The following is a 54,667-nucleotide window of genomic DNA, read 5'->3' as shown; positions in this document are numbered from 1 at the left end:
CCTGGCGGTCGCGGAAGCGCAGCTGGCGCAGGACGTACGTCTTCTCCAGGGCCGACTTGCCGTTGCCGGACTCGCCGAGGACCAGCCAGTGCGGGGCGGGGAGCTGCTGGCCGTAGAGCTGGAAGGGGTCGTAGATGTAGCCCTTGCCGGAGTAGACCTCGCGGCCGATGATGACGCCGGAGTCGCCGAGGCCGGGCGCGGCGGTCGGCAGGTAGACCGCCTGGGCCTGGCCCGTGGACGTACGTACCGGCAGCCGTGTCGTCTCGACCTTTCCGAACAGGAAGGACGTGAAGGCGTCGGTGACGACGGACAGCGGATCCCGCATAGCGGCTCAGCCCCTACCTTCGAATGCCGGTGGCGAACGGGAGTGTGTTCACGAACGCGCGGTGGTGCTCGCGGTCGCACCACTCCACCTTCAGGTACGACTTTCCGGCCGACGCCCGTATGGTCCGCTTGTCGCGGGCCAGGGCCTCGGGATTGCGGGAGGAGACGGTGATGTAGCCGACCAGGTTGACGCCGGCCGCGCCGCTGGCGAGGTCCTCGCCGCGCTGGTCGAGGCGGCCGTGGGCGGCGATGTCGCGCGGGTCGACGGTGCGGTTCATCTTGGCGGCGCGGGACGCCTCCGCCTCGTCGTTGGTCTTCTCGGTCAGCATCCGCTCGATGGCGACCTCGGTGGGTTCGAGGTCCATGGTCACGGCGACCGTACGGATCACGTCCGGGGTGTGGACGAGCAGCGGGGCCAGGAAGTTGACGCCCACCGGCGTCATCGGCCACTCCTTGATCCACGCCGTGGCGTGGCACCAGGGGGCGCGGGTCGAGGACTCGCGGGTCTTCGCCTGGAGGTAGGTGGGCTCCATGGCGTCCAGCTCGGCCGGCCAGGCGTTGCGCCGCGACATCGCCTGGATGTGGTCGATCGGATGGTCCGGGTCGTACATGGAGTGGATCAGCGAGGACAGTCTGCTCTGGCCGAGCGGCTGCCGTACGCGGATGTCGGCCTCCTGGAGCCGGGAGCAGATGTCGGTCAGCTCACGGGCCATGACGACGGCGAGCCCCGCGTCCCGGTTCACCTTGCCGCCGCCCTGGCTGCGCATCGCGCGGGCCATGGTCTGGGCCTCGGCGGCGAGTTCGCGGTTGTAGTGCATGCAGGCGACGAGGTAGGCGCGGTGCTGCTCGCTGCTGGTCGACACCATCGACTGGAGCTGCTCGTACGACTGCTGCAGCCACCCCGGTGACCTGTCGTCGCCGCGGACGGCGACGTCCTTGGCGTGGGCGTCGGGGTCGGCGGGCAGGGTGCGGGCGAGCATCTGGATGCGGGTGACGAAGCCGTCGCCGTTGGCGACGTGCTTGAGCAGGGTGCCGAAGCGGTCGACGAGGGCTTCCTGGTCCTCGGAGTCGCGCAGGCCGACGCCCGGCCCCTCGATCTCGATGGCGGCGGTGACGGTCTTGCGGTCCGCGTGCAGCAGTACGGCGATCTCGTCGGGGCCGAACGGGGCGGCGAGCCAGGTGATCCGTCCGATGCCGGGGGGCGACCCGATCTCCACCTCGCGTCCGTCCAGGCGGGTGCCCGCCTCGGCGGCGCCGGAGCGGTAGGTGGTGTTGCGGCGCACGGTGCGCTTGAAGCTGCGGTTGATTTCGAACCACTTATAGAAGGTGCGGCCCTTGTAGGGCACGTACACGGCGGACAGGGCCAGCATGGGCAGGCCGGCGAGGAGCACGATCCGCACGGACAGGACGGGGACGAGGAGCCCGCACATCATGCCGAGGAACGCGCCCACGACGATCAGCGCGATCTCTCCGGTCTCGCGATTACGGCCGACGATCGCGTTCGGCCGGGCGCGGCCGATCAGATACGTACGGCGGGGCGCGATCACGTGGGACACGTGGGTCTCGGTCGTCAACGCCCGTCACCTCCCGTGCTGTTGGTGCTGCTGTTGCGGGTGTTGCCGGCATGGGGGGAGTTCACCGGGCTGCTGGAGCGCGGTGCGGGGGCGGCGCCGCCGCCACCCGTCGGGCGTGAGCTGTGGGCGGCGACTCCGCCGGAGGCGGGGTTGGAGGGGCGGGCCCCGCCTCCTCCGCCGCTGTTGTTGTCGGCGCGGGTGCTGTGCGTCTTGATGCCCTGAGAGACCAGCGTCGCCGGTGAGCTGATCACGGCGGCGGCCTTGCTCTCGGCGCCCTGCATGATGCGGTTGTTGCGGGAGCCCGCGATCTCGTCGCCGAAGCCGGGCACGAAGCGGTAGATCATCGCGCTGGCGAAGATGGCCAGCAGGATGATCGACAGTCCGGAGACCACGGCGGAGAACGCGTTGGGCCCGTCCTCGGAGGACAGCGCCCCGGCGAGGCCGAGCACGATCACGATCACGGGCTTCACCAGGATCACGGCGATCATGATGCCCGCCCAGCGGCGGACGTGGCCCCACAGGTTCTTGTCGACGAGGCCCGCGTAGACGACCGTGCCGAGGAGGGCGCCGACGTAGAGCAGGGCGGCGCGGATGACGAGCTCCAGCCAGAGGACACCCGCGGCGAGGATCGACACCAGCGACACGACGATCAGCATGATCGGGCCGCCGCCGATGTCGTCGCCCTTTTCGAGTGCCTCGGCGAACGAGCCGAAGAAGATGTCCGTCTGACCGCCGGTCGCCTTCGCCAGTACCTCGCTGACGCCGTCCGTCGCCGAGACGACCGTGTAGAGGATCAGCGGGGTGAAGGCGGAGGCGATCACGGTCAGCCAGAGGAAGCCGAGCGCCTCGGAGAGGGCGGTGGTGAAGGGGACGCCTCGTACGGCTCGCTTGGTGACCGCGAGCAGCCAGAGGACGAGCGTGAGGATCGCGGACGCCGCGAAGACGATGGCGTACTGCTGCCGGAACTGGGCGTTCGTGAAGTCGACGTTCGCGGTGTCCTCTACGGCCTTGCTGAGCTGCTTGATGGTGTAGGAAGCGGCGTCGGCGCAGCCTTTGGCGAGGGAGGCGAGGGGGTCGAGGGTGGTGGTGGGGTCGTTGAGGGTGCTGGATGCTCCGGAGCCCTCACCGTCTTTGCCTCGTTCGCAGTACTTCTTGGCCGGACCGGCGATCAGCGAGCAGGGGTCGGAGCTCTCCGTCGGTGTCGGCGAGGGCGAGGGGTCTGCGAAGGCACGCGTGGCCAGCAGGACGGCGGTCGCCTGAACGATCGCGACGAGGCCCGTGAGCTTGAGCGCACGGTGTCGGCTACCGGGCATAGGTGAAGCCTCCGAACTCCTGGACCGCCTTGCTGATCTCGTCAGCGCCGGTAACCGGGTTGTCCCCGGCCACGGGGGTGGGGCCGGTCTTCTGGGAGGTCTCGAGGACCTTCCAGTCGTCCCCGCTCCAGTTCAGCTTCATGGTCACGGTGAACCAGCTGTTGGTTACGGGGGTGGTCGACTTGTCACCGGCGAGCCCGAAGAGGCCGTTGCACCAGACCTCGACGGTTGCGCCGCTGTCGCTGAACGCCGTCACCTTGGTGCCTGCCGGAAGTGTGCGGCTGACGAACGTGCTCCCGGAGGGAGCCGCGCCGTCCTTGTCGAGCCCGACCGCTTTCAGGAAGTCCGCGGAGTAGTCGGCGTCGAAGCCGGACTGGAGCTTGCCCACTGAGCCGGGATCCGCCAGCGTCTGCACGATCTCGTGCCGCCGGGTGGAATTGAACATGCCGTCAGACCCCAACACGACCGCGTAGTTCGCCGCCGCGCTCTCCGCCCCCTGTTTGTCGTGGGCGAAGCCCGAGGGGATGCCGGCTGCCTTGCCGTCCACCGGCTTCTTTCCCGACGCCGCCGTCGACGACGCCTTCGGGGCGTCGCCACCGCCGCCACCGCCGTCGTCCGCGGCGGAATCCCCGCCTCCACGGTTCGCGAAGGCGATCGCCGCGATCAGGATGACCACCACACCGACCACCGTCACCAGGCTGCGCGACGACGAACGGCCGCCTCTGCGCGAGCCGCCGTACGGATCGCCGTCCCGTTCCGGCATGCGGGTGCGGGTCTGGCCTGTGTCGTCTCCGAGACTCATACCGCGTACGCCCCCTCAGCGTCGTGCGGAAACAGCTCGTGCTCCGTGTGTTCCATGTACGACGGTAGCCGTGCCGGGCCCTGTGCGGGCGGGGTGTGGTGACTGGACATCAGGGAAACGCAACCTCAGCCGGTGGGCACGACGGGCGGGTGGGATGGAGGGGGTGCCGGGCGTGCCCGGCCGGAAGAGGGGGAGCGGCGCTACACGGCCATGCCGTACACGATGGTGAACAGCGTGCCGAGCGAGCCGATGATGAAGACGCCCGTCAGGCCCGCGATGATCAGACCCTTGCCCTGTTCGGCGCTGAACGTGTCCCTCAACGCGGTCGCGCCGATGCGCTGTTTGGCCGCACCCCAGATGGCGATGCCCAGGCAGAGAAGGATCGCGACCGCCATGACCACCTCGATCATGATCTTGGCCTCGTTGCCCAGGCTGCCGAAGGGCCCCCAGTCCGGGGCGATCCCGCCGATAATGGTGTTGATGTCTCCCTCGTCGGCCGCGAAGAACATGTAAGTCACCGCCCCTGTATGGGTAGTTCCGCACCCTCTGCGGTCGTGCAGAGGTCAGGCCTCATTGTCGCCGAAAATGACGCCTTCGCATGTCGACTTGGCGTCATCCGTTGGCGGGTTTCGTACGAATAGCTTGCCACCGGCGCGCGCCGGTCTCCGCGAAGGGCGCGCTCCGATGGGGGAAGAGTCGTATCGTCACTCTGTTTATCACGCTGAGTGAAACTCTTGGTGACGCTACGCCACGAAGTGGTCGAACTCGCCGGCTTGGACGCCGAGCACGAAGGCGTCCCAGCGGCGACGGTCGGTGGTGACGGTGGGAGCGCCGGGGGCGTGGACGCGGACGCTGCGGTCGTCGGCGGTCGTCACGGTGAGGGCGGGGGCCCGGTGGTCCCGGTGCGGTTCTGCCTTGAGGGAGCGGAGAAGGGCGCTGAACGCGTCGGGGGTGGTGGTGAGGACGGCTCCGCCGGGATCGGCGGACTCGGTTATGTGAATCGCGGCGGGGGTGGCGGCAACGTGGACGCAGGAGTCGCCCTCCCCGCAGTGCGAAGACTTCTGCCAAGGGGAGCTGTGCATGACCGCCTCTCAGGTCGGCCGACCGACGCCTACGGTCTTGACGGCGTGGAGGAAGGAGCGGAATGCGGTGCGGCTGGTGGTGAGCATCGCGTCGCCGGGGTCGGCGGATTCGGCTATGTGTATCGCGGTGGGGGTCGCGGCGATGTGCACGCAGGAGTCACCTGATCCGCACCGGGATGACTTCTGCCAGTTGAGTCCGGGCATGGGGTTTCCTCTCACAGGTCTCGGACGAGGTGGTTGATGACATCGCGTGACTTCTCCGGGGTAAGTGCCCGGGAGTCCAGGCGATCGAGCAGGATCCGGTACATGGCCAGCTGCGCCTCGGCGTCGAGGAACACGGGTCCGTGGGACTGGTCGAGATGGACGGTGTCGAGCTGGGGGATGGGACCGTGCGAGTAGAAGATCGACTGCCCCGACCCCGGAAAGCCTCCGGCGGCGAACGGCAGCACCCTGATCGTGATGTGCTCCCGCTCGCTCATGTCCAGCAGGCGTTGTAGTTGCGCGCGGGCGGTCTTCGGGCCGCCGAACTGCATGCGTAGCGCGGCCTCGTGAATAACCGCGAGATACGGGTTGGCGGATGCGCGGTACAGCACGGCCTGCCGCTTTATGCGGAAGGACACCCGGTGCTCGATGTCCGGGGGTGGGAACTCGGGTACGACCTGCCGGAACAGTTCGCGAGCGTGTTCGGTGGTCTGTAGCAGGCCGGGGATGTGGACGGTCACGGCGCCGCGTAGGCGTGTTGCGTGGTGTTCGACTTCGGCCAGGTTCAGAAGCGCGGCGGGGAGAATCTCGCGGTACTCCTCCCACCAGCCGCGCTTGCGGTCCGCGGCCATGCCGCTGAGGGCCTGGACGAGGGCCGGATCGCCGCACTTGTAGTGGTGGGCCAACGTGCGTACGCGTTCTGGGCTCACGCCGATGCGCCCGGCTTCCGTGTTGCTGATCTGGTTCTGCTTCACGCCGAGAAGTTGACCGGCTTCTGTGGCGGTGAGTCCCGCGCGCTCGCGCAGTTTTCGCAGCTCGGCGCCAAGTCGAAGCTGACGACCGGTCGGGCTGGTTCTCACGGTTTCTGACGCTCCCTTGGCGTGATGGTCACCCAGACGAGTGGAAGCTAATGCAGATTTGGAGAACTGGCTAATGCATTAGCTGAGCCCGGCTAGCTTGGTTGCAGGCGCCCCGCCCAGAAGTGCACCGATCGACGGTTCGGTACCGCCACTGGGCCCCTGTTCGCACGCACCCAACTGACCTCACTGATCGGAGACTTCCATGTCCACCGTATCCCCGACCTGGTCCTACACCCTTCACCTCGCGCGTGATGCACGCTCACCGGGGATCGCCCGTTCGACCTTGCGATCCGTACTGTCCGCCTACAACCTCGGCGAACTCACCCCCACGGCCGAACTGCTCGCCTCGGAGCTGCTGACCAACGCCCATCTGCACACCGGCGGCCCGTACGCCCTCCACATCCGGCCGACGGAGTCCGGCCGGCTCCGGGTGGGCGTATGGGACAAGGACCCGGCCATCCCCTCCGGCCTGGGCGCCGGCCTCGTCCACGGCGCCATGCCGCACGGAGCCTCGGAGGGCGGACGCGGCCTGGGCCTCGTACGGGCGTACGCCGACTCCTGGGGCGCCTCCCTGCTGGGCGAACCGGGCGGCGGGAAGGTGCTGTGGGCGGAGTGCGGATGGCGCGGCCCGGCGCGGTCGGACACGCGCACGTAGCAACCGCGCCAATGTCACGCGTGATCATGCCGAAGAGGGGTCGCCGCCCCTACACTGACGTGCGGCGGGGGACTGCCGTACGGCGAGGGGCGGTTGACGGTGCGTAAGGCGTGGGTCGCGGCGGGGATCGCCGTCAGTTCCGGGCTCGCCTTCGTGATGCTGCTCGTCGTCGGGGTCTACGTCATCGCCGGGAACCTCGCCAACGGGGTCGCCGGCGGGACGTCCAAGTCGCTGGCCAAGGGGAGCGTGCCCGCCGCGTACCAGGCGCTCGTACAGAAGTGGGGCAACTCCTGCCCTGCCATCAACCCGGCGCTGCTCGCCGCGCAGCTCTACCAGGAGAGCGGGTTCAACCCGAAGGCGCAGAGTCACGCGGCGGCGCAGGGCATCGCCCAGTTCATCCCCGGTACGTGGGCCACCCACGGGATCGACGGGGACGGGGACGGGGACCGCGACGTATGGGACCCGGCGGACGCGATCCCGTCGGCGGCGATGTACGACTGCTCGCTGGCGTCCTATGTGAAGGACGTCGGCGGGAATCTGACCGAAAACATGCTGGCCTCGTACAACGCCGGGGCGTACGCGGTGATCAAGTACGGAGGCGTCCCGCCGTACGAGGAGACCCAGAACTACGTCAAGCGGATCCGGGCGCTGGAGGAGAGCTTCGCCGCGCCCGTGGGGCGGGTGGATCCTTCGAAGCAGGCTGCGGGGGCGATCTCGTACGCGCAGTCGAAGCTGGGGACGTTGTATCTGTGGGGCGGTAACGGTACGCCTGAGCAGGGCGGACGGTTCGACTGCTCGGGGTTGACCAAGGCCGCGTACGAGAGTGTCGGGATCACGCTGCCGCGTGTGGCGAACGATCAGTACAACGCGGGGCCGCATCCCAGCCGGGACGAACTGCTTCCGGGCGATCTGGTGTTCTTCTCGGACGACCTCACCAATTCCCGCGCGATCCGGCATGTGGGCATTTATGTCGGAGGCGGGTACATGATCGACGCGCCCCGGACCAATGCGGTGATCCGATTCGACCCGATCGACACTCCTGACTACTTTGGTGCCACACGCGTCACCGAAGATGGCGCGAAAGCGCTCCCCACCACTGTGTGAGCGGAGCGTCAACCGCCCCCCTGAGCTGCGGAGATGCGTCTCTCTTCGATAACGTCTGCGTGATCATTCGGTGGAGTGTGGAACGTATCAATGGGGACCGTGCGTTCCTGTTGTCGTAGCCGAGCGAAAGAGCGGATCTACAAACCACGGGGGTGGCAGGAGAGGCGTGCGAACGGTGCGCCGGAACATATATGACGAAGGGGCCGCAGCGACATGGCTGGACTCGCCGATTCCGGGTCGAACCCCGACGTCGACCTGCTGTACGACATCAATGGCCTGGCGAAGGCCGCGCCGCCGTGGCTGGACCACCTCATGGAGTTCGTGGGGGAGTTCGGGCTGCTGTTCGCCCTGATCGGGCTGCTGGTGTGGTGCTGGTGGGGTGTCAGGCGGCGGGGCGGCGAGGAGGCCGCGCCGGCGGTGGCGGCCCTGGTGTGGGCCCCGCTCGCCGCGGGCGTCGCCGTGCTGGTGAATGTGCCGATCCGGGGGTTCGTGGAGAGGCGGCGGCCGTTCCTCGACCATGAGGGGCTCGAGGTTCTGGTCGACGGAAAGAACGATTACTCGTTCGTGAGTGATCACGCGACGCTGTGCATGGCGTTGGCGGTGGGGCTGTTCCTGGTCAACCGGCGGTTGGGGCTGGTCGGGCTGGTGCTGGGGCTGTTGGGCGGGTTCATCCGGGTGTACATGGGTGTGCACTATCCGACTGACGTCGTGGGTGGGCTGGCGCTCGGGACCGCGGTGGCGTTGCTGCTGTCGCCGCTGGCCATGGCCTTGCTGACGCCGTTGATGCGGGCGGTGGAGCGGTCGCCTCGGGGTGGGTGGCTGGTGTCCGCCCGGCCTCGGGTCTCGCGGGGGCGGGTCGCGTCGGGGGATGCGCGGCAGGGGTCGGCGGGGGCGGAGAAGCGGGACCTCGCGGCGTAGCCGTCGCTCTCCGCGGGCCTCCCGCTGACGCCGGGCTGTGTCACGCCCCCCCCGTTCAGCCCACACCTCGGTGACTGGTGGACGGGGGTGGGTGTGCGCTCGCCCCGCTGGAGGGGGTGCCGCTGCGCCCACCCGTGCCGCCCCAGCGGCACGATTGCCCGCAGCTGTGCCCGCAGCTAGGCGGGGGTGGTGTGGGATTGGGCGTCTTTTCTGGCCTGGCTTCTGGCTCGGCGGGCCGGGCCTCGCCAGCCGCAGGTGCAGTGGGCCGTGCAGAAGGGGCCCTGTTCGGTGGTGGTCGTCGTGTGGGGTGGAGGGTCGTCCTCTTGGGGCACGTCGACCACGGTAACGCGGGCCATTACCGGTCGTTAACCCTGACATGGCTCGGATGCGCGGCGTGATGGCTGGATTCGGGGTGCTGTGCTGCCTCGGGGGCTGTGGGAGCAGTGGTGCCGCGACCGCGGGGGCGCCTGCCGGGGATCCGGTGCGGGTGTTGCGGGAGGCCGCCGACGCGCTCGTCGCCGCCGGGAGTTCCAAGGCGACCACCTCCCTGGAGATGGCGACCGGCGGGACCCGGGTCACCATCCGGGGCGAAGGTGTCTACGACTACCGGAGGCGGCTCGGACGGCTGAAGGTGATGCTGCCGCAGGACCCGGCGGGCGGGACCGTACGGCGGCCCATCACCGAACTGCTCGCTCCCGGTGCGCTGTTCATGAAGAACCGGGGGGCCGGCGTGCCCGCCGACAAGTGGGTACGGGTGGACACGGGGACGCTGTCCGACGGGAACCTCGTCACCGGCGGGGCCACCGATCCGTACGCCGCCGCCGAGGTGCTGCGCGGGACCCGGTCGGCGACGTTCGTCGGGCGGACCGAGGTCGCCGGGGCGAAGGTGCGCCACTACCGGGGGACCGCCGATCTGCGGGAGGCCTCGCGGGAGGCGTCCGGCGCCAACCAGGAGTCGCTCGGCGCGGCGGCGACCGGCTTCGCCACCGCGCGGGTGCCGTTCGACGTCTACCTCGACGACGACGGGCGGATCCGCAAGCTCCGGCACCGGTTCAGCTTCGTCAACGGCCGACAGGAGGAGCCCGTCGCGGTCGCCTCGACCACGCTGCTGTACGACTTCGGGGTCGCCGCCGACGTACGGCTGCCGCACGGCGACGACATCTACGCGGGGCGGATCGCCGAGGAGTGACCGGCCTGAACTAGCCCTTCCGTGCCATGCGCGGTGTGTAGGGCGCTCCCTACTCTAGGAAGTCGGTGACGACAGAGTGAGGTGAGGCGCGTGGCACCGCTCGGCGGTGGGACGGTTCCGGTTCAGGACCACGTGGCGCTCGCCGAGATCGAACTCTGCGGCGAGCTGATCATCGCCGCCTCCAATGCCGAGGACCGGCTCAGCCTGGAGAGCATCGACGAGGTGCTCAGGGTGGCCGAGACGCGGGACGGGCCCGCCGGCGGCTGAGGCGGGCAGGGCGGTCAGGTGCGGAGCATGCGGGCGATGGCCTGCGTCGCTTCCTTGACCTTCGCGTCGATCTCGTCGCCGCCCTTGACGGCCGCGTCCGCGACGCAGTGGCGCAGGTGCTCCTCCAGCAGTTGCAGCGCGAACGACTGCAGCGCCTTCGTGGAGGCGGACACCTGGGTGAGTATGTCGATGCAGTACACGTCCTCGTCGACCATCCGCTGCAGGCCGCGGATCTGGCCCTCGATACGGCGCAGCCGTTTGAGGTGCTCCTGCTTCTGGTGGTGGTACCCGTGGATGCCGCGGTCGTGGTCGGTCACGATGGCCGCGGCATCTGTGGTGTCCGTCATCGCGTCCTCCTGGTGCACTGGCGGGCGACATATACCCCTGGTGGGTATATGGTACCGAACTTTGCTGGGTATAGGCCTCTTGGCCGACGGCAGGTGCTACGGCCGGAAACAGGCCTCGGACCGCCCCCGTACTCATCACTCTGTCCTATGGGCGACACTGGTGAGCGGCCCGTTAGCTGTGACCGGGTGATGCGCCTAGCATCAGCCTGACCGAAACCGATGCATACCGAGGACCCCACGTGCGCTTTCGTCTGACCCCCAGGGAGACGAGCTTCTACGACATGTTCGCCGCGTCCGCGGACAACATCGTCACGGGCTCGAAGCTCCTGATGGAACTGCTCGGGGCGGACCCCTCCGCCCGGGCCGAGATCGCAGAGCGTATGCGGGCCGCGGAACACGCAGGTGACGACGCCACGCATGCGATCTTCCACCAGTTGAACTCCTCGTTCATCACGCCGTTCGACCGTGAGGACATCTACTCCCTCGCGTCGTCCCTCGACGACATCATGGACTTCATGGAGGAGGCCGTCGACCTCGTCGTCCTCTACAACATCGAGGAACTGCCCAAAGGCGTCGAGCAGCAGATCGAGGTCCTGGCGCGCGCGGCCGAGCTCACCGCGGAGGCCATGCCGCACCTGCGCACGATGGAGAACCTCACCGAGTACTGGATCGAGGTCAACCGGCTGGAGAACCAGGCCGACCAGATCCACCGCAAGCTGCTCGCCCACCTCTTCAACGGCAAGTACGACGCGATCGAGGTACTGAAGCTCAAGCAGGTCGTGGACGTGCTCGAGGAAGCGGCCGACGCCTTCGAGCACGTGGCGAACACGGTGGAGACCATCGCCGTCAAGGAGTCCTGAGCCTTTCATGGACACCCTTGCTCTGGTCGTGACCATTGGCGTCGCGCTCTTCTTCACGTACACGAACGGTTTCCACGACTCCGCCAACGCGATCGCCACGTCCGTGTCGACGCGGGCGCTCACGCCACGGGCGGCGCTGGCGATGGCGGCCGTGATGAACCTCGCCGGCGCGTTCATGGGGTCCGGGGTCGCCAAGACCGTCAGCGAGGGGGTGATCCAGACGCCCGAGGGGTCGAAGGGGATGGGGATCCTCTTCGCCGCGCTGGTCGGGGCGATCGTCTGGAACCTCATCACCTGGTACTTCGGGTTGCCGTCCTCGTCGTCGCACGCGCTGTTCGGGGGCATGGTCGGGGCGGCGCTCGCCGGCGGGACGACCGTTTACTGGCACGGAGTGGTCGACAAGATCGTCATTCCGATGTTCGTGTCGCCGATCGTGGGTTTGCTGGCCGGTTATCTGGTGATGACGGCCATCCTGTGGATGTTCCGGCGGGCCAATCCGCACAAGGCGAAGCGCGGGTTCCGGATCGCGCAGACCGTTTCCGCGGCGGGGATGGCGCTGGGGCATGGTCTGCAGGACGCGCAGAAGACCATGGGCATCGTGGTGATGGCGCTGGTCATCGCGGATGTCGAGGAATACGGCGATCCGATTCCGGTGTGGGTGAAGATCGCTTGTGCGTTGATGCTGTCCGCGGGGACGTATGCGGGGGGCTGGCGGATCATGCGGACGTTGGGGCGGAAGATCATTGAGCTTGATCCGCCTCAGGGGTTCGCGGCGGAGACGACGGGGGCGTCGATCATGTTCGGGTCGGCGTTCCTGTTCCACGCGCCGATTTCCACGACGCATGTGATCACGTCGGCGATCATGGGTGTGGGGGCGACGAAGCGGGTCAACGCCGTGCGGTGGGGGGTTGCCAAGAACATCGTTCTCGGCTGGTTCATCACGATGCCGGCTGCGGCGGTGGTGGCGGCGCTGTCGTTCGGGCTGGTCAATCTGATCGTGCTGTAGCTGGTGGGCGGGGCCGGCTCTCTGCCCTCCGCCCAGCCGCGGGCAGTCGTGCCGCAGGGCGGCACGGGTGGGCGCGACGGCACCCCGTTGGCGCCGGGCCGCGCTCCGCCCCCCGCTCAGCCGACACCCCGGGTGCCTGCCCGCACCGGGGGTGGGTGTGCGCTCGCCCCGCTGGAGGGGGTGCCGCTGCGCCCACCCGTGCCGCCCCAGCGGCACGACTGCCCGCAGCTACGCGGGCGATGGTGGTGCGGGTGGCCGCAGCTGTGGGGGCGATGGTGGCGCGGGTGTGCGTCGGTGGGTGGGAAGTAGAAGGGCCCGCCCCCCTGGGGGGCGGGCCCTTGCGGCCTCGCGGTGGCACCGCCATGCAGCACCGCGAGGGGTATGAGGGTCAGCCGAAGCGGCCGGAGATGTAGTCCTCCGTGGCCTGGACCGACGGGTTGGAGAAGATCCGCTCCGTGTCGTCGAGCTCGATCAGCTTGCCGGGCTGGCCGACGGCCGCCAGGTTGAAGAAGGCCGTACGGTCGGAGACCCGCGCCGCCTGCTGCATGTTGTGCGTCACGATGACGATCGTGAAGCGCTCCTTCAGCTCACCGATCAGGTCCTCGATCGCGAGCGTGGAGATCGGGTCCAGGGCCGAGCAGGGCTCGTCCATGAGCAGGACCTTCGGCTCCACCGCGATCGCCCTCGCGATGCACAGACGCTGCTGCTGACCACCGGACAGGCCCGAGCCGGGCTTGTTGAGGCGGTCCTTCACCTCGTTCCAGAGGTTCGCGCCCCTGAGGGACTTCTCGACGACGTCGTCCAGCTGGGACTTCTTGTACTTGCCGTTCAGCCGCAGCCCCGCCGCCACGTTGTCGTACACCGACATCGTGGGGAACGGGTTCGGGCGCTGGAAGACCATGCCGATCTCACGCCGTACCGCCACCGGGTCGATGCCGGCGCCGTACAGGTTCTCGTCGTCCAGCATGACCTTGCCGTCGACACGGCCGCCGGGCGTGACCTCGTGCATGCGGTTGAGCGTGCGCAGGAAGGTGGACTTGCCGCAGCCGGACGGGCCGATGAAGGCCGTCACGGAGCGGGGCTCGACGGTCATCGAGATGTCCTCGATGGCCAGGAAGGAGCCGTAGTAGGCGTTGAGGCCGCTGACGTCGATGCGCTTGGCCATGGTGATCACTTCTTTCGAGTAGGGGAGGCCTTAGCGACCGGCCGCGCGGCGGAGCCGCAGATTGTCACCGCGGGGCCTTCCAGCGGGCGATGCCGCGGGCCACGAGGTTGAGGATCATGATGAACGCGATGAGCGTCAGGGCAGCCGCCCAGGCTCGGTCGAACGCCGCGCCGGAGCCACCGCTGTTGGCCCACTGCAGGTAGATGTACATCGGCAGTGATTCCTGCGGGTCCTGGAACGGGTTGGCGTTGATGAAGTCCGTACCCCAGACCAGGAGCAGCACGGGCGCCGTCTCACCGGTGATGCGGGCGATCGCGAGCATCACGCCCGTGATGATGCCGCCGACCGACGTCGGCAGGACCACCTTCAGGATCGTGCGCCACTTCGGCACGCCGAGCGCCAGGGACGCCTCGCGCAGCTCGTTCGGGACGAGCTTGAGCATCTCCTCCGTGGAGCGGACCACGACGGGGATCATCAGGATCGACAGGGCCAGCGAACCGGCGAAGCCGGACGGGCCCATCTTCAGGATGAGGACCCACAGGCTCAGGATGAACAGACCCGCGACGATCGACGGGATGCCCGTCATCACGTCGACGAAGAACGTGACGGCCTTGGCGAGCTTGCCGCGCCCGTACTCGACCAGGTAGATCGCGGTCAGCACACCGATCGGCACGGAGACCAGGGTGGCGAGGCCGACCTGCTCCAGGGTGCCGAGGATGGCGTGGTAGATGCCGCCGCCGGGCTCGGCGTCGGCGACCACGCCCATCGAGTGGGTGAGGAAGTAGCCGTCGAGGACCTTCACACCGCGCTCGGCCGTCTCCCACAGCAGGGAGGCGAGCGGTATCACGGCCAGCAGGAAGGCGACCCAGACCAGGCTGGTCGCGGTGCGGTCCTTGGCCTGGCGGCTGCCCTCGATCTTCGAGGAGAGTGCGTAGGAGCCGACGACGAAGAGGACCGCGGCGATCAGCGCCCACTGGATGTCGCTGTCCAGGCCGGCCGCGGCGCTGATGCCGTAGCCGAGGACGAGGGAGGCGGCGGCGACCGCCCAGGCGAACCACTTGGGCAGGGTCGCGCCGCGCAGCGAGTCGCGCTTGGGGGAAAGGGTTGCGTGGCTCATGCGTTGGCCCCCGAGTACTCCTTGCGGCGGGCGATGATCAGACGGGCGCCGCCGTTGACCAGCAGCGTGATCACGAAGAGCACCATGCCGGAGGCGATCAGCGCGTCCTGGCCCATCACGGTGGCCTCGTTGAACTTGCTGGCGATGTTCTGGGCGAACGTGCCGCCGCCCGGGTCGAGCAGGCTGGCGGTGATGTCGAAGGACGGCGAGAGCACCATGGCCACGGCCATCGTCTCGCCGAGCGCGCGGCCGAGGCCCAGCATCGACGCGGAGATGACCCCGGAGCGGCCGAACGGCAGCACCGACATGCGGATGACCTCCCAGCGCGTGGCGCCGAGGGCCAGGGCCGCCTCCTCGTGCATCCGCGGGACCTGGCGGAACACCTCGCGGCTGACGTTGGTGATGATCGGGAGGATCATCAGGGCGAGCAGGATGCCGACGGTGAGCAGCGAGCGGGCCGGCCCGCCGTCCCAGGCGAACAGGCCGGTCCAGCCGAGGTAGTCGTCGAGCCAGCCGTAGAGGCCGTCCATGTGCGGCACCAGGACGAGGGCGCCCCACAGGCCGTACACGATGGACGGGACGGCGGCGAGCAGGTCGATCACGTACGCGATGAGGCCGCCGAGACGGCGCGGCGCGTAGTGCGTGATGAACAGGGCGATGCCGACCGAGATCGGTACGGCGATGGCCATGGCGATGACCGACGACACGATGGTGCCGAAGGCCAGGACCGCGATGCCGAACTCCGGCGGGAGACCCGTCGGGTTCCACTCGAACGACGTGAAGAAGTTGGCCTCGTCCTTGCTGATGGCCAGCGACGCGCGGTACGTCAGGAAGGACGCGATCGCGGCCATGAGGACGAGGACGAAGATGCCGGATCCGCGGGAGAGCCCGAGGAAGATCCGGTCACCGGGGCGGGTGGCACCACGCCCGGTGCCCTTGTCGGCGGGCGCGGCGGGTCCGGGTGCGGGGGGAGCGGTTGTCTGCTGTGTGGTGGTGTCCATCGGGTTCTCCGGTCTGCGGAGCCGCCGGGTCGGGCGGCTCGGTCGGAGCCGTCCGGACGGCCGGGGGCTCCTGTTGGCGGTGCACCGGACGGTGCGGCCCACCCCCGTCCGGGGATGGGCCGCACACTCGGGTCAGGCGAGGCTCGAGATGGTCTCGCGGACCTTGGTGATGATCTCGGCGGGCATCGGGGCGTAGCCGGCGTCCGCCAGCAGGCCCTGGCCGTCCTCCGAGGCGATGTAGTTCAGGAAGGACTTGGTGGCCGGCAGGGTGTCGGCCTTGTTGCCCTTGTCGCAGACGATCTCGTACGTGACGAGGACCAGCGGGTAGGCGCCGTCGGCCTGCGGGGTGTAGTCCAGCTCCAGCGCGAGGTCCTTGCCCGTGCCGACGACCTTCGCGGCGCCGATGGCGGCGGTGGCGTTGTCGACGGTGGCCTTGACCGGCTCGGCGGCCTCGGTCTTGATGTCGACCGTCTTCACGCCGTCCTTGGCGTAGGACAGCTCGAAGTACGAGATGGAGCCGGCGGTCTGCTTGACCTGCTGGGCGAGGCCGGAGGAGCCCTGCGCGGACTGGCCGCCCTTGGCCTCCCAGGACTTGCCGCCCTCGTACTTCCAGTCGTCGGGCGCGGCGGCCTTGAGGTACTTGGTGAAGTTGTCCGTGGTGCCGGACTCGTCCGAGCGGTGGAACGCCTGGATCTTCAGGTCGGGAAGCTTCGCGTCGGGGTTGAGCTTCGCGATCGCCTCGTCGTTCCAGTTGGTGATCTTGTTGTCGAAGATCTGGGCGAGGGTCGGGGCGTCCAGGACCAGGGTGTCGACGCCGGTGACGTTGAAGCCGATCGCGATCGGGCCGCCGACCATCGGCAGGTCGATGCCCTGACCGCCGGAGCAGATCTTCTTCGAGGCCTCGATCTCCTCGGGCTTCAGCGCGGAGTCCGAACCGGCGAACGCGGTCTGGCCCTGGGTGAAGGCCGTGATGCCGGCGCCCGAACCGGTCGGGTTGTAGTTGATCTGTACGCCCTTGCAGGCGGCGACATACTGCGCGACCCAAGCGTCGATCGCGTTCTTCTGAGCGGAGGAGCCGGAGGCCTGGAGCTGACCCTTGGCGTCGTCGCACTTGACGTTGCCGGCCTGCGCGCTGGCGGACGCGTCGCCGCCGTTGCCGTTGCCGGTGTCGTCGGAGCCGCACGCCGTGAGGGCCAGGGCGCCGGAGACGGCGAGAGCACCGAGAGCGAGGGCCCGCCGGTTCTTGCGCTGAAGCTTCACTTGAGTTCCTTCCAGTGGCCGCCGTCCTGAATTCGGCGGCGTGCGAAGTGTGGGTGACACGGTCACCCGGTTCTTCGGGCGATCCGCATCGCGTAAGGCCGAAATTAGGCAGAACAGGTGAAGCAGCCGATTGGCGTACATGAACGGCGGGTGAACCCCTGTGGACGGTGCGGTGAGGTCACGGAACGCTCACGTCGAGGACACGGGGAGATACCGGGTGGGAACGGGACTCACGGGGCCGGGCGGAAGGATTCGAGCAGGGCGTCCACGAGGTCGGCGTCCCGGGGTTCGGTGAGGCGGCGGCGGGCGGCGTCCGGCGGCAGCCAGAGGATCCGGTCGACCTCGTCGTTCGGGGCGAACGTGCCGGAGACGGCCTCGGCCGCCCAGTAGCGGACCCGCTTGGGGCGGCCGTTCGCCAGATAGCGCGTGCTGGGCAGCTCGGCGGCGGGGGCGGCCGAGTGGCCGGTCTCCTCGGCGACCTCGCGCAGGGCGCCGGCCAGCGGGTCCTCGCCGCGCTTCAGCTTGCCCTTGGGCCAGGACCAGTCGTCGTACTTGGGGCGATGGACCAGGCAGAGCTCCAGGGCGCCGGTCACGGGGGAGCGGCGCCACAGAACACAGCCGGCGGCCTGGATGGTGAGGGTGGTCACCGGGGGCCTCCTATAACGCGCCGAGGGCTTCCTTCTGCCAGGAGCGCTGGAACGCGTACCGTGCGGCCTCCACCTCATGCCGCTGATCGGCGTGGAGCACGCCCAGCGCGTACGCCGTGGCCGGGGCGATCCGCGGGGTGCGGGCCGCCTGCGCGGCGGCGGCCGCGGCCTCGGAGGCGTCGCGGTGCCGGTCCAGTGCCTCGCCGGCGGCGAGGAGGCTCTTCGCCGGGGCGGCGGTGTGGCAGACCTCGAGGGCGTAGCGGTGCAGGCGCAGCAGCAGGCGGACCTGGTGCCAGGGGGCGTCCTGGGGGTGGGGGGCGGGGTCCGGGGAGAGGCCGTGGATCAGGGCCTCGGCGTTGTACGGGCTGCCTGCGGTGAGGAGGGGGAGCGCGGCTACGGCGTCGGCGAGGCGGGTGCGGGCCGCGTTCGCGAGGGGGCGGAGGTCGGTGGTGGTGGCCGAGGGGGAGAGGGGGACCTCGCTGGCCAGTACGGCGACCTTGTCCGCGACTGCGTGGAAGCGGGAGGAACCCAGTGCCTGGAGGGCGGTGGAGTGGGCTCGGGTTCTTGCCAGGGTGAGCTGGCGGTCCAGGAGGGCGCCGGCCTTGGCCGCGCCCACGGTGAGGTTGCCTCGGTCGGGGGCGGGGATGACGGTGCGGTTGCCGTTGGCGGAGGTGCCGGGATCGGTGGGGGGTGGGATGACGCTCGCCCCGCTGGAGGGGGTGCTGCCTGCGCCCACCCGTGCCGCCCCAGCGGCACGACTGCCCGCAGGCTGCGGGGGTGGGATGGCCCCAGCGGCACGACTGCCCGCAGGCTGCGGGGGTGGGATGGCCCCAGCGGCACGGGTGGGCGCAGGCTGCGGGGGCTGCGGGGGGCCTGAGAGGCGGTGGAGGGTGAGGAGGAGTTGGTCGAGGCGGGTCGCGTAGGCGTGTTCCTGGGCCAGGGTGCCGGAGACCCAGGCCAGTTCCGGGCGCATCGACTCCGACCAGTCACGGTCCAGCACCGGCTGGAACGTGTGCAGGCTGGCGCTGATGCGGCGGGCCGCGCGGCGCAGCGCGCGGGCCGCCTCGACGGAGTCCTCCGACGCGGCCGCGCCCGCACCCGTCTCCCGGTGCAGGCGCAGCGCGCGGAGGAACTCGGTCGCCCGGGCCCGCAGATAGCCGGCCAGGGCGTCCGCCGGTACGGGACCGGCCGTCGGATCAAGGTGTCGCTGTGCCACGCCGGCGCCTCCGGGCGTCTATGAGCATCTCCTGGACGTTGCGCAGGGGCTGGCCGTCCGTGTCCGTCGCGTGCCGGGTCCACTCGCCGTCCGCGGCGAGGTGCCAGGACTGGGTGGTGTCCGACATACCGGTCTCCAGCAGCCGGTTCAGAGCCGCCCGGTGGGCCGGGTCGGTGACCCGTACCAGCGCCTCTATCCGGCGGTCGAGGTTGCGGTGCATCATGTCCGCGCTGCCGAACCACACCTCGGGCTCGCCGCCGTTGCCGAAGGCGAACACACGCGAGTGTTCGAGGAAGCGGCCGAGGACGGACCGTACCCGTACGTTCTCCGACAGGCCCGCCACGCCCGGCCGTATCGCGCAGATGCCGCGCACCCAGATGTCCACCGGGACGCCGGCCTGCGACGCGCGGTAGCAGGCGTCGATGACGGCCTCGTCGACCATCGAGTTGACCTTGATGCGGACGTACGCGGGACGTCCGGCGCGGTGGTGCTGGGCCTCCTTGTCGATGCGGGAGACCAGGCCGTCCCGCAGGGACTTGGGGGCGACGAGCAGGCGCCGGTAGGTCTCGCGGCGGGAGTAGCCGGAGAGCCGGTTGAACAGGTCGGAGAGGTCCGCGCCGACCTGCGGGTCGGCGGTGAGCAGTCCGAGGTCCTCGTAGAGGCGGGCCGTCTTCGGGTGGTAGTTGCCGGTGCCGACATGGCTGTAACGCCGTAGTGTCTCGCCCTCCTGACGGACCACCAGCGACAGCTTGCAGTGGGTCTTCAGACCGACCAGGCCGTATACGACGTGGCAGCCGGCCTCCTCCAGCTTGCGCGCCCACTTGATGTTCGCGTGCTCGTCGAAGCGCGCCTTGATCTCGACCAGGACCAGCACCTGCTTGCCGGCCTCGGCGGCGTCGATCAGCGCGTCGACTATGGGGGAGTCGCCCGATGTGCGGTACAGCGTCTGCTTGATGGCCAGCACGTCGGGGTCCTCGGCCGCCTGCTGCAGGAACGCCTGCACCGACGTGGAGAACGAGTCGTACGGGTGGTGCAGCAGCACGTCCCGGCTGCGCAGGGCGGCGAAGACGTCGGGCTGGGACGCCGTCTCGACCTCCGCCAGGTCGCGGTGGGTGCCGGCGATGAACTTCGGGTACTTCAGCTCGGGCCGGTCCAGGCCGTGGATGCGGAACAGACCGGTGAGGTCGAGCGGACCCGGCAGCGGGTACACCTCGGCCTCGCCGACCTTCAGCTCGCGCACCAGCAGGTCCAGTACCTCGCGGTCGATGGACTCCTCGACCTCCAGGCGTACCGGCGGCCCGAAGCGGCGCCGCATGAGCTCCTTCTCCAGCGCCTGGAGCAGGTTCTCCGCGTCGTCCTCCTCGACCTCGAGGTCCTCGTTGCGGGTGAGCCGGAAGGCGTGGTGCTGCAGCACCTCCATGCCCGGGAACAGCTCCTCCAGGTGCGCGGCGATGACGTCCTCGATGGGGACGTACCGGCCGGGGGAGCTCTCCAGGAAGCGGGACAGCAGCGGCGGCACCTTCACCCGGGCGAAGTGCTTGTGCCCGGTGACGGGGTTGCGTACGACCACGGCCAGGTTCAGGGAGAGGCCGGAGATGTACGGGAAGGGGTGCGCGGGGTCGACCGCGAGGGGGGTGAGGACCGGGAAGATCTGGTGCCGGAAGAGGGTGAACAGGCGGGCCTGTTCCTTCTCCGTCAGCTCGCTCCAGCGGACCAGGTGGATGCCCTCCTCCGCGAGTGCGGGGGCGACGTCCTCGTGGTAGCAGGCGGCGTGCCGGGCCATCAGCTCGCGCGAGCGGGCCCAGATCATCTCCAGCACCTCGCGCGGCTGGAGACCGGAGGCGGAGCGGGTGGCGACACCGGTGGCGATACGGCGCTTCAGGCCGGCCACCCGGACCATGAAGAACTCGTCCAGGTTGCTGGCGAAGATCGCGAGGAAGTTGGCGCGCTCCAGCAGCGGGGTGGCGGGGTCCTCGGCGAGTTCGAGGACGCGTTCGTTGAACGCGAGCCAGCTGCGTTCCCGGTCGAGGAAGCGGCCCTGCGGGAGCGGGGTGGCGCCGTCGGCGGCCGACTCCTCGTAGCCGTCGAGGTCCGCGTCGATGTCGGGTTCCAGGTCGGAGACCACTCCGGCCACGGTGTGCGGCCGGTGGGCGGCGATGGAGCCCACGGAGGGCTGCGGGTGCTGTACCTGTGCCTGGGCGTTGGGCTGGCTCATGCCCCCATTGTTCCGCGCCATGGGCGTCACGGGCGCGTCGGAATTTCCGGGTGGGAGCGGTGGTGGCCCTGAGGCGGCCCCGTTCCTCCCGTTCACCCTTCGGGGCGGCGAAGGCTCTGGCGCGGCGGGATGCATTGGCCGAGCGTCGCAAGCCTGTCTGAATCAACGGTTACGACGACATGACTCCTGGGCTATCGCCCGACGACCCCCGGGTATGTCACGGCTGTGGGGGCGTGCCCGGGAGTCGTCGGGGGTCGGGGTGGGTTGTGCTGCTCGGCGCCGACGAGGTGCCTCCCCCAGAGGGGGGTACCCCCAGCGGCCATCCCGGCCCCGCGCCCCCTACGCCGGGGGGCCGGGGTGCGGGGTGGCTGCGCTTGCCCCGCTGGAGGGGGTGCCGCCTGCGCCCACCCGTGCCGCCCCAGCGGCACGACTGCCCGCAGGCTGTGGTGGCGGGTGTGCCGTCTGGTGGCGCGACTGCCCGCGGGCTGTGGTGGTGGGTGTGCCGTCCTGGCGGCGGTCGTGCCCGCGGGCTGCGGTGGTCGTGCCCGCCGGCTTGCCGTGCTCCTCAGGCGGAGACCCTGCTCGTGCGGCGGCGTAGCAGTGCGAACGCGGTGGCGATCGCCGCCGCCGCGACCGCTACCAGCAGGCCCGAGGCGACCAGTTGGAGGGGCCAGTAGTGGCTTGCGGGGTGGAAGTCCCGGTAGTAGTTCACCGCGCCGATGTCGTCCAGGGACGCCCGGCAGCCGGACATCCCGCCGTTGACGCAGGGCGCCGCAAGCCGGTCGCCGTCGGCGGTCAGGACGCCCTCCTCCACCGCGATGCCCGCGCCCAACGGCCCGTCTCCCAGGGCGCTGACGCTGGTCACCGGAGACCACAGGTACGGCAGGGCGGTGTGCACGAGGGCCCACAGCACCCCCACCGCCGCCGCGGCCGTGGCGAGCGCGGCCATGGCGCGGCGCAGCACGAGCCCCGCGAGGACGCCGACGGCCAGTCCGGTCAGGGCGAGGGCCACCGGGACGGTGCCGTTGGCGTAGAAGGTGGGGGTGTCGTCCCAGAGCTTGGTGGTGTCGATACGGTGCTCCCCCGCCGTCCACGCCCTGCGGTGCAGCCAGGCCGTCAGACCGGTCGCCGTGACGGTCAGCGCGGCCGGGAAGGCGAGCCGGGAGACCAGCCAGCGGGCCGGGGAGACGCCCTGGGTCCAGGCGAGGCGGACCGTGCCGGACTCCAGCTCGCGGCCGGTCAGTGAGCCGCCGGCCCAGGCGGCGACCAGGAACGGCACGACGAGCACGGCGAACGTCGTGTAGTTGTACAGGTCCTTGTAGAGCAGGATCGAGTCCTGGTCGTAGGAGCAGCGCGGGGTGAACCCGCAGGCGTTGTACTCCTTCCAGGCGGCGGCCGCGGCGTCGGTGAGCGGGCCGCCGAGCCACAGCAGTGCCGCGCCGAGCAGCAGGGTGAGCGCCGTGCCGGTGATCAGGGCCGGGCGGTGCAGCCGCAGCAGCCAGCGCAGCTGGCGGGGCGCGGGGGCGGGGCGGCCGGTGGCGGACGGGGCCGGGGCGGTCAGGGTGGCGGTCATGCGGCGGCCTCCGTGGTGGGGTGCGCGGCGAGGGCCTCGGGGTTGCGGAGATAGGACAGGACGAGGTCCTCGAGGGACGGCGGGCCGGTGCGCCAGTCGGCGGGCAGTGGGCCCGCCGGGCGGACGAGCGCGCTGAGCTGGCGTCCGGCGGTGCGGGACTCGACGACGTCGTGCGGTGCCAGGTCCGTGTCCGCGGGGACGGAGACCCGGGTGTGCGCGGCCAGCAGATCGTCGATCTCGCCGGCCAGGCGGACCCGGCCGCCGCCGATCAGCAGCAGATGGTCGCAGGAGTCCTCCAGTTCGGCGACGACGTGCGAGGACATCACGATCGTCGTGCCGTGTTCGGCGGCCTGCCCCATCAGTACGCCCATCAGCTCGTGCCGGGCCAGCGGGTCGAGGTCGGCCATCGGCTCGTCCAGGAGCAGCAGCTCGGGCCGCTTGGCGAGGGCGAGCGCGAGGGCCACGCGGGTGCGCTGGCCGCCGGAGAGGGCGCGGATCCGTTTGCGCGGGTCCAGGTCGCCGCCGGCCACGATCCGCTCGGCGGTGTCCGCGTCCCAGCGGCCGGGGTTGAGGTCGGCGCCCATGCGCAGCGTCTCGGCGATGCTGAGCTGCGGATACAGCGGCTTGTCCTGGTCGACGAAACCGATCCGGGAACGGGCCGACGCCGGGTCGGTGCCGAGGACGGCGATCGTGCCCTCGGTGTGGGCGTGCAGCCCGGCGGTGATCGCGAGAAGGGTGGACTTGCCCGCGCCGTTGGGGCCGACGACGGCGCAGACACGGCCGGCGGGCAGCCGGAAGGAGCAGTCGCGCAGCGCCCAGGCGGCGCGCCGCCCGAAGCGCTTGCCGAGCGCGTCTGCCTCGATGGCCGGGACGGTCATGAAGGGTCTCCCTCGGGGATCTTCGGATGGACGGGGTAGTGCGTTTCGAGTACGGCGGTGAAGAGCGCGGCGACGTCCTCCCGCTCCAGACCGCTCTCCCGGGCCCGCGCCGCCCACTGCTCCAGCTCCGCGCGCAGCGGGGAGTCGGCGGGGGCGGCGCCCAGGGAACGCCGTACGAAGGTGCCGAGACCGCGTCGGGCCTCCACCAGGCCCTCGCGCTCCAGCTCGCGGTAGGCCTTCAGCACGGTGTTGGGGTTCACGGCGGTGGCCTCGACGACCTCACGGGCCGTGGGCAGCTTGTCGCCGGGCTCCAGCAGGCCCAGACGCAGGGCCTGTTTGGTCTGCTGCACGATCTGGACGTAGGTGGCCACGCCGCTGTGCCGGTCGATGCGGTAGTCGACCACTCGAGCACCACCCTTTCACTAATTGAGTAGTGAAAGGGTGGTGCAAGGGTGCCAGGAAAGTCAAACGCGGAGGCGGGCGGCACCCCGGCACACGCCGGAGGCCGCCCGCCCCGCGGATTCGGTCACCGGGACCGGTTCACGTCTCCGTCCGGTACATCAGGTCCGTCTCGTGGGTGACGAAGCCCAGACGTTCGTAGACCGCCACCGCCGCCTTGTTGTCGGCGTCGACGTAGAGCATCGCCGTCGGCAGGCCCTGTGCCGCCAGGTGCCGCAGCCCGATCGTGGTGAGGGACTTGCCGAGGCCGCCGCCCTGCGCACCCGGGCTCACCCCGAGGACGTACACCTCGCCCAGCCGTTCCGCCGCGTGCACCTTGGTCCAGTGGAAGCCGACGAGGCGGCCGTCCCGCTCGGCGAGGAAGAAGCCCTCGGGGTCGAACCAGGCCTCGGCCTCGCGGTCGTCGAGGTCGCGCTGGGTGAGCGAGCCCTGCTCGGGATGGTGGGCGAAGGCGGCGGCGTTCAGCGCGAGCCACGCGGTGTCGTCCTCGCCGGGCACGAACGTGCGCACGGTCACGCCCTCCGGCAGCACCGGGTCGGGCAGCTCAAGGCCCTCCAACGGCCGCCGCATCTGCCGCAGTTCCCGGAACAGGGTCAGCCCGAGGACCTGCGCGAGATGCCGGGCGGCGGAGTGGCCGCCGTGCGCCCACACCCGCAGCCGCTTCCCGGAGGCGGCGAGCAGCGCCGAACCGAGCGCCCGGCCGTGTCCGTTGCCCCGGTGCGAGGGGTGCACGACCAGCTCTGCGGCGGGCGGCTCCACCGGGTCCGTGTCCTCCAGCTGGGCGTATCCGACGAGTTCGTCGCCGACGGAGAGCAGCAGATGCGAGACCCCGTCCCGTTTCCCGCCGCGCAGCTGCAGCCGGCCCTGCTCGGACACCGCCTGCTGTCCGTCGGTCCGGGCGGCGTCGGCGAGCAGGGCGAGCACCGCCCCGGTCTGCTCGGGCTCGAGTACGGCATACGTCTCGAGCGAACGGGGGCGGCCGGGCCGTGCGAAGTCGTCGCTGGTCATGCGTATGAGCGTAAAGGGGACGGGCGCAAAACGGACGGCAACGGTGTCAGCGAAAGATAAACCAGGCCGTAACCTCGAAGCCCCTGTCGCGCTACGCGCGTTGACCCTAGGCTGCGCCGGTACCCACTCGGACCCTCAGGGGGGCGCATGCCAGCCACATCCCCGGCGCACCACCAGCGCCGCAGACGCCGTACGAACCGTCTTCTCGCGACCGCCGCCGGTGTGCTCACCGTGGGCGCGCTGGCCGCCGCCACCCTGCCCGGGTCGGCGAGCGCCGGCGAGAACCACGGCGGCAAGGGCACCTCGCACGGCCACCACGGCCGCTACCAGGACGTGCAGTTGCTGTCCTTCAACGACCTGCACGGCAACCTGGAGCCGCCGTCCGGCTCCTCCGGCCGGGTCACCGAACTCCAGCCCGACGGCACGACGAAGACCATCGACGCGGGCGGTGTGGAGTACCTCGCCACCCATCTGCGCGAGGCGCGCGAGGGCAACCGCTACTCCGTCACCGCCGCCGGCGGCGACATGGTGGGCGCGTCCCCGCTCATCTCGGGGCTCTTCCACGACGAGCCCACGATCGAGGCGCTGAACAAGCTCGACCTCGACGTGACGAGCGTCGGCAACCACGAGTTCGACGAGGGTGCGAAGGAACTCGGCCGCCTGCAGAACGGCGGCTGCCACCCGACCGGGGGCTGCTACACCGACAAGCGGTTCAAGGGCGCCGACTTCCCGTACCTGGCGGCGAACGTCCTGGACGAGAAGACGAAGAAGCCCATCCTCAAGCCGTACTGGGTGTGGAAGAAGCAGGGCGTCAAGGTCGGCTTCATCGGCGTGACCCTGGAGGGCACCCCGGACATCGTCTCCGCCGAGGGCGTGAAGGGCCTCGCCTTCAAGGACGAGGTCGAGACGATCAACAAGTACGCCAAGGAGCTCCAGCGCCAGGGCGTGAAGTCGATCGTCGCGCTGATCCACGAGGGCGGCTTCCCGGCCTCGTCGTCGTACAACTACGACTGCGACGCCCCGGGCGCCGGCGACGGCATCTCCGGCCCGATCGCGGACATCGCGAAGAACGTCTCGCCGCAGGTGGACGCGCTGGTCACCGGCCACACCCACAACGCGTACGTGTGCACCATCCCCGACCCGGCGGGCAAGCCCCGTATGGTCACCTCGGCCGCGTCCTTCGGCCGCCTCTACACCGACACCACGCTGACCTACGACCGCGCGACGGGCGACATCGCCCGTACGGCCGTGAAGTCCGCGAACCACGTGGTGAGCCGGGACGTCCCCAAGGCGCCCGACATGACCCGCCTGATCGAGAAGTGGAACACCCTCGCCGCGCCCATCGGCAACCGCCCGATCGGCTACATCTCCGGCGACATCGTGAAGGACGGCACCGAGTCCCCGCTCGGTGACCTCATCGCCGACGCGCAGCTGGAGTACGGCCGCACGCTGGACGCGGAGACCGACCTGGCGCTGATGAACCCCGGCGGCATCCGCGCCTCCCTCACCCACGCGGCGAGCGGGGCGGAGGGCGACGGCGTGGTGACCTTCGCCGAGGGCTTCACCGTCCAGCCGTTCGCCAACACGGTCAACCTCCAGGACTTCACCGGCGCACAGCTCATCCAGGTACTGAAGGAGCAGGTCAGCGGCCCGAACGAGGCCGCACCGAAGATCCTCCAGATCTCCTCGGGCCTGACGTACACCCTGGACCTGACGAAGACGGGCGCGGACCGTGTCGTCACGGACTCCATCGAGCTGAACGGCTCGCCCGTCGACCCGTCCGCCACCTACCGCGTCGCGACGAACAGCTTCCTCGCGGGCGGCGGCGACGGCTTCCCGACCCTGGGACAGGGCACGAACGACCTGGTCGGCGACGACGACCTGGCGGCCCTGGAGCAGTACCTGACGGCCAACTCGACCCCCACGGCCCCGATCGCCCCGCCGAAGGCGGACCGCGTCACGATCGTGCGGTAGGCCGACGGCGGGGCCGGTACGAGGTGTGTTCAGCGCCCCGTACCGGCCCCGCCGCGGTGGACGGCCCCACGCCGAGGACGGCGTGGGGCCTGTTGCGAGAGGCGGGTTCAGGACGCCGAAGGCGTCCAGCCCGCCAGCCAGTCGCCGACCTCCTGGTCGGCGGCCTGGGCGTCCGTCAGGTGCGGGCGGTTGCTGCTCGCCGAGCCCGAGCCCGCGCCCGTGTTCCGGTACTCGGCGAAGCGGTCGTCCTTCCAGGAGAAGCCGCTCATGTCGGTCCAGGGCGTGGTGCGGACCGCGGCGCTGAGGCTGGTGTTGCGGACCGTGGTCTGCGGGTCGAGGGAGGCGTCGCCGCCGGCGTGCCAGGGGCGGCCGAGGTAGAAGGTGCGGTCGGAGACGTCGCCGTTGACCGTGGAGTTGGCGATGAGGATGCCCTTGCGGTTCGCCGCCGTGCTCGGGGCCGTGATGTAGCCGGCGGAGGAGCCGTCCCAGCGCTTCTTCAGGGTGATGACGGAGCGGTCGATCACCGCGGTGGCCCGGCCGAAGATGAAGTCGACGTTCCCGACGACGTAGGAGTTGGTGACGTAGACCCGGCCCAGCTTGTCCTTGCCGGCCGTGTCCAGCAGGAGCGTGTCCTGGTCGCCCTCGACGATCACGCCGTCCAGGAAGACCTTGTCGGCCGCCGTGCGCAGGGCGACCGCCTGATGGCCGGAGAGGGACTGGTTGGCGCCCTCGTTGAAGTCGTTGGCGATGGTGAGGTTGCGGGCCTGGAAGTCGTCGGCCTCCACGGCGACCGTGGCGCTGCCCGAGGTGCCGTACGTGCCCGAGCCGTCGGGCTTCTGCGTGCCGGCCGCGTTGTTGTAGACGATCACCGTGTCCTTACGGCTGCCACCGGAGCCCTGGAAGGTGATGTGCGGCTTGTTGGACGGGACCTTGACCGTCTCGCGGTACGTGCCCGGCTTGATGGAGATCACCACGCGGGAGGAGTTGTTCGCGGGGACCGCGTTCACCGCCGCCGTGACGGTGCTGTACTGGCCCGAGCCGTCCTTGGCGACCGTGAGGGTGGTCGCCGCCGCGGCCTTCGCCGAGGCCGCCGCCGTCGTCGTACCGATCGAACCGCGCGGGCCCGTGCCCGACTTGAGGAGCGAGGGGACGTCCGCCGCGCTGTCCGGGGTGTACGCGTAGTACGCCTTCGGGTCGAACGCCGTACCGCCGCTCTCGTTGCGGCCCGACGTGCCCGAGAAGACGTTGCCGCGCTGGACGATCGTCGCCGTCGCGTCCTTGATGACCGGGTTCTTCATGCCCTGGAAGTAGCTGTTCTCCAGGACCATCCTCGTGGAGCCGCGCGAGTAGTTGCCGTACGACGAGTTGATGCCGGTGTTCGGGACGTCCTCGAGGAAGTTGTTGTACAGGTGCGCGTGGGCGCAGTTGTCCGTGGAGGGGTTGCGCTGCTCGGTCTCACGGAACCAGTTGTGGTGGATCGTGATGTCCGTGACGAGGTTCTCGGTCCAGCCGATGCCGAAGGTCTTGTTGTTGTTGCTCAGTTCGTTCCAGGACACGGTCACGTTGGTGCTGTCCTTGCGGACGTCGATCAGGCCGTCCGCCATGTTCCGCAGGTCGTTGTGGTCGATCCAGACATGGTGGGCGCCGTCCATCTGGATGGCGTCGTAGTCGTGGTCCTTGTCGTTCCAGACACCCTGGTAGGCGTCCCGGATCGTCAGATTGCGGATGATCACGTTGTGCACGCCCTGGCCGAGGAAGAAGCCTCCGCCGACGATGTGCCCGGACGTGCCGGAGCCCACGATCGTCTTGTCGGAGGCGACCTTGATCTCCTTGCCGACCGGGTTCATCGTGATCGCCCCGGCCACGACGATGACGTACGGTTCGGCGGCCGTCGCGTACTTCTCCAGGTCCGCCTGCGTCCGTACGGTGACGGTCCGGCCGTCCCGGCCGCCGTACGTGCCGTTCTGGCCGAGCGTGTCGACGGAGGCGAAGCCGTCGGCCGTCGCGGTGGCCCAGGCGGGGGCGGCGGCGGTCGCGGCGGACGCCTGCTGGGGGGCCGGGCCGGCGCCGAGGACCAGGAGTCCTGCGGTGGTGACGGCGAGGGAGAGGCCGGCCGACAGGATTCCGTGGCCCCGGCGGGCCCTGTTGCGGTGCTCGCTCATGCGGCGATCCGTTCCGTGTGGGGGAGAGGACGCCGATCGGTCGCCACCCGGCACGGAAAGGTTGCCGCCCCTTTCGGCCGGCCCTACGGCACCTCGGGGGGCGGGGTCGGAGCGCCCGGCAGCCGGATCGTGGCCGTCGTGCCGCCGCCGTCCGCCCGGGCCAGGGACACCTCGCCGCCCGCCTGCTGCACCGTACGGGCCACGATGGACAGGCCGAGCCCCGAGCCGGGCAGCGCGCGGGCGTCCGGGGAGCGCCAGAACCGGTCGAAGACGTACGGGAGTTCGTCGGCGGGGATACCGGGACCGTGATCGCGGACGGTGAGGACGCCGTCGGTGAGGCGTACGTCGACGGTGGCGCCGGCCGGGCTGAACTTCACCGCGTTGTCCAGGATGTTGACCACCGCCCGCTCCAGCGCGGACGGCTCCGCCCGCACGTACCAGGGGTGGACGTCCGCCGTGATGGTCAGTTCCGGGCCGCGCAGCCGGGCGCGGCGCAGCGCCGACCCGACCACGTCCTGCCAGGCGACGATCTGCGCCCGGCCCGCGTGCTGGCCGGTGTCCGGGCGGGACAGTTCCTGCAGATCGCCGATGAGGGCGGCGAGTTCCGTCATCTGCGCCTTCACGGAGGCGAGCAGCGCCTTGCGGTCGGCCTCCGGGATCGGGCGGCCCGTCTCCTCGCTGCGGGTGAGGAGCTCGATGTTGGTCCGCAGAGAGGTGAGCGGGGTGCGCAGTTCGTGGCCGGCGTCCGCGATGAGCTGCTGCTGGAGGTCGCGGGAGCTGGCGAGGGCGGACGTCATCGAGTTGAAGGAGCGGGAGAGGCGGGCGATCTCGTCCTCGGACTCGTCCTCCACGGGGATGCGTATCCCCAGGTCCTCGGTGCGGGCGACGTGCTCGACGGCCTCGGTGAGTCTGTCCACGGGACGCAGGGCGGTCCGGGCCACCCAGAGTCCGGCGGCGGCCGCGCCCACGACTCCCGCGCCCGCGACGAAGACCAGCACCAGCGCGAGGTTGCTGAGGGAGCTGTTCACCTCGCTCAGCGGCCGCGCCGCGGAGACGGCGACGTCCCGCAGGCCGGGCACGGTGTAGGTGAAGACGCGGTACTGCCCGCCGTCGGCCCCCTTCGCCTGGTGCAGCGCGTCGGTGGAGGTGCCCTCGGCGACGGCACGGTCGGCGTCGGTGAGCGGCACCTCCTCCGTGCCGATGATGAGACAGCTGCCGCCCTTGCTGTCCACGAGCTGCACGGACGAGCCGAAGGGGTTCTCCTCGTGGGTGACGGGGTCGTGAGCGCACAGACCGGTGCGCAGGTTGAGGTACTTGCTCACCTGCTGCCCGTCCATCCGGTTCGCCTTCAGGGCCTCGTCCAGCGAGTTCACCAGCACGCTCTTCACCACGAACCAGCAGGCCACCGCGACCGCCGCCACCGCGAACGCCACCGCCGCCGCCACCAGCAGCGACAGCCGCGCCCGGATGGGCAGCGCGCGGACGCGGCGGGCCGGCCCGTTCACTCCGCGCCGCCCTGCCGCAGCACGTACCCCACCCCCCGCACCGTGTGCACCAGGCGCGGCTCGCCGCCCGCCTCGGTCTTGCGGCGCAGGTACATGACGTACACGTCGAGCGAGTTGGACGACGGCTCGAAGTCGAAGCCCCAGACCGCCTTCAGGATCTGCTCACGCGTGAGCACTTGGCGCGGGTGCGCCATGAACATCTCCAGGAGCGTGAACTCCGTACGGGTCAGCTCCACCCGCCGTGTACCGCGTGTGACCTCGCGGGTCGACAGGTCCATGCGCAGGTCGGCGAAGGAGAGGACGTCGTCCGACTCGGCGGAGGCGGCCAGCGCCGCCGCGTACGAGCTGCGGCGCAGCAGCGCGCGGATCCGGGCGAACAGCTCGTCCAGCTCGAACGGCTTGACCAGGTAGTCGTCCGCCCCCGCGTCCAGGCCGGTCACCCGGTCGCCGACCGTGTCCCGGGCGGTCAGCATCAGGATGGGCGTGGTGTCGCCGGCGGCGCGGACCCGGCGGGCGGCGGTCAGACCGTCCATCCGGGGCATCTGGATGTCCAGGACGAACAGGTCCGGCCGGTACGCCGCCGCCTTCTCCAGGGCGTCCGCGCCGTCGACGGCGACCTCGGTGGCGTACCCCTCGAAGGCCAGGCTGCGCTGGAGCGCTTCGCGTACCGCCGGCTCGTCGTCGACGATCAGGATGCGCTGGGTGTCACGGTCGCCTTCTGCGGGGCTCATCGGCTCGGGGTTCCTCACGGGCTCTGGCGGTTCTCTGCGGTGTTCAGGCCTTCAGCGTCGCACGGCTGCCGGGCGGTTCGTCAGTTCATCGCCCCGGAGCGCAGCGCCGCCAGGTCCGACTTCACCGTGTTGACCGGGATGGCGAACCCCAGGCCCACGCTGCCGGCGTCGGCCGAGGAGGAGCCGCTGCCGCTCGCCGAGTACATGGCGGAGTTGATGCCGATGATGTTGCCGTTCATGTCGATCAGCGCGCCGCCGGAGTTGCCCGGGTTGAGGGACGCGTCGGTCTGGAGCGCCTTGTAGGTGGTCGTCGAGCCGCCCGTGTCGCCGTTGAACTGCCGGCCGCCGTACTCGAACGGCCAGCCGCCGCCCTGCTGCCCCTGCTGCTGTCCCTGGCTCTCGTCCGTCGACACCGTGACGTCACGGTCGAGGGCCGAGACGATGCCGCTGGTCACCGTGCCGGTCAGGCCCTCGGGGGAGCCGATCGCCACGACCTGGTCGCCGACCTGCACCCCGTCGGAGTCGCCGAGCGTGGCCGTCGGCATGCCGGAGGCGTCCCGCAGCTTGATCAGCGCGAGGTCCTTCTTGCTGTCGGTGCCGACGACCTCGGCGGTGTAGGTCGTGCCGTCGCTGGTGCGCACCTTGACCGAGGACGCCCCGGCCACGACGTGGTTGTTGGTGATGATCTCGCCGTCCGACGTGATGATCACACCGGAGCCGGTGGAGGAGCCCGCGTTCGACTCCGCGTTGATCTCGACGATGCTCGGGGTGACCGCCTTCGCGACGCCGGACACCGTGCCCTTCTGGCTCGACGGTACGACGTTGGTGCTGGTGGAACCGGAGGCCACCGTGTCGGGGCCGGCCAGCTCCTGGATGCCGTAGGCGGTGCCGCCGCCCACGGCCGCCGCGACGATCGCCACGGCGGCGAGCAGGACGGCCGGGCCGCGGGTCCGCTTCCGCCGTGCGCTCCGCGGCGCGTGCGAGGCCTGCCCGGCCGCCGGCGGTGCGTACGCCGGCGGGGGCGGCCACTCGGGGTTCACCTGGACGGGGCTCTCGTACTCGCCGCTCGGGCGGGGGCTCTCGGTCATGGAACAGAGCCTCGCGCCCGACGATGAGAGCATCCTGAGGGTGTGCTGAGAAGCCCGACAGAACCTCGTATGCCCGATATAAAGGCCGCCGGGGGGCGGGGCCGCGGTTACGCGCAGCCGCAGGACTGGCGCAGCACCAGACGGGACGGGTACACCTTCAGCCGCTCCCGGCGGGAGCCCGCCACCCGTACGCCGTCGTCCAGGACGAGGTCGACCGCCGAGCGGGCCATCGCCGAACGGTCGGAGGCGACCGTGGTCAGCGGCGGGTCCGCGAGCGCCGCCTCCTTGATGTCGTCGAACCCGGCGACCGCCAGCTCCCCCGGCACGTCGATGCGCAGCTCACGCGCGGCGCGCAGGATGCCGATCGCCTGGTCGTCGGTGGAGCAGAAGACGGCCGGCGGGCGGTCCGGACCGGACAGGATGTCCAGGCCGACCCGGTAGGCGTCGTAGCGGTTGTACGGAGCCTCGAAGAGACGGCCCTGCGTCGGGATGCCGGCCTCCTCCATCGCACGCCGCCAGCCCTCGACGTGGTCGGAGACCGGGTCGCCGACGGCGGGGGTGTCCGCGGTGCCGCCGACACAGGCCACGTACGCGTTCCCGTGTTCCAGCAGATGGCGTACGGCGAGCTGGGCGCCGCCCAGGTCGTCGGTGACGACGGCGACGTCGTCGATCGCCTCCGGCCGCTCGTGCAGCAGGACGACCCGGGCGTCCCACGCCTCGATCTCCGCGGCGGCCTGATCGTTGAGCGCGTGGCTGACCAGGATCAGACCGGAGACCCGCATCCCGAGGAACGCCCGCAGATAGTGGACCTCGCGCTCGGCTATGTAGTCGGTGTTGCCGACCAGCACCATCTTCCCGCGCTCGGAGGCGGCCTGCTCCACCGCGTGCGCCATCTCGCCGAAGAACGGCTGACGGGCGTCCGGGATGATCAGCCCTATGAGATCCGTGCGCCGCGAGGCCATCGCCTGCGCGACCCGGTCCGGCCGGTACCCCAGCTCCTTGATCGCGGCGAGAACGCGCTCGCGCGTGGCCGGGGCGACCGGCCGGGGTCCGTTGTTGATGACATAACTGACGACGGCGGTCGACGTACCCGCGAGTCGCGCCACATCATCCCTGGTTACCTTGGCCACGCGCGGAGTCTACGCGGATATACCCGGTGCGGGCAGGGAGTATCACACCTTGGATGAGGTGGCTGGTGAACTGTTCGCCTTTCCCGCGGTCCTGGTGTCCACCGGGGCGCCCGGCCGGGTGCCGTCGTTCGCCGTCTTCTCGGATTTCTCGGGTTTCTCCGGGGTGACGAAGCGATAGCCGACGTTGCGGACCGTGCCGATCAGCGACTCGTGCTCGGGGCCGAGCTTGGCGCGCAGCCGCCGCACATGGACGTCGACCGTGCGGGTGCCGCCGAAGTAGTCGTAGCCCCAGACCTCCTGCAGCAGCTGGGCGCGGGTGAAGACGCGGCCGGGGTGCTGCGCGAGATATTTGAGCAGTTCGAATTCCTTGAAGGTCAGGTCGAGGACCCTGCCCTTGAGTTTCGCGGAGTACGTCGCCTCGTCGACGGACAGATCGCCGTTGCGGATCTCCATCGGGGAGTCGTCGTTCACGATCTGCTGACGGCCCATGGCCAGACGCAGCCGCGCCTCCACCTCGGCCGGTCCTGCGGTGTCGAGGAGCACGTCGTCGATGCCCCAGTCCGCGGTGACGGCGGCGAGTCCGCCCTCCGTCACCACCAGGACGAGCGGGCAGCCGGGGCCCGTGGAACGCAGCAGCTGGCAGAGGCTGCGGACCTGGGGGAGGTCGCGGCGGCCGTCGACCAGGATGACGTCGGCGCCGGGGGTGTCGACGAGCGCCGGGCCCTCCGCGGGCGCCACCCGCACGCTGTGCAGCAGCAGGCCGAGGGCGGGGAGCACCTCCGTCGAGGGCTGGAGCGCGTTGGTCAGGAGCAGCAGAGAGCTCATCGCACCCCACCCGCCCGGGTCGTCGTCGTTCGCTCGTGCACGGTTCGCTCGCCCATAACGTCTGGTTCCTCCTCGGTCCCTGCGAGGACGTTTACGGCATTGCCTCGTGCGTTCGACGGCCCGTACGTCGGCGGTTTCCCGCTTCGTATACAACGCTTCCGAAAGCACAAAAGGACCCGGGGGCTTCGCTGCCCGAGTCCTCTTCGCAGCAGAATAGCCGACATGAGCACCGGTCCGGCAGGTCATGTGGCGCGTTCCACCGACGGATCCGCCGTCCGTCCGCATTCCGGGACGGGCGGTGTAACGCGGCGCGGTGCCCCAATGCGGACGTTCTTGCGTACCGCGGACGGTGTGGCGATCGATTCCGTATACGAGCCCGGAGCCGGCGCGGATTCTTCCGGTGATCTCGTGTTCGTGATCGCGCACGGGTTCACCGGGGACGCGGACCGGCCGCACATACGGCGGGTGGCGCGGGCCTTCGCGCGGTACGGCGCCGTCGTCACGTTCTCCTTCCGGGGGCACGGGGCGTCGGGCGGGCGCTCGACCGTCGGGGACCGGGAGGTGCTCGACCTCGCCGCGGTGGTCGCGTGGGCGCGCGGGCTCGGGTATGCGCGGGTGGCCACCGTGGGGTTCTCCATGGGCGGCTCCGTCGTGCTGCGGCACGCCGCGGCCGGCCGGGACGCCGGGGTCGACGCCGTCGTCTCCGTGAGCGCGCCCGCGCGCTGGTTCTACCGGGGGACCGCGCCCATGCGGCGGGTGCACTGGCTGGTCACCCGGCCCTCCGGGCGGCTCGTCGGGCGGTACGGGCTGCGGACGCGGATTCATCACCGGCAGTGGGACCCGGTGCCGCTGTCACCGGTCGAGGCGGTGCCGCGGATCGCGCCGACGCCGCTGCTGATCGTGCACGGGGACGTGGACGGGTACTTCCCGCTGGACCATCCGCGGATGCTGGCGGCCGCCGCCGGGGAGCACGGCGAGCTGTGGGTCGAGCCCGGCATGGGACACGCGGAGAACGCGGCGCCCGACGCGTTGTTGGGGCGGATCGGGGACTGGGCGGTGGGCCGGGCGGGCTAGCCTGACGGTGTTCACCGTCAACCGATTGAGGATCTGCAGATGGCAAAGGTCACGGTGCGGTACTGGGCCGCCGCCAAGGCCGCGGCCGGGGTGGCCGAGGAGCCGTACGAGGCGGGCACGCTCGCCGAGGCGCTCGACACCGTGCGCGGGCGGCATCCCGGCGAGCTCACGCGCGTGCTGCTGCGGTGCTCGTTCCTCGTCGACGGTGATCCCGTGGGCAAGCGCCCGCATGAGACGGTACGGCTGGCCGACGGTGGCACGGTCGAGGTGCTTCCGCCGTTCGCAGGAGGGTGAGGCGATGACGAACCAGCCGTACGGGGCGTACGACCCGTATCAGGAGCCGTACCAGGCGCCGCGGCAGACGCAGGGGCACGCCGGGCCTCAGGGGCACGCGGAGCCTCAGGGATACGCCGAGCCGTACGCGGATCAGCAGTACACGCAGCAGTGGCAGGGGCAGACCTGGGACACGCGGCTGCAGCCGCCGGTGGCCGAGGCTCCGACGGCTCCCCCTCCCGCTCCCGCTCCGGCGCCGGTGGCCGCCGACGGGTACGGACCGGCCACGCTGGGCGGGAACTCCCGGCTCACCGCCGCCCAGCGGGCGCGCGCCGAGGGCCGGTCGCCGATCATCGAGCCCGGTATCCAGCCCGCCGCGCTCACCGCGGTGCTGGGGCTGCTGCTGGCGGGCGGGGCGGCGCTGGGGACGTACGCGCTGCTGGTGCCGCTGGTGCTGCTGCAGGGGCTGACGGCGGCGGGCTGGTTCCGGCTGAACGGGATGTGGCCGGCCCGGCAGGGGATCGCGCTCGGCTTCCTGGCCGCGCTGGCCGCGGACGTGGCGCTGCTGGTCTCGGACCGGTCGCCCGCGGCGATCCTGGGGACGCTGGGCGTGTGGGTGCTGCTGTCGCTGGTGCTGCAGCTGCGGTCGCACGCGGATCCCGACGAGCGGATGTACGGCCTCACGGCGACGGTCGTCGCGGCGGCGCTGGCGGTCATGGCGGGCGGCCACCTGGCGGCGGACGCGTCCGCGGTGACCGTCGGCACGGTGGCCGTGGCGGCGGGGATCGTGGTCCGTGCGCTGCCGTTGCCGACCCCGGTGTCCGTGGTGGTCGCGCTCGCGGCCGCGGCGGGGGCGGGTTTCGCGCTCGACGGTTTTGACGGGGCACTGCTGGGCGCGGGCGCGGCACTCTGCGCCCTGATCGGCCACAGGGTGGCGAGCTACGACTACCCGTCCCGCTTCGTCCACTTCACCGCGGGCGTGGCCCTGCCGCTCGCGGCCGCGGCCCCCGCCGTCTGGATCGTGCCCCGCCTGACGGGCTGACCGCGCACACGGCAGGGGGGTGACGCGCCCCCCTGTCACAAGTGATCCACAATTCCCCGGCCCCCGTCCCTCCCGGCGCTACGCTCGCGAAAACGATGTCGTCGAGAGACCGCCTGGTGGGGGACACCGCATGCGTGCACTGCGAATACTGCTCATCGTCATGGCGATACTCGTCGGCATCTTCGTCGTCATCGACCGGATAGCCGTCCATATCGCCGAGGGCGAGGCCGCCGACCGTCTGAAGGCGACCGAGAACCTCGCGACCACCCCCGACGTGTCGATCAACGGCTTCCCCTTCCTCACCCAGCTCGCCGGCGGCACCCTCGACGAGGTGGAGGTCGGCATCGAGGACTACGAGGCCGGCACCGGCGACGGCGCGAAGAAGATCCGTATCGCCGACCTGCGCGCCGACATGCACGGCGTCGACTTCTCCACCGACTTCAGCTCCGCCGTCGCCGACAGCGCCACCGGCACGGCCACCATCGCCTACGACGAGCTGCTGAAGACCGCCAAGTCCGAGCCCGGCCGGGTGGCCCCGGGCATCACCGCCCGCGTCGTCGGCCTCTCCGACGGCGGCAACGGGAAGATCAAGGTCGAGGTCGAGGCCACCGTGCTCGGCACCAAGCTGCCCAAGCCGGTCGCCGTGCTCAGCTCGGTGGCGGTCGTGGACGGCGACACCGTGCGGGTGAAGGCGGACGCGGTCCCCGAGTTCGGCGGAGTGCAGATCGTCGAGTCCAGCCTGCGGCAGATCACCGACTTCGAGCAGCGGATCGACGGACTGCCCGGCGGCATCCGCCTGGACAAGGTCGAGGCGGCGCAGGACGGCGTGGAGATCTCGGTGAAGGGTTCCGACGTCCGTCTGGTCGGGTAGGGACGGGTTTGGCGGGGTGTGCCCGGGGCGCTGTCCGACAGGCGAGACGCAGGTGTCCGCAGGGTAAGTGAGGTGGTGGCGGGCCACCGTGGACGGACGCGGGAACGGTGGCTTCCGGGGCATGTGGTCCCACATGGCGGACGATCGAGTCTCACCATGCGACACACCGGTGACACGGCCGCCTGTCCGTCCTTACGATCGGCACCATGCAGTGTCAGACGAGCGTCCTCCGGTCGAGGGGACAGGCGGATCTCACGAAGCGGCGGGCAGTGGACCTGTGCCGTGTCGCCGCCATGCTCTGTCGCACTTTCTGAAGCGGGCGCATCGCCGCGTCCGCGTCCCCGCACCGCCCCGCTGAGGGCATCCGTGCGCCGGCCCCACCGCGGCCGCGCACCCTCTCACCCGCACGCCCCGCCGCAACTGCCCCGGAGGAGAAGAAGCATGAGCCGCAGCGACGTCCTGGTCGACGCCGACTGGGTCCAGGAGCACCTGGACGACCCCACCATCGCCCTCGTCGAGGTGGACGAGGACACGTCCGCCTACGAGAAGAACCACATCAAGAACGCCATCCGGATCGACTGGACCAAGGACCTCCAGGACCCGGTCCGCCGTGACTTCGTCGACCAGGCCGGCTTCGAGAAGCTCCTGTCCGACAAGGGCATCGGCAACGACCACACGGTCGTCCTCTACGGCGGCAACAACAACTGGTTCGCGTCGTACGCCTACTGGTACTTCAAGCTGTACGGCCACGACAGCGTCAAGCTCCTCGACGGCGGCCGCAAGAAGTGGGAGCTCGACGCCCGCGAGCTGGTCCCCGGCGACGAGGTGCCGGAGCGCCCGAAGACCGACTACCGGGCCAAGCCGCAGGACGCGTCCATCCGCGCCTTCCGCGACGACGTCGTGGCCGCCATCGGCAACCAGAACATCGTCGACGTGCGCTCCCCCGACGAGTTCTCCGGCAAGCTGCTCGCCCCGGCCCACCTGCCGCAGGAGCAGTCGCAGCGCCCCGGCCACGTGCCGAGCTCCCGCAACATCCCGTGGTCCAAGAACGCCAACGACGACGGCACGTTCAAGTCCGACGACGAGCTCAAGGCCCTCTACGAGGACGAGCAGGTCGACCTGGCCAAGGACACCATCGCCCTGTGCCGCATCGGTGAGCGCTCGGCGCTGACCTGGTTCGTGCTGCACGAGCTGCTCGGCGTGGAGAACGTCAAGAACTACGACGGCTCCTGGACCGAGTACGGCTCCCTCGTCGGCGTGCCGATCGAGCTCGGCTCCGGCAAGTAGTCCTCCCCCGACCGACCTTTCCAGACCCCCCTTCAGGAGTAAGACATGTGCGGTGCGAAGGCCGGCGGCCCGGACGCCTCGACGATCAAGCCCGGTGAGACCACGATCCAGGGTCAGGTGACCCGTGACGGGGAGCCGGTGACGGGCTACGTCCGTCTGCTGGACTCGACCGGCGAGTTCACCGCGGAGGTCCCGACCTCCGCCACCGGACAGTTCCGCTTCTACGCGGCGGAAGGCACCTGGACCCTCCGTGCCCTGGTGCCCGGAGGCACCGCCGACCGCACGGTCGTCGCCGAGCAGGGCGGTCTGGCCGAGGTCGCGATCGCGGTCTGAGGAGACGGGAACGGCCGAGGGGCCGCACCCCACGGGTTGGACGCCCGGGGTGCGGCCCCTCGGCGTTCCCGGACCTACGCTGGACGTATGTACGCGCGCAGGCGGCACGTCTACTTCGCCATGATGGGCACCTGTATCGGGCTGTTCGTCCTGGCCTGGGGTGTGGTGCGGCTGTGGTCGGTGCCGGCGGCCGTGGGCATGTGCCTGGCGGCGATGGTCATCCCGCCGGTCGCCGCGATGGTCGCCAACCGGCGGGGGCCGGAGGACCGCTGGTGGGACGATCCGTCCGGCGACCCGAAGTCCGACGAGTGGTGGGACGAACTGGACGGCAGGAAGCGGCCCCGGTGAGCGGCCGGGGCCGGCGGGCTCAGTAGACGAGTGCCTGGGTGTCGTCCGCCATGGACTCCTGTACGAAGACCTGCGCGCCGGCGATCCGTACGCCCTCGACGACGTCCTTCTCCGTGATGTCGCGGCGGGCCGCGCACTGGGTGCACAGGGTGACCCGGCCGGCCGCCAGGACCGATTCCAGCAGGTCGGACAGCGGGGCGGAGTGCTCCAGTTCGAACTCGGCGGCGCGGCCCGGCAGCGCGAACCACGCGGACTCGCCGGTGAGCCAGAGGGACACCTCGACCCCGCTGGCCGCGGCCACCGCCGCCACCGTGAACGCCTGCGAGCAGCGCTCGCGTGCGTCGGTCCCTGCCGTCACTTTGATCACAAGCTTCTTCGCCATGACCGAATCGTAATCATGATCGCTACAACTTCGGCCGGCTCCTGTGGGTCTTCTGTGCGCGCGTAGTCGGAATACGCGCTTCACCTTCTGTGGGGGAAGTCTTGGAACAACCCGAAGAACCAGCGGACAGATCACCGGCCACACCGCCCCCGCCGGGGGCCACCCCGGCAGCCCCGGCCGAGGCGGGTCATGCCTCGGAGGCCCCGGGGGCTTCCGATGCCCCCGGCGCGGCCCCGAAGCGGCGGCGCGGGCGGACTGTCGCCCTCGTCGCCGTCGCCGCCGTGCTCGGTGTGGTCGCCGGTACCTGTGCCGGGTATCTCGTGCAGGCCGACCGGGAGCCCACCGGGCTGCCCCCGCTGTCGCAGCCCGTGCTCGCGCAGGCGAAGGGCGAGGCACCCGAGCCGTTGCCGGCCGCACGGGACCGGCGGGTGAAGACCGACGGTGATCTGCGCAAGCTGCTGCTCAAGAAGCCGCGCGGGGCCGAGGAGCCCGACTGGCCGATGGGCAGTGACGGCTGGATGGAGCTCACCGAGTTCGCCGGGTACTACGAGGAGCCCGGGGACATGTTCGGGGGGCTCGTCATGGACGGGTTCCGCCGTGCCGCCGTCACCGGGTGGTCCGACAACGACCACAGCGTGGAGATCCGGCTCATCCAGTTCCGCCAGGAGGAGACCCTGGCCGCCGCCGAGACGGTCGACAACAGCCAGTACTGGGCGGACGAGGAGGACGGCACCGACAGCTGGCTCGTGCCCGGCACCGGGGAGGGCCGGGTGTACGTCCACAAGAACCCCGACCGGGAGCCCGGCTACGAGCCCGTGTACGGCGCGGAGGCGCACATCTGGCGGGGGGACATCGCCGTGGAGATCTGGGTGTACGGGTCCAAGCCGGTCCCCAAGAAAATGATCATGGATCTGGCCGAGCGGCAGATGGAGCGGCTGTGAGCGAGACAGAGACCCCGCCCGAGGAGCAGACGCCCGAGCCGGTCGCCGAGCCGGTCGCCGAGCCGGTCGCCGAGTCGGCCGCCGAGCCGGTCGCCGAACCCGCCGCGAAGCGGCCCGTGCGATGGGGGCGCATCGCCGCCGTCGCCGGGTCCGTACTGCTGGCCGGGGCCGTGATCGCCGGCGTGGGCTACACCGTCGTGACCGTGAACGGCGCGGACCGCGACGCCGGCGCGCCCCGCTGGAAGCTGCCCAAGGCGTCCGCCGCCGCGACGGAGAAGCCCGAGGAGCGGGGGCTGGCCGGAATGCTCGTGCCGTACGGGTACGACAACCTCCTCCCGGGACCGGACCTCTCCGAGTTCGGCAGGGACGAACAGTTCGACGGGGCCAGGGCCTCCGCCCTGCACAAGAGGGCGCTGAGCGGTCTCCCGCGCTCCGAGCGCAAGGAGCTGGAGAAGGAGATCGACAGCTGGCGCGTGCAGGGGATGGCGATGCGCAGCTACACCAGCGGGTCGACCAGCGTCTACAGCCCGATAGAGGTCTACACCGTGGGCATCGTGCTCACCCGGATGAAGGACCGGGAGGCCGTGCGGGACCTAGCGACGTACCAGGACGGCTTCATCGAGGCCCTCGACATCTTCCGCGAGGGCCCGAAGATCAAGGGCCACAAGAACGCCAAGTGCTTCCTGCCGCCCGAGGACGAGGAGGCCGGGATCGACTCGATGGAGTGCTCCGCCTACGTCGGGGACGTGCTGGTCACCCTCACGGCCGCGGGCGGCAAGCCCCTCGACACCAAGAGCGTCGCCACGCTGTTCGGTCAGCAGCTGGACCGTATCGACGAACCCGGGAAGGCCGTATGAGCGAGCAGCAGGTCCTCCCCGAGGGCGGGTCCGCCCCCACCCCGCCACCCGTCCCCGCCGCACCGCCCGGGCCCCCGCCCGCGCGCGGCGACCGCCGCGTGCTGCGCGCCGCCCTGCGCTGGACCGCCGCCGTCGTGGTCTTCGCCGTGGCCGGCGCCGGCACGGCGTACGGGATCACCCGGATGGAGCGTACGGACGTACCCGGACTCGCGACGGAGTCCGACGGACGGTGGGACTACCCGCCGCTGACCAAGCCGCCGCTGCCCGCCGGCCGCCCCGGACCCGCGGCCGAGTCCAACCCGGCCGGCACCCACCACGCCGACCTGCGCGCCCTGCTGCTGCCCGCCCCCAAGGGGGCGAAGGAGGACGAGGCGCTGCGCGGCGAGGACGGCTGGCTCGCGACGGACGACTTCCTGAAGGAGTACGGCGAGAAGGAGGACCGGGACGAGTTCCGGCAGAAGCTCACCGACGCCGGCCTCCGGCACATCGCGGCACGCGGCTGGACCACCGGGGACGGCACCCGGACCCGGGTCTACCTGCTGCGGTTCGACACCGCGGCCATGGTCGAGGACACCTTCTTCACCACGTACTTCTCCTACAGCGACCCGGCGTACTCCGTGCGGGGCACCGAGAGCATGGGCTTCGACAAGGGCTTCTCGGAGAAGATCGCCGTCCCGGGGGTCCAGCGCACCCCCTACGTCGAGGCCAAGCCGTACGGCAAGGAGCAGGAGCGTTACGCCTACCTCGCGGCCGGTGACGTACTCGCCCTGGTGGTGCAGTCCCGCAAGGGCACCGCGCACGCCGTGCCGTTCCGGCAGACGGTCGTGCTGCAGAGCCAGCTGCTGGGGTAGACCCCGGCGGACCTCGGCCGCCAGGGCCGGGCCCCGGCCGCGTAAGCTGGGGCCCGGCCCCTGCACAGCACCGCACCCCGCTCAAGGAGCACCCCGTGACCCTCTTCTTCGAAATTCTCCTGGTCCTGGTCTGCGTCGGCGTTCTCGCCTTCGCCGGACTGACCGTGAAGAAGCTGTACCAGGGCCAGCGCTGATCACCGACGCCAGGAAGTACCGCTCATGATCGAGATCCCGTCCGACCTGCACAAGGACCTCGTCCCGCTCGCCTTCCTGCTCGGCGACTGGGCCGGCGCGGGCGTGCACGACTTCCCGGGCGCCGAGAAGTGCAACTTCGGCCAGGAGGTCACCTTCCGCCACGACGGCCGGGACTTCCTTGAGTACGCCTCCCACACCTGGGTGCTGGACGGCGACGGCAACAAGGTCCGCCCGCTGGAGTCCGAGCACGGCTTCTGGCGTATCGACGTGGACCGCAAGGTCGAGGTGACGATGACCCGCGACGACGGCGTCATCGAGATCTGGTACGGCGAGCTGGCCGACCGGAAGCCGCAGATCGACCTGGTCACGGACGCGGTGGCGCGCACGGCCGCCTCGGGCCCCTACACCGGCGGCAAGCGGCTGTACGGCTACGTCAAGAGCGACCTGATGTGGGTCGGCGAGAAGCAGACCCCCGAGGTCGAGCTGCGCCCCTACATGTCGGCGCACCTGAAGAAGGTCGTCACGCCGGAGGAGGTCGAGCGCTGGGCCAAGGCCCTGCCCGACGACATGCCCGACGACGGCATCGCTTTCTTCAAGTAGCCCACAGGGCCTGTCCGGCGGCTCGTCGCAGCCCGGGTGAGCCGCCGACTTCCTAGGGCCTGCTCCGCCGGACAGGCCCTAGACTCGTCGGTGTGGTGAGCACCGACTGGAAGAGTGACCTCAGGCAGCGCGGCTACCGGCTGACCCCGCAGCGGCAGCTGGTCCTCGAAGCCGTGGACACCCTCGAACACGCGACCCCCGACGACATCCTCTGCGAAGTGCGGAAGACGGCGTCGGGGGTCAACATCTCCACCGTGTACCGCACCCTGGAGCTCCTCGAGGAGCTCGGCCTCGTCAGCCATGCCCACCTCGGGCACGGGGCGCCGACATACCACCTCGCCGACCGGCACCACCACATCCACCTGGTCTGCCGGGACTGTACGAACGTGATCGAGGCGGATGTGTCCGTGGCCGCCGAGTTCACGGCGAAGCTGCGCGAGCAGTTCGGGTTCGACACCGACATGAAGCACTTCGCGATCTTCGGACGGTGCGAGGACTGCGACCTGAAGAGTTCAACTACCGAGTCGTAGGCTAGGCATATGAAGAGCCCCCTGCTGACCCTGCCCGGCGCCGTCCCCGCCGAGGGCGTGGACGAAGGCGTGGCCGCCCACTACGGCGACCTGTTCCGCGAGCAGCGCGCCCTCGCCGACGGTTCCGGTTTCGTCGACCTGTCCCACCGCGGGGTCGTCGCCGTGTCCGGCTCCGACCGGCTGACCTGGCTGCATCTGCTGCTCACCCAGCACGTCACCGACCTCCCGCCCCACCGGGCCACCGAGGCGCTGATACTTTCCGCGAACGGCCACATCGAGCACGCGCTCTATCTGGTCGACGACGGGGAGACGGTCTGGGCGCACGTCGAGCCCGGCAGCCAGGAGGCGCTGATCGCCTACCTGGAGTCGATGAAGTTCTTCTACCGGGTCGAGGTCGCCGACCGCACCGCCGACACCGCCGTGGTGCATCTGCCGGCCGGGTCCATCGCGGACGTGCCCGAGGGCGTCGTCGTCCGCGAGACGCCGTACGGGCGGGACGTCTTCCTGCCGCGCGCCGATCTGGAGTCGTACACCGGGAAGACCGGGCCGGCCGCCGGGATCCTCGCCTACGAGGCGCTGCGGGTCGAGCAGCACCGGCCGCGGGTCGGCTTCGAGACCGACCACCGCACCATCCCGCACGAGCTGGGCTGGATCGGCACCGCCGTGCATCTGCAGAAGGGCTGCTACCGGGGCCAGGAGACGGTCGCCCGGGTGCAGAACCTGGGGAAGCCGCCGCGCCGCCTCGTCTTCCTGCACCTGGACGGCAGCGAGGTCCATCTGCCGCCGGCCGGGACCGGGATCCGGCTCGCCGACGACGGCCCCGACGGGCGGAAGATCGGCTTCATCACGACGTCCGTACGCCACCACGAGCTGGGCCCCGTCGCGCTGGCGCTGGTGAAGCGGAACGTGCCGGTGGACGCCAGGCTGCTCGCCGGGGACACCGCGGCGGCCCAGGAGACCGTCGTCGAGCCCTGAGCCGTACGGCTCAGATCTCCAGCAGCACGGTGAACGGGCCGTCGTTGGTCAGCGACACCCGCATCCTCGCCCCGAAGCGGCCCGTCGCCACCGTCGCGCCCAGCGCGCGCAGCCGCGTGACCACCTCGTCGACCAGCGGCTCGGCGAGATCGCCGGGCGCGGCGGCGTTCCAGGTGGGGCGACGGCCCTTGCGGGCATCGCCGTAAAGGGTGAACTGGCTGATCACCAGCAGCGGGGCGCCGATGTCGCTGCAGGACTTCTCGTCCTGGAGCATCCGGACCGACCAGAGCTTGCGGGCGAGCTGCGCCGCCTTCTCCATGGTGTCCTCGTGGGTGACGCCGACGAGGACGCACAGTCCCTCGCCCTCGATCGCCCCCACCGTCTCGCCGTCCACGATCACGCTCGCGCCGTCGACCCGCTGTACCACTGCTCGCATACGACCATCATGCCGGTCGGGGAACAGACGGCCGACGGCGGCCCACGAGGGACCCCGGTCGGGCTATTTTTACTCCTTACCGCCCATCTGGGGCGGATCGGGGGCACTCGCTCACAATGGGACCGCTTGGGGTGGCACGATGCTGGCACATGCCGGTCGAGGGGACGGTTGAGGCACATGAGCACACCGGGGATCGGACAGCCGCGCGGGGCTGTCGCGTCGACCCAGTCGGGCACCGGGGAGCGGGAGTTCGGCCGGCCGCCCACACAGCGCACGGACAGTCCGGTGCTGCCCGAGGACCGGGCGGTGCACGACCTGTTCGTGCTCGGCCTGGCCGAACTGCGGGCGGTGCGCCGGGACGCGCAGCGCGACGAGACCGACCTGAGTTACGTACGGCGGCTGCTGCAGGGGCGGATCGACATCCTGCGGGCGGAACTGACCCGGCGGCTGCCGCGGGAGACGCCGTCGGTCGTCGCGCGCGGGGAGGCGTCCGTGATCGAGCGGCTGGGGGAGATCCTGCGGGACACCCCGGCCCGGCACCGCTCCTCCGCCCGGCACGTCACGCTGGGGACACCGCAGAGCGAGGAGTACCGGCGGCTGGCGGCCGAGATGCTCGCCGAGGTGGAGCTGTCCGACCTGGGCGCCCGCACCGACGGGGAGCTGAACACGGCGATGGGGCGGCTGGTGCGGTACGAGCAGCAGGTGTCCCGGCGGCGGCAGCGGCTGCAGCGTACGGCGGACGAGTGCGGCGCGGAGATCGCGCGCCGGTACCGGGACGGGGAGGCGCAGGTCGACGACCTCCTCGTCTGAGGACGGTCGGGGAAAACCTCTTCGACACCCGGCGCGGGGCCGACCTACCGTGAGGTCATGACCTCCCGCGCCGGCGTCGACGTACGTCCGATCACCGAGTCCGAGTTCGCCGACTGGCAACGGGCGATGAACGTGGGGTTCCTGCGGGAGCCCGGCCTGTCCGAGGAGATCCTCGACGCGCGCCGGGAGCAGTTCACTCCCGGCCGGTCGGTCGGGGCCTTCGACGGCGGGCGGTGTGTGGCGACGTTCCGTTCGTTCGCTCAGGAGCTGACGGTGGTCGGCGGGGCGACCGTGCCCGCCGACGCCGTCACCAACGTCACCGTGACCGCCACCCACCGCCGGCGCGGGCTGCTGACCCGCATGATGGAGCGCGACCTCGCCGCCGCGAAGGAGCGCGGGGACGTCGTGGCGACGCTGATCGCGGCCGAGTACCCGATCTACGGGCGGTACGGCTTCGGCCCGGCCACCTCGGCGGCCGAGTGGACGATCGACGTGCCGCGCGCCGGTCTCGACCCGCGCCGGGCGGGCCCGGAGGACGGCGGCCGGGTCGACCTGGTGGACGCCGGGGACGTCCGCAAGCTGGGCCCCGAGCTGCATGAGCGGCTGCGCCGTACCCAGCCGGGCGTGGTCAGCCGGGACGAGCTGTGGTGGCGGGTGACGACCGGGGCGGTGCGCTTCTGGCCGGACTTCAAGGAGCCGTACTACGTGGTGTACCGGTCGGCCGCCGGTGAGGTGGAGGGCATGGCCGCCTACACCGTCGACGACGAGTGGACCGACGCCAAGCAGCCGCTGAACACGGCACGGGTGAAGTGGCTGACCGGGGTGACCCCGGCCGCCGAGCGCGCGCTGTGGCTGTACCTGTGTTCCATCGACTGGGTGGTGAGGGTGAAGAGCGGCTGGCGGGCGCCGGACGATCTGCTCCCGCACTTCCTGCCGGACCCGCGCGCAGCCGCCGTGACCACACAGGCGGACTGGCTGTGGGTACGGATCCTGGACGTCGTACGGGCCCTGGAGGCGCGGACGTACGAGGGCGCGGGGTCGCTGGTGCTGGAGGTGGCCGACCGGGCGGGGGCGGCGGCGGGACGTTACCGGCTGGAGGTGTCCGAGGACGGGACCGGGGTCTGTGAGCCGGCCGCCGGGAGTGCCGATCTGTCCCTGGACGTCGCCGAGTTGGCCGTGCTGTGGCTCGGTGACGAGTCGGCGGTGCGGCTGGCGGCGCTCGGCCGGGTCCGGGAAGAACGAGCGGGCGCCGTCCGTCAGGCCGACGCCCTGCTGCGTACTTCCAGGCGACCGTGGTGCCCGGACGTGTTCTGAGCGCGGTCGCTGTCGCGCCTGTACCGCCTGCCTCCTTCCGTCGACGACGGGTGGGTTCTCATCCGTAGCGAGCTGTTCAGTTGTGGTTGTTGTGCGGGTGGTGCCCGTCGGCAGGGCTCCCGGCTCCCCTCCGGAAGGGAGTCCGGCCGGCGGTCCGTACGGTGTGCTGTCAGCCGGACTGGGCGAGCAGCATCACGAGGATGACCGCGCCGATGCCGCTGACCAGGGTGTTGCGTGCCTTGATGCCCACGGTGAGGGCGACGAAGGCGATGATTCCCATCGGTCCGTACTTCCACTGGACGAGTTGCTCGAACCCGATGGCCAGCGCTGCGAGGACGATGGCGATGAGCGGCATGGCGGTCCCCCTAGGTGTTCACGGCCTCCCACCCGCCTCCTGATGGCCAACCCCTGAGGAGCCTCAACCAGGTTGTGCGAGTTGGTAGCCAACTTCTCCTTAGTTATAGCCACTTGGAAGAGTCCTATAACCATCCTTCACTGAACTGCCCGAAGATGGCGGGAAGTTGTAGTGTTTGGCTGTGGACCCGGAACACGCCTCCGCCACTGGTCGGACGAAGCCCCAGCGGCCACAGCCGACACATCGCGAGGTGGCCGACGAGCTGCGCACCCGGATCAGGACCAGGGTGCTGCGGCCGGGCCAGCGCATGCCCACCCAGGCCCAGCTGGCCGCCGAATTCGGTGTGGAGCGCCCCGCGGTGCGCCAGGCGCTGCGCATCCTGCAGTCCGAGGGGCTGCTCACGAACGTCTCCAAGGGCGCCCCGGCGACCGTCGCCGCCGACCCCGGCAGGGCGCTGACCGGCCCCGCCGCACCTCCGCTGCCCACCACGGTGGGCCTCGGGCCCAGGGTCGCCGCCGCCTTCGGGGCCGAGCACGTCGAGATCGACGCCGTCTGTCTGACCTCCATCTCCCTCACCCTCGCCATCGGGGAGCCGCTGCGGCAGATTCACTCCGGGCGGCTGAAACCGGCCAAGGTCGACCTGCGGGTCCTGCTGCCCGGCCGGAACATCGACCTCGCCTTCCCGGTGCCGGTCGAGGGGTCCGGCGGCACCGAGGGGCCGGTCCACGAGCGGTGGCTGGCCCAGCGCAACGCCCAGGGGCAGGTGCTGCGCCACAACCTGCTGGCGCTACGCGCCACCCACGGCATCGACGTACGGGTCACCTTCCGCGCGCTCCCCTTCACCCCGCCGGTGAAGCTGTACCTGCTCAACGGCACGGAGGCGCTGTTCGCCTACTACACGCTGGCGCGCAGCAAGGCCCAGATCGACCAGGAGTACCTGGAGATGTACGACGCCCAGGGCATCCGGTCCATGCTGTTCACCTTCGAGCAGGGGCCGGGCCTGCGGGACACCACGTTCGTGGAGCAGTCCCGGCTGTGGTTCGACGCGCTGTGGGAGACGATCAGTTCGGAGCTGGTGCTCACCGGCTGAGGTCTCCCGCGCGCCGGCCGCTCACAGGGCCGGCCTCGCCACCAGCAGGGCGAGCAGCACGGCTCCGGCGGAGCTGAGCCCCGGCCGGTTGGCCCTGATGCCTATGGTGAGCAGCAGCAGGCCGACGATGCCGGCCGCGCCGTACTGCCACTGGACGAGCTGTTCGACGGTGATGACCAGGACGGCGGAGACGAGGGCGAGGACGGGCATGGGGCGTTCCTCCTTCGGGCATGCGGCGGGGCGGCGGAACCATCGGCCGACCAACTTGCTGGAGTTGGTAACCAACTGTCTCTAAGTTGTCCCCACTTGGCCAGTACTTACAAACAACTTTCAAACAACTCCCGCCAGATGGATCAAAGTTGTAGCTTTTGGTCGTGACCCAGGAGAACGTGGCAGTGAACGGCAGCAGCAGAGTCTCTCCCCAGGAGATCGCCGACACCCTGCGGGAACGCATCCGGACCGGCGAGCTCAAGGCGGGCGACCGGCTGCCCACCCAGGCGGAGCTGGCCGAGGAGTTCGGCGTGGAGCGCGGCACCGTTCGCCAGGCCCTGCACGCCCTCCGCGAGGACGGCCTGCTCAGCAATCACGGCAAGGGCAGCCCGCCCCGGATCGCCGCGCCGCCCCCCGCCCGGGAGGAGCCCCAGCCGACGATGGTGGGCCTCGCGCCACGCCTCACGGAGGCGTTCGCCCCGGCCCACGTGCGCGTCGACGCGGTCTGCCTGACCGCCGAGAGCCTGATGCTGGCACTGAGCGAACCCGTCCGGCACATCCACGAGGGCCGTATCCGCCCCGAGTCGGTCGACGTCCGCCTCCTGCTGCCGTCCCGGGAGATCAACCTGGCCTTCCCGGTCCCGGTCGACGGCCGGGAGAACAAGGACGGCGACCCCGTCCACGAGCGCTGGCTGTCCATGCGCAACGCCCAGGCCCGGGTGCTGCGCCACAACCTGCTCGCGCTGCGCGCCACCCACGGCATCGACGTACGCGTCTCCTTCCGGGCGCTTCCCTTCACCCCGCCGGTGAAGCTGTACCTGCTCAACGGCGAGGAGGCGCTGATCGGCTACTACATGCTGACCCGGCGCGAGGAGGAGTGGGAGAGCCAGACCCTGGAGATGTACGACGCCCTGGGCTCCCAGTCCCTCCTGTTCTCCTTCGTCAAGCGGGACGGCCGGCGGGAGCAGGCGTTCGTGGAGGAATCCCAGAAGTGGTTCGACGCCCTCTGGGAAACCATCACGTCGGACCTGACACTCTCCTAGTGACTCCTGAGACGAAACAGACGGATGCGGTGACAGGCGGGAAGCGGACCGGAACCGACGAGGAACCGAACGAGCTGCGGCGGCTGATCGAGGACGCCCGTGTCGTGCTGTGGGACTTCGACGGCCCCATCTGCCGGCTGTTCGCGGGCCATTCCGCGGAGCGGGTGGCGAACGACCTGGCGACCTGGCTGGAGAGCCGGGGCCTGCACGGCCTGCTGACGGAGGACGAACGCGAGTTGCTGGACCCGCACGTGGTCCTGCGCGCCGTCGACCGGCGGCACCCCGGCAGCGACCTGGTCGCGGAGCTGGAGGAGCGGCTCACCCAGGAGGAATCGCGTGCCACCGTCTCGGCGATGCCCACCCCCTACGCCGATCCGCTGATCCGCACCTGGGCCGCGGTGGGCACCCGGCTGGCCATCACCACCAACAACTCCCCCCGGGTCGTGCGCGAGTACCTCGCCTCCCGCGGCCTCGGCGCCTGCTTCGCCCCCCATGTGTACGGGCGCACACAGGAGCTGAACCACCTCAAACCCGACCCCCACTGCATCAACCGGGCCCTCAACGCCATCGGTGCCGCCCCCGGGAACGCCCTGATGATCGGCGACGCCCCGACGGACCTGCTCGCCGCGCAGGCGGCCGGCGTCCCGTTCCTCGGCTACGCGCGCAACGAGCGCAAGGGCAAGCTGCTGTACGACGCGGGCGCCGAAACGGTCGTGGACTCCCTGGAACCGGTCCTGCGCCTGGTCCGGCACTGACCTCAGGCCTGGATCATCAGCACGGTGAGCACCACCGCCGCCCCGACGGCCGGGCCGTCCCGGCGTGCCCGTATCCACACGCCGAGGAAGAACAGGAGTGCCACACCGAGGGGGCCCAGTCTCGTCTGGGCGAGCAGGCCCAGGGACAGCTCGCCGAGTCCCATGAGCATGTGGAACAGGGGCATGATCCGACCATCTCCCTTCCACTTTCAGAGAAGTCTCAACTTCCCGTCCAATTGGACTGGTTGTGCTGACTGGGGTCTTCCCGGCGAGGTTGATCCCTTAACCAACCGTCCAATGGTGCCGTCCAGTTGGTGCATATTGGTTTGCCGCCGGACCGGAAGCGGTACGGTCCGCGCATGAACGGACAGCAGACCGGCGAAGGCGGCGGTGGCAGGGAGTTCGAGCGGGTCGCGGACGAACTGCGCGGCCGGATGGCGGGAGGCACGTATCCGCTGCGCTCCTTCCTGCCGTCGCAGCGCGATCTGGCCGAGGAACTGGGCGTCTCCCGCGACACCGTGCAGCGGGCCCTGCGGGAACTGGCCGACGAGGGCTGGATCGAGTCGCGGCAGGGCAGCGGCTCCCGCGTGGTCAAGACCCAGCGCATACAGTCCTCGGCGGCCAAGGCCACGAGGCTGCGCGGCGCGGTGACCCTGGCCCCGTTCATCAGCGAGGCCTTCGAGCAGCCCGAAGTCAGCCTGGACGTCTACACGCTGACGTCCGAGTCCCTCGACATGCACATCCGGCTGCAGGCGGAGCGCATCCGCGGCGGCTTCATCGCACCCCAGCGCATCACGCTCCGCATGCTCCTGCCCGACTCGACGCTGCCGCTGCCCTACCCCCGGGTCAAGGACGACCCGGACGACACCCGTATGCGCGACCGGCTGCGCACCATCACCGAGTGGCACACCACCTCACTGCTGGGGGCGCTGAGGGACCTGCAGACGGAGGGTCTCGTGCCCTCGGTCGACGTCCGGATCCGGCACACCCCCCTCACCCCCACCTTCAAGCTCTACCTCTTCAACACCGTCGAGGTCCTGCACGGCATGTACGAGATCATCGAGCGGCCGCTCAAGCTGAACGCGGACGAGGTGATCACGGCCCTGGACGTCCTGGGCCTCGGGGCGACCCTCACCCACCACGAGAAGACGGACGACCCGGCCGCTCCCGGCTCCGTCTTCGTGGACAGCATGCGGCAGTGGTTCGACTCGGTCTGGGATCTGCTCTCCGCGTGAACCGCGTGCTGTAGCATTCGCGCACCGACTGAGCAAGCGCTCGCCCCCGTTCGTACCAAGGGACACAACAGCCGACCCGAACGGCCCCGGCGGCCTCCCGCAGACAGGCGACACCACCTCCGGACCGGCAGGGGGTGCTCCGTGTGCGGGGCAGGAGGCCGTATGCGTACCGTCAGTCGTGACTCCCCTCGTACCTCCCGGAGCGGCCCGTGGGCGCACCACCCCTCCCCGCGTTCCGCGCCCGGCTCCAGGACTTCATGGAACAGGCCACCCGGAACGGGACGGCCAACAGCGGCCACCACAACCAGAACTACGTACTACCGCTGACCGAGCCGGTGGCCCGGCTGCTGGGACGTGAGGCGGGGACCTCCGTGACGGTACGCATCCGCCGGGCCGAGGCGCTGCCGGTGGTGATCAGGACCTGGGAGAACGAGGACGAGATCCTCGGCGCGGTCAGAGGGGTCCTCCCCCATGTGCCGCAGTGCCTGGCCAAAGGCGACGGCTTCGCCCTCCACAGCTATGTGGAGGGCGTACCGCTGTCCAGCGTCTGCGGCAACGGAAAGCCCGTGGACACGCTGCTCATCAGGGCACTGGCCGGACTGCTCGCGCAGATGGCCGATGTGCGGCGCAGCGCCCTGCCTCCCCTGCCGCGCGGCTGGCCCTTCAACGACACCGACAGCCAGGGCTTCCTGCGGACACTGGCGCATCTGGCCGACCGGCAGGTCCGCCAGCCCAACTGGGCCGTCTTCGGCGGGCTGTTCGCCGCGCTGGGCATCCCGGAGGACGCCCTGGTCCGGCTGGCCGAACGGGTGCCCGCCATGACCAGGCGGCCGTACAGCCTGCTCCACGCGGACCTGCACCGCGACAACGTGATCGTCTCCTACGGCGGTACTCCGCCGCTGATCTGCGTCGACTGGGAGCTGGCGACCTACGGCGACCCGCTGCACGACCTGGCGACCCACCTGGTGCGCATGAGATACCCGGCCCATCAGTGGCCCGAGGTGATCGACGCCTGGGAGGAGGCCATGCGGGGTATCCGTCCCGCCGCGGTCAGCGGACTGGCGAAGGACCTGCGGCACTACCTGGCCTTCGAGCGCGCCCAGTCGGTCTTCCCGGACGTGATGCGGGCGGCGCAGTCCCTGGAGCACGCGTTCAGCCAGAAGAACCTCGACGAGGCGACGGCGGAGGTGCGACGGGCGCTGGAGGCCGCCGCGCTGCCGCTGCGGCTCAGGAACGTGCCCGGTGCGCGGGAGATCGAACGGGCCCTGTTCCGCTGGCTGGCGTCCCGCCGGGGCCGCGATCACGACGGCCCCGACCGCGACCAGGCCTTCGGCTGGCAGCAGGACCGGCGGCTGCCGCTGCCCGGCGACTTCCCCGAGTCCGCCGTCCTGGACGCCCTCGCGGTGGAGGGCGCCGCCCCGGCGAACCGGGTGTTCAAGGGCACCGCGCACCTCAACACCGTGGTCCGGGTCCCGGGCCACGCGGGGCCCGTCGTCGTACGGCGCAGGCTGCCCGGCGTCCGGCGGCGCGAGCGCAGCTTCCTCAGCGAGCACGCCGTGCTCCGCGCCATCGAGCGCACACCCGTCGAGGTCGCGGCACCGCGCGCCCTGGCGCTGGGCGAGAGCTACCCCAACGACCGTTTCGCCGTCCACACCTATGTGGGCCCGCACGACATCGCCCACTCGCCGAACCATCCGGTGAACGGCCTGCTGCCGCACGAGGCCGACAGCCTCGTCGACCAGCTCTGCGCGCTGACCGGGGTGAACTACCACCCCCTCGACCCACTGGCGGGGGAGCGCGGCTTCCACCGCCGGCTGAAGGACCAGCTCGTACTGCTGGTCGGGGAGCTGCCCAAGAAGTCGCAGCAGCTGGCCCGGCAGCTGGGGCTGCCGGACGCGGGCCGCCTGGACCAGATCCTCTCCCGGTTCGAGGTGAGCCACCGCGAGCCGTCCCTGCTGCACGGCGACCTCAACCCCTGGAACCTGGTGCGCCGGGGCGGCTCCTACGCGCTGACCATCATCGACTGGGAGATGGCCCTGATCGGCGACCCCCTCCACGACCTGGTCCGCCATATGCACCTCACCCCGACCCGGCCGGAGATCCGGGACCGGATGTTCCGCCGCTGGGAGGACCGGCTGCCGGCCGCGTACACCCGGGACTGGCACAAGGACTGGCAGGTGTACCGCCGCCTGGAGATCGTCCGCTCGGCGTACATCGACCTCGACCGCATCGTCAACGGCGAGAGCCTGGACGCGCCCAACGTCAAGCGGGCGGTGGACTCCTACGCCGTGACCCTGGCCGTCGCCATCGGCTCCCTCGGCCTCCCCCTGCGCTCCACGGCGAACCCGTACCTCGCCCGCGCCCTGGTGTGAGCGCGCCGTGGTGCTTCGTCAGCGGCCCGCCA

The 54,667-nt window shown here is 70.6% G+C and carries 61 protein-coding genes (2 of these 61 running past the window's edge); 29 read left to right on the top strand and 32 right to left on the bottom strand.

Features of this window, described 5'->3' with window-relative positions; all coding sequences use genetic code 11:
- From IF28_RS0123090 to IF28_RS0123055, 8 genes are all read right to left on the bottom strand, one after another.
- A protein-coding gene (locus IF28_RS0123090; RefSeq protein ID WP_030223649.1) for an ATP-binding protein crosses the window boundary here: on the bottom strand, positions 1-325 show its 5' portion. 1,085 nt of this gene lie to the left of the window's left edge; 325 of the gene's 1,410 nt are visible here — the first part of the coding sequence; it begins with the start codon at positions 323-325; its stop codon lies beyond the left edge, outside the window.
- Positions 326-338: 13 nt separating this feature from the next.
- Positions 339-1,898, bottom strand: a complete 1,560-nt coding sequence (locus IF28_RS0123085) for an SCO6880 family protein (protein ID WP_030223647.1) — start codon at positions 1,896-1,898, stop codon at positions 339-341.
- Positions 1,895-3,211 (bottom strand): hypothetical protein, encoded by a 1,317-nt coding sequence (locus IF28_RS0123080; RefSeq protein WP_030223644.1) that lies wholly within the window; start codon positions 3,209-3,211, stop codon positions 1,895-1,897. Before IF28_RS0123080 ends, IF28_RS0123085 begins: the two co-directional genes overlap by 4 nt.
- The gene (locus tag IF28_RS0123075) at positions 3,201-4,013 is read right to left on the bottom strand and encodes a hypothetical protein (RefSeq protein ID WP_030223643.1); all 813 of its coding nucleotides are present in this window, start codon (positions 4,011-4,013) and stop codon (positions 3,201-3,203) included. The genes IF28_RS0123080 and IF28_RS0123075 overlap by 11 nt, the downstream gene beginning before the upstream one ends.
- Positions 4,014-4,213: 200 nt before the next feature.
- Positions 4,214-4,522 carry a hypothetical protein gene (locus IF28_RS0123070; RefSeq protein WP_004929725.1) on the bottom strand — a complete coding sequence of 103 codons (309 nt, stop codon included), beginning with the start codon at positions 4,520-4,522 and terminating at the stop codon, positions 4,214-4,216.
- 234 nt (positions 4,523-4,756) lie between these two features.
- A complete protein-coding gene (locus IF28_RS0123065; RefSeq protein WP_030223642.1) occupies positions 4,757-5,095 on the bottom strand; it encodes a DUF397 domain-containing protein in 339 nt (112 codons plus the stop codon).
- Positions 5,096-5,104: 9 nt separating this feature from the next.
- The gene (locus tag IF28_RS0123060; protein WP_030223639.1) at positions 5,105-5,299 is read right to left on the bottom strand and encodes a DUF397 domain-containing protein; all 195 of its coding nucleotides are present in this window, start codon (positions 5,297-5,299) and stop codon (positions 5,105-5,107) included.
- A gap of 11 nt (positions 5,300-5,310) precedes the next feature.
- The gene (locus IF28_RS0123055; RefSeq protein ID WP_030223637.1) at positions 5,311-6,156 is read right to left on the bottom strand and encodes a helix-turn-helix domain-containing protein; all 846 of its coding nucleotides are present in this window, start codon (positions 6,154-6,156) and stop codon (positions 5,311-5,313) included.
- A gap of 283 nt (positions 6,157-6,439) precedes the next feature.
- Here IF28_RS0123055 and IF28_RS0123050 point away from each other — a divergent pair, with 283 nt between their 5' ends.
- The 5 genes from IF28_RS0123050 (at position 6,440) to IF28_RS37990 (ending at position 10,289) form a co-directional block, all read left to right on the top strand.
- On the top strand, positions 6,440-6,811 hold the full coding sequence (locus IF28_RS0123050; RefSeq protein WP_234325328.1) for an ATP-binding protein: 372 nt from the start codon (positions 6,440-6,442) through the stop codon (positions 6,809-6,811).
- A 156-nt stretch (positions 6,812-6,967) separates the two neighbouring features.
- Entirely contained in the window at positions 6,968-7,915 is a 948-nt protein-coding gene (locus IF28_RS0123045) for an NlpC/P60 family protein (RefSeq protein ID WP_394818143.1), read from the top strand.
- A 213-nt stretch (positions 7,916-8,128) separates the two neighbouring features.
- A complete protein-coding gene (locus tag IF28_RS0123040; protein ID WP_030223629.1) occupies positions 8,129-8,833 on the top strand; it encodes a phosphatase PAP2 family protein in 705 nt (234 codons plus the stop codon).
- 376 nt (positions 8,834-9,209) lie between these two features.
- Positions 9,210-10,022 (top strand): hypothetical protein, encoded by an 813-nt coding sequence (locus tag IF28_RS0123035; RefSeq protein WP_030223627.1) that lies wholly within the window; start codon positions 9,210-9,212, stop codon positions 10,020-10,022.
- A gap of 81 nt (positions 10,023-10,103) precedes the next feature.
- Positions 10,104-10,289: a hypothetical protein gene (locus IF28_RS37990; RefSeq protein WP_078621354.1), complete on the top strand. Its 186-nt coding sequence runs from the start codon at positions 10,104-10,106 to the stop codon at positions 10,287-10,289.
- Between the two features lie 14 nt (positions 10,290-10,303).
- On the opposite strand, the gene IF28_RS0123025 is transcribed toward IF28_RS37990, so the two are convergent.
- Entirely contained in the window at positions 10,304-10,636 is a 333-nt protein-coding gene (locus IF28_RS0123025; RefSeq protein WP_037893801.1) for a metal-sensitive transcriptional regulator, read from the bottom strand.
- A gap of 239 nt (positions 10,637-10,875) precedes the next feature.
- Between IF28_RS0123025 and IF28_RS0123020 the strand changes: the two genes are divergently transcribed.
- Positions 10,876-11,496 carry a DUF47 domain-containing protein gene (locus tag IF28_RS0123020; protein ID WP_030223622.1) on the top strand — a complete coding sequence of 207 codons (621 nt, stop codon included), beginning with the start codon at positions 10,876-10,878 and terminating at the stop codon, positions 11,494-11,496.
- A gap of 7 nt (positions 11,497-11,503) precedes the next feature.
- On the top strand, positions 11,504-12,502 hold the full coding sequence (gene pitH / locus IF28_RS0123015; RefSeq protein ID WP_030223620.1) for a low-affinity phosphate transporter PitH: 999 nt from the start codon (positions 11,504-11,506) through the stop codon (positions 12,500-12,502).
- 388 nt (positions 12,503-12,890) lie between these two features.
- Here pitH and pstB read toward each other — a convergent pair whose 3' ends face one another.
- The 11 genes from pstB to mshD all read right to left on the bottom strand — a co-directional run bounded on the left by pstB (position 12,891) and on the right by mshD (position 25,041).
- Complete coding sequence (gene pstB / locus IF28_RS0123010) at positions 12,891-13,667, bottom strand: phosphate ABC transporter ATP-binding protein PstB (protein WP_030223617.1); 777 nt, start codon at positions 13,665-13,667, stop codon at positions 12,891-12,893.
- A 64-nt stretch (positions 13,668-13,731) separates the two neighbouring features.
- Positions 13,732-14,784: a phosphate ABC transporter permease PstA gene (gene pstA / locus IF28_RS0123005; RefSeq protein WP_030223615.1), complete on the bottom strand. Its 1,053-nt coding sequence runs from the start codon at positions 14,782-14,784 to the stop codon at positions 13,732-13,734.
- Positions 14,781-15,785 (bottom strand): phosphate ABC transporter permease subunit PstC, encoded by a 1,005-nt coding sequence (gene pstC / locus IF28_RS0123000; protein ID WP_030223613.1) that lies wholly within the window; start codon positions 15,783-15,785, stop codon positions 14,781-14,783. The genes pstA and pstC overlap by 4 nt, the downstream gene beginning before the upstream one ends.
- Positions 15,786-15,917: 132 nt before the next feature.
- Entirely contained in the window at positions 15,918-17,045 is a 1,128-nt protein-coding gene (pstS, locus tag IF28_RS0122995) for a phosphate ABC transporter substrate-binding protein PstS (protein ID WP_030223611.1), read from the bottom strand.
- A 230-nt stretch (positions 17,046-17,275) separates the two neighbouring features.
- The gene (locus tag IF28_RS0122990; RefSeq protein ID WP_078621352.1) at positions 17,276-17,770 is read right to left on the bottom strand and encodes an NUDIX hydrolase; all 495 of its coding nucleotides are present in this window, start codon (positions 17,768-17,770) and stop codon (positions 17,276-17,278) included.
- Positions 17,703-18,908, bottom strand: coding sequence for a CHAD domain-containing protein (locus IF28_RS0122985; RefSeq protein WP_030223607.1), 1,206 nt, complete (start codon positions 18,906-18,908; stop codon positions 17,703-17,705). The genes IF28_RS0122990 and IF28_RS0122985 overlap by 68 nt, the downstream gene beginning before the upstream one ends.
- Positions 18,889-21,123, bottom strand: coding sequence for an RNA degradosome polyphosphate kinase (locus IF28_RS0122980; RefSeq protein WP_030223603.1), 2,235 nt, complete (start codon positions 21,121-21,123; stop codon positions 18,889-18,891). The genes IF28_RS0122985 and IF28_RS0122980 overlap by 20 nt, the downstream gene beginning before the upstream one ends.
- A gap of 565 nt (positions 21,124-21,688) precedes the next feature.
- Positions 21,689-22,696 (bottom strand): hypothetical protein, encoded by a 1,008-nt coding sequence (locus IF28_RS0122975; protein ID WP_030223601.1) that lies wholly within the window; start codon positions 22,694-22,696, stop codon positions 21,689-21,691.
- Complete coding sequence (locus IF28_RS0122970) at positions 22,693-23,574, bottom strand: ABC transporter ATP-binding protein (protein ID WP_030223599.1); 882 nt, start codon at positions 23,572-23,574, stop codon at positions 22,693-22,695. The genes IF28_RS0122975 and IF28_RS0122970 overlap by 4 nt, the downstream gene beginning before the upstream one ends.
- Entirely contained in the window at positions 23,571-23,978 is a 408-nt protein-coding gene (locus IF28_RS0122965) for a GntR family transcriptional regulator (protein WP_030223597.1), read from the bottom strand. The genes IF28_RS0122970 and IF28_RS0122965 overlap by 4 nt, the downstream gene beginning before the upstream one ends.
- A 136-nt stretch (positions 23,979-24,114) precedes the next feature.
- A complete protein-coding gene (mshD, locus tag IF28_RS0122960) occupies positions 24,115-25,041 on the bottom strand; it encodes a mycothiol synthase (protein ID WP_030223595.1) in 927 nt (308 codons plus the stop codon).
- A 147-nt stretch (positions 25,042-25,188) separates the two neighbouring features.
- On the opposite strand from mshD, the gene IF28_RS0122955 reads away from it, so the two are divergent.
- Positions 25,189-27,015 (top strand): bifunctional metallophosphatase/5'-nucleotidase, encoded by a 1,827-nt coding sequence (locus IF28_RS0122955; RefSeq protein WP_030223593.1) that lies wholly within the window; start codon positions 25,189-25,191, stop codon positions 27,013-27,015.
- A 107-nt stretch (positions 27,016-27,122) separates the two neighbouring features.
- On the opposite strand, the gene IF28_RS0122950 is transcribed toward IF28_RS0122955, so the two are convergent.
- The 6 genes from IF28_RS0122950 to IF28_RS0122925 all read right to left on the bottom strand — a co-directional run bounded on the left by IF28_RS0122950 (position 27,123) and on the right by IF28_RS0122925 (position 34,456).
- On the bottom strand, positions 27,123-29,177 hold the full coding sequence (locus IF28_RS0122950) for a pectinesterase family protein (RefSeq protein WP_030223590.1): 2,055 nt from the start codon (positions 29,175-29,177) through the stop codon (positions 27,123-27,125).
- An 83-nt stretch (positions 29,178-29,260) separates the two neighbouring features.
- Entirely contained in the window at positions 29,261-30,682 is a 1,422-nt protein-coding gene (locus IF28_RS0122945; protein ID WP_030223589.1) for a sensor histidine kinase, read from the bottom strand.
- On the bottom strand, positions 30,679-31,413 hold the full coding sequence (locus IF28_RS0122940) for a response regulator transcription factor (protein ID WP_030223588.1): 735 nt from the start codon (positions 31,411-31,413) through the stop codon (positions 30,679-30,681). The genes IF28_RS0122945 and IF28_RS0122940 overlap by 4 nt, the downstream gene beginning before the upstream one ends.
- An 80-nt stretch (positions 31,414-31,493) precedes the next feature.
- On the bottom strand, positions 31,494-32,501 hold the full coding sequence (locus IF28_RS0122935) for a S1C family serine protease (protein WP_030223585.1): 1,008 nt from the start codon (positions 32,499-32,501) through the stop codon (positions 31,494-31,496).
- Positions 32,502-32,608: 107 nt separating this feature from the next.
- Entirely contained in the window at positions 32,609-33,631 is a 1,023-nt protein-coding gene (locus IF28_RS0122930; protein WP_078621350.1) for a LacI family DNA-binding transcriptional regulator, read from the bottom strand.
- Between the two features lie 42 nt (positions 33,632-33,673).
- Positions 33,674-34,456, bottom strand: coding sequence for a response regulator transcription factor (locus tag IF28_RS0122925; protein WP_030223581.1), 783 nt, complete (start codon positions 34,454-34,456; stop codon positions 33,674-33,676).
- 222 nt (positions 34,457-34,678) lie between these two features.
- Between IF28_RS0122925 and IF28_RS0122920 the strand changes: the two genes are divergently transcribed.
- From IF28_RS0122920 to IF28_RS0122890, 8 genes are all read left to right on the top strand, one after another.
- The gene (locus tag IF28_RS0122920; protein WP_030223579.1) at positions 34,679-35,530 is read left to right on the top strand and encodes an alpha/beta hydrolase; all 852 of its coding nucleotides are present in this window, start codon (positions 34,679-34,681) and stop codon (positions 35,528-35,530) included.
- 39 nt (positions 35,531-35,569) lie between these two features.
- Positions 35,570-35,824 carry a MoaD/ThiS family protein gene (locus IF28_RS0122915; RefSeq protein WP_030223578.1) on the top strand — a complete coding sequence of 85 codons (255 nt, stop codon included), beginning with the start codon at positions 35,570-35,572 and terminating at the stop codon, positions 35,822-35,824.
- A 4-nt stretch (positions 35,825-35,828) separates the two neighbouring features.
- Positions 35,829-36,845 carry a hypothetical protein gene (locus IF28_RS0122910; RefSeq protein WP_030223576.1) on the top strand — a complete coding sequence of 339 codons (1,017 nt, stop codon included), beginning with the start codon at positions 35,829-35,831 and terminating at the stop codon, positions 36,843-36,845.
- A gap of 130 nt (positions 36,846-36,975) precedes the next feature.
- Complete coding sequence (locus IF28_RS0122905; protein WP_030223574.1) at positions 36,976-37,716, top strand: DUF2993 domain-containing protein; 741 nt, start codon at positions 36,976-36,978, stop codon at positions 37,714-37,716.
- A gap of 206 nt (positions 37,717-37,922) precedes the next feature.
- Entirely contained in the window at positions 37,923-38,030 is a 108-nt protein-coding gene (locus IF28_RS40400; protein ID WP_351998383.1) for a putative leader peptide, read from the top strand.
- A gap of 127 nt (positions 38,031-38,157) precedes the next feature.
- The gene (locus IF28_RS0122900) at positions 38,158-39,003 is read left to right on the top strand and encodes a sulfurtransferase (protein ID WP_030223571.1); all 846 of its coding nucleotides are present in this window, start codon (positions 38,158-38,160) and stop codon (positions 39,001-39,003) included.
- A gap of 45 nt (positions 39,004-39,048) precedes the next feature.
- On the top strand, positions 39,049-39,336 hold the full coding sequence (locus IF28_RS0122895; protein WP_030223568.1) for a DUF1416 domain-containing protein: 288 nt from the start codon (positions 39,049-39,051) through the stop codon (positions 39,334-39,336).
- A gap of 87 nt (positions 39,337-39,423) precedes the next feature.
- The gene (locus IF28_RS0122890; protein ID WP_030223566.1) at positions 39,424-39,684 is read left to right on the top strand and encodes a DUF3099 domain-containing protein; all 261 of its coding nucleotides are present in this window, start codon (positions 39,424-39,426) and stop codon (positions 39,682-39,684) included.
- A 19-nt stretch (positions 39,685-39,703) separates the two neighbouring features.
- On the opposite strand, the gene IF28_RS0122885 is transcribed toward IF28_RS0122890, so the two are convergent.
- A complete protein-coding gene (locus tag IF28_RS0122885) occupies positions 39,704-40,066 on the bottom strand; it encodes a DsrE family protein (RefSeq protein WP_030223562.1) in 363 nt (120 codons plus the stop codon).
- A 101-nt stretch (positions 40,067-40,167) separates the two neighbouring features.
- Between IF28_RS0122885 and IF28_RS0122880 the strand changes: the two genes are divergently transcribed.
- The 6 genes from IF28_RS0122880 (at position 40,168) to IF28_RS0122850 (ending at position 45,015) form a co-directional block, all read left to right on the top strand.
- Entirely contained in the window at positions 40,168-41,007 is an 840-nt protein-coding gene (locus tag IF28_RS0122880) for a hypothetical protein (RefSeq protein ID WP_234325327.1), read from the top strand.
- A complete protein-coding gene (locus IF28_RS0122875; protein ID WP_311710884.1) occupies positions 41,004-41,864 on the top strand; it encodes a hypothetical protein in 861 nt (286 codons plus the stop codon). Before IF28_RS0122880 ends, IF28_RS0122875 begins: the two co-directional genes overlap by 4 nt.
- Complete coding sequence (locus tag IF28_RS0122870; RefSeq protein WP_030223554.1) at positions 41,861-42,715, top strand: hypothetical protein; 855 nt, start codon at positions 41,861-41,863, stop codon at positions 42,713-42,715. The genes IF28_RS0122875 and IF28_RS0122870 overlap by 4 nt, the downstream gene beginning before the upstream one ends.
- 219 nt (positions 42,716-42,934) lie before the next feature.
- Positions 42,935-43,510 carry an FABP family protein gene (locus tag IF28_RS0122860; protein ID WP_030223550.1) on the top strand — a complete coding sequence of 192 codons (576 nt, stop codon included), beginning with the start codon at positions 42,935-42,937 and terminating at the stop codon, positions 43,508-43,510.
- A gap of 92 nt (positions 43,511-43,602) precedes the next feature.
- Complete coding sequence (locus tag IF28_RS0122855; RefSeq protein ID WP_030223548.1) at positions 43,603-44,040, top strand: Fur family transcriptional regulator; 438 nt, start codon at positions 43,603-43,605, stop codon at positions 44,038-44,040.
- 9 nt (positions 44,041-44,049) lie between these two features.
- Positions 44,050-45,015, top strand: a complete 966-nt coding sequence (locus IF28_RS0122850; protein ID WP_030223547.1) for a YgfZ/GcvT domain-containing protein — start codon at positions 44,050-44,052, stop codon at positions 45,013-45,015.
- Positions 45,016-45,025: 10 nt separating this feature from the next.
- On the opposite strand, the gene dtd is transcribed toward IF28_RS0122850, so the two are convergent.
- Positions 45,026-45,451, bottom strand: coding sequence for a D-aminoacyl-tRNA deacylase (gene dtd / locus IF28_RS0122845; protein ID WP_030223544.1), 426 nt, complete (start codon positions 45,449-45,451; stop codon positions 45,026-45,028).
- A 177-nt stretch (positions 45,452-45,628) separates the two neighbouring features.
- On the opposite strand from dtd, the gene IF28_RS0122840 reads away from it, so the two are divergent.
- Both IF28_RS0122840 and IF28_RS0122835 read left to right on the top strand, forming a co-directional pair.
- Positions 45,629-46,261: a hypothetical protein gene (locus tag IF28_RS0122840; RefSeq protein ID WP_030223543.1), complete on the top strand. Its 633-nt coding sequence runs from the start codon at positions 45,629-45,631 to the stop codon at positions 46,259-46,261.
- 57 nt (positions 46,262-46,318) lie between these two features.
- Positions 46,319-47,575: a GNAT family N-acetyltransferase gene (locus IF28_RS0122835; RefSeq protein WP_030223542.1), complete on the top strand. Its 1,257-nt coding sequence runs from the start codon at positions 46,319-46,321 to the stop codon at positions 47,573-47,575.
- A gap of 169 nt (positions 47,576-47,744) precedes the next feature.
- Here IF28_RS0122835 and IF28_RS0122830 read toward each other — a convergent pair whose 3' ends face one another.
- A complete protein-coding gene (locus IF28_RS0122830) occupies positions 47,745-47,930 on the bottom strand; it encodes a hypothetical protein (RefSeq protein ID WP_030223540.1) in 186 nt (61 codons plus the stop codon).
- Positions 47,931-48,105: 175 nt separating this feature from the next.
- On the opposite strand from IF28_RS0122830, the gene IF28_RS0122825 reads away from it, so the two are divergent.
- On the top strand, positions 48,106-49,020 hold the full coding sequence (locus IF28_RS0122825; protein WP_078621347.1) for a FadR/GntR family transcriptional regulator: 915 nt from the start codon (positions 48,106-48,108) through the stop codon (positions 49,018-49,020).
- Between the two features lie 21 nt (positions 49,021-49,041).
- Here IF28_RS0122825 and IF28_RS0122820 read toward each other — a convergent pair whose 3' ends face one another.
- Positions 49,042-49,230, bottom strand: coding sequence for a hypothetical protein (locus tag IF28_RS0122820; protein ID WP_030223537.1), 189 nt, complete (start codon positions 49,228-49,230; stop codon positions 49,042-49,044).
- Between the two features lie 158 nt (positions 49,231-49,388).
- Here IF28_RS0122820 and IF28_RS0122815 point away from each other — a divergent pair, with 158 nt between their 5' ends.
- On the top strand, positions 49,389-50,273 hold the full coding sequence (locus tag IF28_RS0122815) for a winged helix-turn-helix domain-containing protein (RefSeq protein WP_078621345.1): 885 nt from the start codon (positions 49,389-49,391) through the stop codon (positions 50,271-50,273).
- Positions 50,273-51,028, top strand: coding sequence for an HAD family hydrolase (locus IF28_RS0122810; protein WP_234325326.1), 756 nt, complete (start codon positions 50,273-50,275; stop codon positions 51,026-51,028). The genes IF28_RS0122815 and IF28_RS0122810 overlap by 1 nt, the downstream gene beginning before the upstream one ends.
- A gap of 2 nt (positions 51,029-51,030) precedes the next feature.
- Here the strand turns inward: IF28_RS0122810 and IF28_RS36505 are convergent, their stop codons facing one another.
- On the bottom strand, positions 51,031-51,213 hold the full coding sequence (locus tag IF28_RS36505) for a hypothetical protein (protein ID WP_037893792.1): 183 nt from the start codon (positions 51,211-51,213) through the stop codon (positions 51,031-51,033).
- Positions 51,214-51,387: 174 nt separating this feature from the next.
- Between IF28_RS36505 and IF28_RS0122800 the strand changes: the two genes are divergently transcribed.
- Positions 51,388-52,263 carry a winged helix-turn-helix domain-containing protein gene (locus tag IF28_RS0122800; protein WP_030223530.1) on the top strand — a complete coding sequence of 292 codons (876 nt, stop codon included), beginning with the start codon at positions 51,388-51,390 and terminating at the stop codon, positions 52,261-52,263.
- Between the two features lie 257 nt (positions 52,264-52,520).
- A complete protein-coding gene (locus IF28_RS0122795; protein WP_030223528.1) occupies positions 52,521-54,635 on the top strand; it encodes an aminoglycoside phosphotransferase family protein in 2,115 nt (704 codons plus the stop codon).
- An 18-nt stretch (positions 54,636-54,653) separates the two neighbouring features.
- Here IF28_RS0122795 and IF28_RS0122790 read toward each other — a convergent pair whose 3' ends face one another.
- Positions 54,654-54,667, bottom strand: the 3' portion of a protein-coding gene (locus tag IF28_RS0122790; RefSeq protein WP_030223527.1) for an NAD(P)-dependent oxidoreductase. The gene runs 874 nt beyond the window's last position; the window shows 14 of its 888 coding nt (coding positions 875-888); its start codon lies beyond the right edge, outside the window; the stop codon is at positions 54,654-54,656.

It is taken from the genome of Streptomyces sp. NRRL WC-3626 (assembly GCF_000718785.1).
Classification (GTDB): domain Bacteria; phylum Actinomycetota; class Actinomycetes; order Streptomycetales; family Streptomycetaceae; genus Streptomyces; species Streptomyces edwardsiae.
This window is presented reverse-complemented; position numbering and strand designations above follow the sequence as displayed.

Bases quoted from the DNA above. Each gene is read 5' to 3' on its own strand.
- IF28_RS0123080 (WP_030223644.1), bottom strand. From the start codon at position 3,211: ATGCCCGGTAGCCGACACCGTGCGCTCAAGCTCACGGGCCTCGTCGCG.
- IF28_RS0123075 (WP_030223643.1), bottom strand. From the start codon at position 4,013: ATGAGTCTCGGAGACGACACAGGCCAGACCCGCACCCGCATGCCGGAA.
- IF28_RS0123070 (WP_004929725.1), bottom strand. From the start codon at position 4,522: ATGTTCTTCGCGGCCGACGAGGGAGACATCAACACCATTATCGGCGGG.
- IF28_RS0123065 (WP_030223642.1), bottom strand. From the start codon at position 5,095: ATGCACAGCTCCCCTTGGCAGAAGTCTTCGCACTGCGGGGAGGGCGAC.
- IF28_RS0123060 (WP_030223639.1), bottom strand. From the start codon at position 5,299: ATGCCCGGACTCAACTGGCAGAAGTCATCCCGGTGCGGATCAGGTGAC.
- IF28_RS0123045 (WP_394818143.1), top strand. From the start codon at position 6,968: ATGCTGCTCGTCGTCGGGGTCTACGTCATCGCCGGGAACCTCGCCAAC.
- IF28_RS0123040 (WP_030223629.1), top strand. From the start codon at position 8,129: ATGGCTGGACTCGCCGATTCCGGGTCGAACCCCGACGTCGACCTGCTG.
- IF28_RS0123035 (WP_030223627.1), top strand. From the start codon at position 9,210: ATGGCTCGGATGCGCGGCGTGATGGCTGGATTCGGGGTGCTGTGCTGC.
- IF28_RS0123025 (WP_037893801.1), bottom strand. From the start codon at position 10,636: ATGACGGACACCACAGATGCCGCGGCCATCGTGACCGACCACGACCGC.
- pitH (WP_030223620.1), top strand. From the start codon at position 11,504: ATGGACACCCTTGCTCTGGTCGTGACCATTGGCGTCGCGCTCTTCTTC.
- pstB (WP_030223617.1), bottom strand. From the start codon at position 13,667: ATGGCCAAGCGCATCGACGTCAGCGGCCTCAACGCCTACTACGGCTCC.
- pstA (WP_030223615.1), bottom strand. From the start codon at position 14,784: ATGAGCCACGCAACCCTTTCCCCCAAGCGCGACTCGCTGCGCGGCGCG.
- pstC (WP_030223613.1), bottom strand. From the start codon at position 15,785: ATGGACACCACCACACAGCAGACAACCGCTCCCCCCGCACCCGGACCC.
- IF28_RS0122990 (WP_078621352.1), bottom strand. From the start codon at position 17,770: ATGAGGTGGAGGCCGCACGGTACGCGTTCCAGCGCTCCTGGCAGAAGG.
- IF28_RS0122980 (WP_030223603.1), bottom strand. From the start codon at position 21,123: ATGAGCCAGCCCAACGCCCAGGCACAGGTACAGCACCCGCAGCCCTCC.
- IF28_RS0122975 (WP_030223601.1), bottom strand. From the start codon at position 22,696: ATGACCGCCACCCTGACCGCCCCGGCCCCGTCCGCCACCGGCCGCCCC.
- IF28_RS0122970 (WP_030223599.1), bottom strand. From the start codon at position 23,574: ATGACCGTCCCGGCCATCGAGGCAGACGCGCTCGGCAAGCGCTTCGGG.
- mshD (WP_030223595.1), bottom strand. From the start codon at position 25,041: ATGACCAGCGACGACTTCGCACGGCCCGGCCGCCCCCGTTCGCTCGAG.
- IF28_RS0122955 (WP_030223593.1), top strand. From the start codon at position 25,189: ATGCCAGCCACATCCCCGGCGCACCACCAGCGCCGCAGACGCCGTACG.
- IF28_RS0122950 (WP_030223590.1), bottom strand. From the start codon at position 29,177: ATGAGCGAGCACCGCAACAGGGCCCGCCGGGGCCACGGAATCCTGTCG.
- IF28_RS0122940 (WP_030223588.1), bottom strand. From the start codon at position 31,413: ATGAGCCCCGCAGAAGGCGACCGTGACACCCAGCGCATCCTGATCGTC.
- IF28_RS0122935 (WP_030223585.1), bottom strand. From the start codon at position 32,501: ATGACCGAGAGCCCCCGCCCGAGCGGCGAGTACGAGAGCCCCGTCCAG.
- IF28_RS0122925 (WP_030223581.1), bottom strand. From the start codon at position 34,456: ATGAGCTCTCTGCTGCTCCTGACCAACGCGCTCCAGCCCTCGACGGAG.
- IF28_RS0122920 (WP_030223579.1), top strand. From the start codon at position 34,679: ATGAGCACCGGTCCGGCAGGTCATGTGGCGCGTTCCACCGACGGATCC.
- IF28_RS0122915 (WP_030223578.1), top strand. From the start codon at position 35,570: ATGGCAAAGGTCACGGTGCGGTACTGGGCCGCCGCCAAGGCCGCGGCC.
- IF28_RS0122910 (WP_030223576.1), top strand. From the start codon at position 35,829: ATGACGAACCAGCCGTACGGGGCGTACGACCCGTATCAGGAGCCGTAC.
- IF28_RS0122905 (WP_030223574.1), top strand. From the start codon at position 36,976: ATGCGTGCACTGCGAATACTGCTCATCGTCATGGCGATACTCGTCGGC.
- IF28_RS40400 (WP_351998383.1), top strand. From the start codon at position 37,923: ATGCAGTGTCAGACGAGCGTCCTCCGGTCGAGGGGACAGGCGGATCTC.
- IF28_RS0122900 (WP_030223571.1), top strand. From the start codon at position 38,158: ATGAGCCGCAGCGACGTCCTGGTCGACGCCGACTGGGTCCAGGAGCAC.
- IF28_RS0122895 (WP_030223568.1), top strand. From the start codon at position 39,049: ATGTGCGGTGCGAAGGCCGGCGGCCCGGACGCCTCGACGATCAAGCCC.
- IF28_RS0122890 (WP_030223566.1), top strand. From the start codon at position 39,424: ATGTACGCGCGCAGGCGGCACGTCTACTTCGCCATGATGGGCACCTGT.
- IF28_RS0122885 (WP_030223562.1), bottom strand. From the start codon at position 40,066: ATGGCGAAGAAGCTTGTGATCAAAGTGACGGCAGGGACCGACGCACGC.
- IF28_RS0122870 (WP_030223554.1), top strand. From the start codon at position 41,861: ATGAGCGAGCAGCAGGTCCTCCCCGAGGGCGGGTCCGCCCCCACCCCG.
- IF28_RS0122860 (WP_030223550.1), top strand. From the start codon at position 42,935: ATGATCGAGATCCCGTCCGACCTGCACAAGGACCTCGTCCCGCTCGCC.
- IF28_RS0122850 (WP_030223547.1), top strand. From the start codon at position 44,050: ATGAAGAGCCCCCTGCTGACCCTGCCCGGCGCCGTCCCCGCCGAGGGC.
- dtd (WP_030223544.1), bottom strand. From the start codon at position 45,451: ATGCGAGCAGTGGTACAGCGGGTCGACGGCGCGAGCGTGATCGTGGAC.
- IF28_RS0122840 (WP_030223543.1), top strand. From the start codon at position 45,629: ATGAGCACACCGGGGATCGGACAGCCGCGCGGGGCTGTCGCGTCGACC.
- IF28_RS0122835 (WP_030223542.1), top strand. From the start codon at position 46,319: ATGACCTCCCGCGCCGGCGTCGACGTACGTCCGATCACCGAGTCCGAG.
- IF28_RS0122830 (WP_030223540.1), bottom strand. From the start codon at position 47,930: ATGCCGCTCATCGCCATCGTCCTCGCAGCGCTGGCCATCGGGTTCGAG.
- IF28_RS0122820 (WP_030223537.1), bottom strand. From the start codon at position 49,230: ATGCCCGTCCTCGCCCTCGTCTCCGCCGTCCTGGTCATCACCGTCGAA.
- IF28_RS36505 (WP_037893792.1), bottom strand. From the start codon at position 51,213: ATGCCCCTGTTCCACATGCTCATGGGACTCGGCGAGCTGTCCCTGGGC.
- IF28_RS0122800 (WP_030223530.1), top strand. From the start codon at position 51,388: ATGAACGGACAGCAGACCGGCGAAGGCGGCGGTGGCAGGGAGTTCGAG.
- IF28_RS0122795 (WP_030223528.1), top strand. From the start codon at position 52,521: ATGGAACAGGCCACCCGGAACGGGACGGCCAACAGCGGCCACCACAAC.